Below are 57,671 nucleotides of genomic sequence, written 5' to 3'. Positions count from 1 at the left end.
CTGCTTTGTCCATATGCCCGCCTGCTGCATGACCTGCTGCGGATCGAGCATGATCTTGCCGAGTTCGGCCATCAGTTCGTCGTCGCCCACGAGGACGAAAGGCTCTTCCGTAGAACGGGCCGTGTGCCGCAGGATGGCCATGGTGGCCAGGTTGTTGATCAGTTCATACACGGGCGCGGGCGAGGAAAGAAGCCCGACAATGTTGTTCAGATCGCTCTGGTAAATTTCCACCAGAAGGCCCTGCTGGTAGCGCACGATCCTGTCCGCCGTCAGGTTCATGCCGCGAGGGGCCGGTTTGTCCTGCACGGCGTCATCGCCATAAAAATCGCGCAATACGCTTATTACGCGGCTGCGAAGCTGCGCATACATATCGGGGGTTTTGTTGACCCTGTTAAGGATATTCTGAATGGCCGGATCGGCCATCAGGTTGAAGATCGCGCCATCGTCCTGGATATGGGCCATGGCGGTGGAAAGACGGTGGGTGCTTTCAACGGAATTATGCAGGGCTGTTCTGCATAGCTGGTTGGCTGTCCATGCGGCGCTGGCATGCGCCTTGCAAACCGCAATGGCATCCAGCTGCATGGCGCGTTCGCGAAATACGGGGTGGGCCGCGCAGCGCTCGTTGAATTCTTCCAGCCCCGGCGTGGCGGCACGCTGCTGCATATGCCCCAGCGCACCGCCGACCAGGTGCATGGCGCGGACGATCTTTTTATCCTCCGCACCAAGCTTTTCGCCATTCTCCTGTCTGGCATCAAGGGCGCGCATCTTTTCCTTCAAGGTTTCCATCACGCCGGAGAGCGTGTGGCGATAATCATCCGAAAGCGAGGGGCTTACCTCGATGGGAATAACATTCTGCGGGCGGCGCTTCGCGCATTCGGCAAGCATCTCCTTCAGGTTCATGGTGCTGCCCTGAATGTTATCATTCCAACAGTAAGTGAGAATGGTCATGGGGCCATCGGGCGGGGGCAATTCACCCACGCCCGCAGCCACAAACAGCACTGGCCCTCTATAATTTTCCTCATCGTATGGCTGACCGGTTCCATAATCGGCCCGGCCCATCAGTGCATTGATAAGGTCTTTCACATCCATATGGCTGCCGCGCACCTTAACAGGCGTTTCCACCGGACGGTATTGCTGCGTAGACTGGTCGAAATGCACCAGATACTGAATGTCAGCCGGGATCAACCGGTCAGGGTGGTCAGCTGGAAGTATGCTGGGGTTATCAAAATGCTTCAGATTGTGCAGCAGCAGCGTATAGGCCTGACTGTAGGTGTTGAGGGCTTCGCTGTGGCCACCGCAAAAACGCCTGAGCTGCTCCGGCGCGTCGGGCCGGATGATGAGGCCGACACGGCTGCGGCCGAATACCCGTACATCCTCCTTGATGGCCTCGAGCATTTCCAGCGCCAGTTTGCGCGCGTCGTTGGAATATCGCGATGCATCGTGCAGCTGTTTTGGGACGTAGACATCATGGTCGGGGTTTGTATCCCGCGCCATCCTGAAATGACCGGGCAGTTCCTCACGAATGCTACTGCGATGTTCCTGGCGGAAATGTTCGACCTCCCTGGTGCGCGCCGCTTTTTGACCCGTCTGACTACAGAAATGAAGATTGCCGGCAATATCATGCTTGCCGCCCATCATCACATAAGGCCGCACCACGACAGGAGCGCCGTCCTTCTTCATGCCAAAAAGCGCGGGCATGGCAGTTGGCATGGATTGCATGTCGCTTCGTAATTTCCCGCCTACTCCTGCCTGGTCCTCCACACTTACCCAGGCGTTGGCCATAACCGGCATGCCCTGCGGGTCCTGATACATGCTGCCAAAGCTATTCAGGTGATGCTCGAATGCGCGCGGCCTCGGCACCAGCATGCCGGCTTCGTTTTCCACAATGAAGACAGGGCAGATGATCTCGTCGCGGTGAAGTATCTGGTCGGCCATCTGACGGAGCCTTCCCAGGCCCCAACCCCTTCCCTCCGAAGCCGGTTGCGCCGCATGCTCGACGATGTAGGGCGTGTTTGCTGGAAGCCCTTCCGGATAGTGTTTGCGCCACTCCGGCGGTAACCGATTTGCGTTAATGACCGCATCCGAAATCTGAACCGGGCATTTCACGGGGCCTTCCGCGGTTTGCAACTCCATGAGCATGAGGGTGATGCCGTCTTCCCGGACAATACGTTTGCCAAGCTGCTTGTCCGGCTCGTTTACCTCCAGGCACCATCCCTGCGCCGTGAGTTGTTCGCTCAACTCCTCCACGGACCGGGGAGTGTTTACGGACGTGACCCCGATGGTTTGCCCGGCATAATAAATACCGCGAAAATCCTTCTGTTCACTGATCGGGTGGCTCATCAGCACACCGGCAATCAGCCCGTTGAAATAATCAAACTTGCCGCCGGCGGCTTTGATTTTATTAATTTCGCCGCGGGCATCGGGCAACAGGAAGGGTTTGGCGGCCTGCAGCGCAAAGTTGGTGGCCACCTTTCCGGGCCAGCTTTTGTTGGTGCCGTTTACAAAGCTGTTGAACATACGGTCCAAGGTGGCGGCAAACTCGGTTCCGCTCAGGCGCTGCATCACGGCGGGCAGGATTTCCGCCATCTGGTAATAGTTGGAATCCCGCATTTCCGCCGGCAGGCTGGAAACGGTGGATTCCAGCTCGGTGATGGAATGCAGCCTGAAGTCATAGCCGCCCATGCCGCCTGCGTATTTCAGACAACCCCGCATCATGGCGCTATCCATGCCGGGGGCATGGAGGTGATGAACCGCCGATAGCAGTTCCTGCGTGCTTTGCAGTGGTATCTTCGGCTTATGCATTTTATACCTTTCACGCGTGATGGTAGCGCAATATGTTAAATTTTTAACTAATTTGGCCTGTTTTCTGATGGTTATCCCCCCTTTCATGCGCGATGCGCTTGCGGAAGCCCAAAAGGCCTCAAGCTCAGCTGAAGTGCCGGTTGGCGCGGTGCTGGCACACCAGGGCAAGGTGCTGGCGGCGTTCGGCAATGAGGTGGAGCGGCGCAAAGATGTGACCGCGCATGCCGAAATGCTGGCCATTCGCGCCGGGGCGGAGATTCTGGGCGAGGTAAGGCTGCCGGAATGCGAGCTTTACGTGACACTGGAGCCCTGCCCCATGTGCGCGGCGGCCATCAGCTTTGCCCGCATCAAAAAACTGGTGTTCGGGGCCTATGACCCCAAGGGCGGCGGGGTGGAGCACGGGCCGCGCATCTTCAGCCAGCCCACTTGCCACCACGCGCCAGAGGTGATCGGCGGCATCATGGAGGCCGAATGCCGTCAGCTGCTGAGGGATTTTTTTCAGGCAAGGCGTTAAGCTTTATGCTTAACAAGGTTTCCCATATCGGATAATCATTCCGGTCTAAAAACTAAAAATGATGATGGGAGTGTTGAACATGGCGCATGGGCCGTTTTACCAGCCGTATATCGTGGGCATCGAATCCGCCGTGACGGACAAGCTTTACCCCGGCGGGCAGGATGAGCTGGCGGAACTGTTTGTCGGCTCTTTGCACCGGCTGCTGCCCACCCCTGCCATACCCCTGCCCCGCAGCATCGGCCCGGGGGATAATATCACCGTGCTGGCGGATGATTTTCACCGCGCATTGTACCAGTTTGGCTTGGAAAACGGACTGATCGCCCCGCTGGACAACCCCACGCCCGATGCGATTGAGGCGACCGGACTCGGCGTGCTGGAGCATCTGTTTGGCCATCCCACCTCTGCCCCAGGCGGGGCACTGGCCAACAGCATGGCGGCCATTTTTGCCTCGCGCGTGGATAACCAGCCCGTTGCGGATGGCGTGTTCATTACCGCGGTGGGGGATGACGCAGCCGGGCAGCATTATGTGCGCGAGACGGGGCGCAGCCATATCATCGCCGCCGCGCATGGCCGCCAGATGGAAGCGCATATCCTGCCGATGGGGCCGGATAACCGGCTGATTGTCGCCTGCCCGCGCAACGCGCAGGAAAACTCCATGAACGCGCTAACGCCGGAATTCGTGCGCAGCTCGCTGGAGCAATGCCAGCGTCGCGCGTTTGGGCATATCAACCGTCTGATGGTGGGCGGCTATCTGCATCTGCTGGGTGAGCGCTATGCGGATGTGATGCAGACCATCATCGATTTCATCCATACCCTGCCACAGGATAAACGGCCGGATGTGGTGATGACGCTGGCCTCGCATGAGGCGGCGGAAAACCCGGTGCTGCAGGATGCGTTCCTGCGCCTGTCGCAGCTGACGAATGTGACGGTGCATGCCAACACGGGTGAGTTCCGCCGCCTTATCGGCCGGGGGATTGATGGCGGCCTGGTTGAAGAACTTGGGCTGGACGAGCAGCACACATTCGATTCCGTCTGGCGGGTACCGTTCGACCTTTTATGGTTCGATGACCAGCAACAACCGTTGCAGGGCAAGGCGCTGGACAAGGCGAAGCGCGCTACACCGGATTACATGACCGCCAAGGAGGATGCCAACCGGCGCGCATTCGCCTATGCATCGTCGCATCTTTGCACGCATAGCAAACATGAAGTGAATTTTGTCGTGACCGATGGCGGCAAGCCGCCGGTGATCGTCGACAGCCGCGGCGCGCATGCCTATGAAGGGCTGGAGCCCTTCCCCGACAACCAGCCCATGTATACCGTTGGCGCGGGCGATGCATTCGCGGGCGGATATCAGGCGATGGACCTGTTCCAGCTGGCCAAGGGCCTCAATGGCCCGCACAGCCAGAAGCACGAGGCGCGGCGCTTCCATAACATCCATGCGGGCCATGCGTTTGCCCATCAGGTGCTGGAAGTGCCGAGCGCCCGTGCGCCTGACCGTTCCATCGTCACCGACTGCGCGGCGGAACAGGTGCGCATCGACGGGCCGATGGCGGATGCGGCGTTGCTGGATGTGGTGTGCGAAGGGGTGGAGCGGAAGCGGGCCTAGGTGAATTGCAGGTCGTTGCCGCGGTCGTCTTCAAAGCCGCCATTGTTTCCCAGATTGTCGTCGGCGTCGTCGCCAAAAATGCTGCCGCCTTCATCCGTGCCGAACCATTGCGCGAAGGCATCCCCCTGCGCGGGAGAGGCGTCCGCTTCCTGCACCAATGAGAGGCCGCATTCTTTTTCAGCGGCATTGAGGAAGGCTTCGTATTGGTTATCATTGGCCTGGATTACGAGATGCAGGGAATAGCGGCTTAGTTCTTCCGGCGTTTTTTTCAGACCATCCGCATTATCGAATGCGAGATAGGATTCCGTGATGTTTTTGCCTTTATCGTATTCAAATTTACCCTCGGCATCGAGGAAATACATTCCCAGTTCCGGCTTGGCGTAGGCGTCCCAGCTGGCGCCGAAATACTGGCATAGTTGTTTTTTGAGGGCGTCGCTTACCGCGGCGCGGTAGGTCGGCAAGCCTTCATAGGTCTGATGGTTTTCGCGCTCGGAAAATTCGAGGCTGTTGGGAATGGGAAGCTTGAATGTCACATCATGCAGGGAGGGCCGAAGGCGGACGTTGCCGTCCTCATACATCCAGACCGACGCATGGGCGGGCGCGGCGTCGCCATCGTAATTCAACTCATCCAGGCCGAAATCCATCCTGACCTGCTGCAGGGACCTGCGCATGGCGGCCATGAGGTTGGGGTAATGCTCTTCCGTCACGGGTTTGGGGGCGGGTAAGGCCAAGGCCATGTTACTGTTTCCGATAAGGGCCTTATCGACTTCCTGTTTGATTGTCTCCAGCTTCCGTTTGCATTCGTCCTCCGCCTTATCCAGAAACTCCTGCAGGTAACCGTTGGTTTTCAACCGCACCTGCAGCATGCCGTCCTGCGTTTGGGATGAGGGGATGTCCAGCTCAGCGGCATGCCCGAGGAGGAATGTGTAGGTTTCCGGAAATGCCGAAGCCAGCGCCTCCCGCAATTCCTCGCAGATTTTATCGTGATATGACTCCGCTTTCATGAAAAGCTGGGAAAGCAGGTCGTTGTCCAGCGCGGGCAGCGAGAACATCACATCGCCCGCACGCACATCAATGCCGATATCGGTGACCTGAAAGGGTTTCATCTCCAGGAACCAGGGAACCTGCTCTCCGTTGAGGTTGGCATCAATCTTCGTGGCGAGGCGAACATCGCGCAGCACCTTGCCGAGCATTGCCATCGTCATTGGGTATTGATTCTCAAGTTCCGGTTGTTTGCTCATATGTTGCCTCTTATACCAGTTCGGGAACGCCCCCGTCAGGGCCGTCATTATGCACGCCGGATGACCCGGAAAGCTCGCTATCCCAGGCGTTGAACGCGTCGGCCAGCCCGCCTTGCTCCTTCATCCAATAGTCAAAGGCACCATGGCCCTCTTCCGTTTCGGCCATCTGGCGCTCGCTGCATTCGGCTTCCGCCATGTGGAGGAATTCCTCCAGGCGTTTGTGGCAGTCGATCACCAGGTACAGCGTGCAACGCGCCATGTCTTCGTGGCTCAGGTTATGCAGCGCCGACATTTCCTTTTCGTCGGCGGGGACCTTGCCGTCCGGCCCGGTGAAGAACCAGACCTCCCCCGTGCCCGCGCCGGTGCGCGCCAGGGCATCGGGAAGGACGTCCCTCAGGGCATCCACCACCAGCCGGTTCATCAGGTTTTTGTATGGGCCGAGGCTGTAGAAATCGCTTTTGCCGAGAAAATAATCCCCGTTAGGCACGGGCAATTTGAGCAGGATCTTTCCCTGATCCATGGAGAAACCGATATCGGCTTCTCCCCAGGGTTTGATGGACGGATGCACGGGTGCGGGGCCGTCCTCGCCCATGGCATCCAGCCCGGCTTGCAGGCGCAGATTGATCAATGCCTGACGCAAGACGTCGATGGTCAGGGGATAACGTTTGATAAGCGGTGGTTGGGACATGGATATTCCTCTAATCTGGGAGCGTTCTACCATGCGCCGTTGACAATGATGTTACAAAGCCGCCTGCCGGGCTTGCCAATGGTTAATCAATGGGGTTATATGCCCCTTCCGCGTTAAAATATGAGGTTTTCCATGGCGTCTTACCAGTATGTGTATGTGATGAAAGGGCTGACCAAGTCCTATCCGGGTGGGCGCACGGTGCTGAAGGATATCACGCTTTCCTTCTTCCCCGGGGCGAAGATCGGCGTGCTTGGGCATAATGGCGCGGGTAAATCCACGCTTTTAAAAATCATGGCGGGGATCGACAAGGAATTTACCGGCGAGGCCTGGGCGGCCGAGGGCGTGAAGATGGGCTACCTGCAGCAGGAGCCGCAGCTGGACCCCGCCAAGAACGTGTTCGACAACATCATGGACGGATTGAAGGAGAAAAAGGAGATCCTTGACCGGTTCAATGAGATCTCGATGAAATTCGCCGAGGAAATGAGCGATGACGAAATGAACACCCTGCTGGCGGAACAGGCCGATCTGCAGGAGAAGATCGACGCGGCCAACCTGTGGGAGCTGGACCGCGAGGTGGACATTGCCATGGATGCGCTGAACTGCCCGCCGAAGGATGCGGACGTGACCAAACTTTCCGGCGGTGAGAGACGCCGCGTGGCGCTGGCCAAGCTGCTGCTCTCCCAGCCGGACATGCTGCTGCTGGATGAGCCGACCAACCATTTGGATGCCGAATCCGTTGCATGGCTTGAGCATTATCTGAAGGAATACAAGGGCACGGTGATGATCGTGACCCACGACCGTTACTTCCTGGATAACGTGACAGGGTGGATCCTGGAACTCGACCGTGGTCAGGGCATTCCCTATGAGGGCAATTATTCCAACTGGCTGAAGCAGAAACAGAAGCGCCTGGCGGTGGAAGAGAAAGCCGAAGCCGCACGCCAGAAGCAGCTGGAGCATGAATTGGAATGGGTGCAGCAATCGCCCAAAGCCCGCCAGGCCAAAAGCAAGGCGCGACTTAAGGCCTATGAGGAATTGCTCAATAAGCAGCGGGATACGGGCTACGGCCAGGCGCAGATCGTGCTGCCCAAGCCGCCGAAGCTGGGTGATCTTGTCATTAAGGCGGAGCATCTGAACAAGGCGTTTGGCGGGCGCACGCTGATCAAGGACTTGGAATTCAACCTGCCGCCGGGCGGGATTGTCGGCATTATCGGGCCGAACGGCGCGGGTAAGACGACCCTGTTCCGTATGATCACTGGCAATGAACAGCCGGATAGCGGCACGCTGACGGTCGGGCCTTCCGTGAAGCTTGGCTATGTGGACCAGAGCCGCGATTCGCTGGGTGACGGCAAAACGGTGTGGGAAGAGGTTTCCGGCGGGGCGGAGGATTTCGACTTCGGCTATGGCAACGTGAAATCCCGCGCCTATGTGTCGGCCTTCAACTTCAAGGGGCCGGACCAGCAGAAGAAAGTTGGCCAGCTTTCCGGCGGGGAGCGCAACCGCGTGCACCTGGCCAAGATGCTGAAAACGGGTGTGAACGTGCTGCTGCTCGATGAGCCGACCAACGACCTGGACGTGGACACGCTGCGCGCGCTGGAAGAAGCGCTGCTGGATTTCGCCGGCTGCGCGGTGATCATCAGCCACGATCGCTGGTTCCTGGATCGTATCTGCACGCACATTCTGGCCTATGAAGGCGACGGGCATGTGGAATGGTTTGAGGGGAACTTCCAGGATTACGAGGAAGACAAGAAGCGCAGGCTTGGCATCAATGACAATGAGCCGAGCAAGGTGCGGCATAAGAAGCTGATGAACGGCTGAGCTTTGCCTAACCTGCGCTTCGCGCAGGGCTACGCCCGCATTAGCGGGCGGGCCCTCAATGGGCCAGTCGCTTCGCTCCACCTTTTATTTTGCTCCCTGCGGCGGCCTCCTTGCCGCCGCAATGGGCGTGCTCAAGGCTGGGCAGCGCGACGTACTGTCGCGTTAACAATGGGATTTATTCATCCGTCAACTAACTGTCACACGGTTTTGCTATCCACCTCCCTGAAGCTATTCAGAGGACGAGTATGGCGCTGACACCGCTCAAGAACGTGCATGAACAGATTTTCGGCGAGGGGCCGATCCGCGTGGCGATGCTGTGCGACCCGGGCAAGGATGATGCGATGGCCATCCTGCAGTTTTTTGCCCATCCGGAGCGGGTGACGCTGGAAGCCATCATCCCGAGCGCGGGCAACAGCTCCATCGATAACAGCTATGAAAACGCCCTCTCCCTTTGCGCCTTGTGCCGGATGGAGGATGTACGCGTGGTGAAGGGCGCGGCGCGGCCGAGCCATAAGGAGGTGCAGGAAGATTCCGCAGGCGCGCACGGGCTGAGCGGCTTCGGCGATGTGGTGATCGACAAGGCGGCGGCGGATTCCCACCTGCGCCATGCGCAGCGGGATGCGGAGGAGCGGTTGCAGGGCGGCGCGGATATGGTGGTGGACATACTCAAGGCATCCGCCGGGAAGCCGGTGACGCTGGTATGCACCGGCGGGCTGACCGACCTGGCCGAGGTGCTGCAGCGGCTGGATAAACAAGACAAGGGCGCGCTGAAGAACATCCAGGCCATCGTGATGATGGGCGGGGTGTTCAACCGCCGCGAGGCCCCACGGGAGCCCAACTCCCCCGTGTTTGACGCCAAGGGCGGGTTCATTCCGCTGGGGCAGCGGCATGCGGAGTTTAATTTCTTTTACGACCCCAATGCCAGCAAAGCCGTGTTCAAACTGGCGGAGAAGCACCGCATCCCTGTGTTGCTGGCGCCGCTGGATTTGACGCACCGCATTACGGTGGGCAAACCGGAGGAGGAACACCTGGCGGGCGCTGGCCCGAAAGCGGCCATGGCCGGGAAATTCTGTGGTGATGTGGGGCCGTGGGATGTGGAGCGCTTTAATGGCGAAGTGAAACAGCCCTTCCACGACCCCGCCACCAGCAGCATGATGCTGCACCCGGAGCTGTTTGAAGGCCAGTGGGCCAAGGTGCGCGTGAATGGCGCCACACCGCAGATTTTCGGCTGGGATGGGCTGAAGCGCTGGCATAAGGAAGGCGAAAGCTTCAAGAAACCGGCCGAGGATGGCAATGTGTTCGTGCTGGAAGCGGCGCGCGGGCAGGATGTGATCCGTCATTTTATTGAGGATATGGAGCGGCTTGAGCTGGTTGGCCGGGAATAATATAAATATATTGGCAACTTCGGGAAATTATCCCCACCGTCACATGGCTGTCATGGTTGGAGTGCATAGTGCGCTTCGCAACCGATAGGAGGTGACTCATGATGCCGTCCTGCATTCCGCGCGGAGGGTTCAAACGCAGCCCGCGCTTCTGGCTTTTGCTGGGATTGCGGCTTACCGTCATGGCTTCCTTAATCTGGGTTGCGCATTAACGTTATATCAGCTTCTTGCCGTCAGTTTAGACCCACGAAATAGCCAGGAAAGCCATTATGACCGCCAATCATCCCCCAGCGGGGCATAAGCCCACTCCCCTCAACCCGCTGCTGAAACGCATGAAGGATGCGTTCTGGTACCCGATCCGGCATATGATGACCTTTTCGCTGGTGACCAACATGCTGATGCTGGTGGTGCCGCTCTTCTCCCTGCAGGTGATGGACCGCGTGCTGGGGAGCTATTCCATCGACACGCTGATCCTGCTGACCATCATCGCCGTGACCATGCTGATTTTCATGGGCGTGTTCTATGCCGTGCGCATGGTGATTGCCAGCCGCATGGCCGAATGGGTGGACCAGAAGCTGACGCCCGAAATCCTCAGCTACAGCATTTCGCAAACGGCGCAGAAGCTTAGCCCGCAGGGCAGCCAGAACCTGCGCGACCTGACTTCCATCAAGCAGTTTCTGCTGAACCCGGGCCTGCAGACCATGCTGGATGCGCCCTGGACGCCAATTTACTTCATCGTGATTTTCATGATCAGCATCACGCTTGGCTGCGTGACGCTGATTGGCGGCATCTGCCTGCTTGTTCTGGCATGGCTGACCAACCATGCCACGGAGCATCTGGTGAAGGAAAGCACCCGCCACAGCCATAACCTGCTGCGCCTCAGCGATTCCGCCCACCGCAACGCGGAAATGGTGGAAGCCATGGGCATGGCACCCGCCATCATCCATCGCTGGCAACAGGCAAACCGCGAGCTCGCCACGCCGCAGATGCTGGCCAGCCAACGCCAGGCCATTATCCAGTCCAGCTCCAAATCCTTCCGCATGATGATCCAGATCGCCATTACAGGCCTGGGCGCGTTTCTGGTGCTGCATAACCAGCTGAGCCCGGGCGCGATGATTGCTGCCTCCATCCTTTCCGGCCGCGCGCTGGGGCCGTTTGAAGCCGCGATTTCGCTATGGAAAACGACCATTCAGGTGAAGGATGCCTGGGAACGGCTGAATACGGAACTTTCCCACGGCATCACCCCGCGCGGCAGCATGGCTATGCCCGCCCCGCGTGGCGAGCTGGTGGTGGATCGCCTGGTCTATCGCGTTGCCGGAAATGAAGTGCCGATCCTCAAAGGGGTGAGCTTTGTGCTGAAGCCGGGCGAAAGCCTTGGCATCATCGGCCCGGCGGCGGCAGGCAAATCCACGCTGACCAAACTTATCGCCGGTGTGTGGCAGCCGCATGGCGGCCATGTGCGGCTCGACGGTGTTGATATGTATCAATGGAACCGCGAGGATGCGGGACGCTATATCGGCTATGTGCCGCAGGATGTGGAAATGTTTGAAGGCACCATCCGCGACAATATCGCGCGCATGAAGCCCGATGCCACCGACGCCGACGTGGTGCGCGCGGCACAGCTGGCCGGCGTGCATGAACTGATCCTCACGTTCCCGCAGGGGTATGACACCTATGTGCATGCAGGGCTTTCGTCCCTTTCACCGGGGCAGAAGCAGCGCGTTGCGCTGGCAAGGGCCTTTTACGGCATGCCGAAATTCATCGTGATGGACGAGCCGAACTCCAACCTGGACGGCGATGGCGAGCTCGCGCTCATCCGCGCCATTCAATATGCCAAGGAGCAAGGCGCCACGCTGGTGGTGGTGGCGCATAAACCCTCCATCATCGCGCGTCTGGACAAGATCATGATGCTGCGGCAGGGCATGGTGGAGGCCTTCGGCTCCCGCGATGAGGTGCTGCCGCGCTACCTGGGCCCTACCCCGGCCAAGCCACAACCGGAAGCCGTGCAGGAAGAGGTTTCCGCACGCCCGAAACTCAAACGCCAGGAGCCTAAGTCACCCGAAGGCCCTGACGCCGATCAAGATGGAGAGAGCGCATGAGCAACTCCAACAACAAACTCGTCAAACTGGATAATCTGGCGCGCAAAAGCGTGAAGCTGCTGCCCGGCATCGACAGGCTCGGGCATGCGATGGGCGGAGACGAAGCCTTCAGCGAGGCGGAGCTGATCGGCCGGAAGACGGTGAAGTTCGGGCTTTGGGTGCTGGGGATTTCGCTGGGTGCATTTGTGCTCTGGTCCATTGCCGCGCCGATTGACAGCGCTGCTGTGGCGCGAGGTGTGGTGGTGCTGGATTCCAACAAAAAAACCATCCAGCATCTGGAAGGCGGCATTATTGAAAAAATCAACGTGCATGAAGGCATGAGCGTGAAAGCCGGCGATGTGCTGGTGGAGCTGAACCCGGCATCGGCCGATGCGCGGCTGGGGCTCGTGGCAGGGCAGTTCTGGGCGGAAAAGGCCGCCGCGGCACGTCTGGCTGCCGAGCGCGACGGCAAGGACAAGATCGACTTCCCACAGGAATTGCTGGACCAGGCGGCGAAAAGCCCCGAAGTGCAGGATACCATCAACAGCCAGACCAAACTGTTCGACACACGCCGCAAGGCCCTGACCGGCAGCGTGGACGTGCTGCAGCAGCAGATTGCGCAGCTGAACAACGAGATTGCCGGCCTTCACGCGCAGGAGCAATCTTCCAACCGGCAGAGCCAGCTGATTGAGGAAGAACTGGTGGGCATGCGCAAGCTGCTGGCCAGCGGCAACGCACCGAAAAGCCGCGTGCTGGCGCTGGAACGCCAGGCGGCGGACCTGAAGGGCCAGCGCGGGGAATATCTGGCACAGATAGCCCGCGCCAAGCAGCACATCAGCGAGATCAACATCCAGATCCTCAATACCAAGAACCAGTATATGAACGACGTGGTCTCCAACATGCGCGAAACCGAGGTGAAAATGGGCACGCTGGGTGAGCAGAAAAACGCCGCCAGCGACATTTCCAACCGCCTTCAAATCAAGGCGCCGGTGGGCGGCATCGTCACCAACCTCCGCATTCATACCAAGGGCGGTGTGATTTCTCCCGGCGAAGCGGTGCTGGACATCGTGCCGCAGGATGACCGGCTGATCATCGAGGCGCAGGTATCGCCGCTGGATATCGACGTGGTGCATCAGGGCCTGCCCGCGCGCGTGCGCCTCAGCGCCTACAAGGCGCGCAACCTGCACCCGGTGATGGGCGAAGTGACCACCGTTTCGCCCGACCGTTTCACGGATGAGAAAACCGGACAGTCCTATTACATCGCCCGCGTAACGGTGAAAGAAGAGGAACTGAAAACCCTGAACGATGCCAAGCTTTACCCCGGCATGCCCGCTGATGTGCTGATCGTCACCGGATCGCGCACGCTGATAGGCTACCTGCTCCAGCCGATCAAGGACAGCATGTTCCGCGCCTTCCGCGAGCAATAGACCGGTTTGCGGTTTCGCTTCTGCAAAGGGGGACCGAAGGATTTCATAACGCCACTCGTTTTATTGTAGAGGCCCCTTTGCAACCTGTGCGCATATGGGGCCGCACCCTGTATTTTGTTGCATTAGACGGTTATAGCCGCTAAATGTAGTAAATAGTTTCAAAGGGTTAGGAGTGGCGACACGTATTGGAAAATGCCGGAATCCAAACAACGCCACCATCAATGGGTGGATGGCGGCAAGGTTTTCTTTGTTAAAAATCAATGTGCTGCGTCTGAAAAAAGCCGGTCGCATGCTATTAATCGCCGCCCTGCTATCCGCCTGCGATGACGCCCCCGCGTATAACGGCAACGATAGCGGCGAGCTAACCCTGACGCCCATTTCCGCCGGAAAGTTCGATATCATGGGCTGGGCGCGCATGAACAGCCCGGGTGCGCGGCTGCGGCTTTACATTGAAGGCGACGGCAAAAACTCCAACAGCTATCGCATCAACAGCGACGAACCGACCCCTGAACACCCCATTGCCCAGCAGCTGGCCAAGCAGGATACATCCGGCAATGTGGCCTATCTGGCACGGCCGTGCCAGTTTGTTTCGGGCAGCAATGACCGCGGGTGCGACCGTAAATACTGGCACGATGCGCGCTACAGCGTGGATGTGGTGGCAAGCATGGCGGACGCGATTCGTCAGATGATGGCTCAAAGCGGCAGCAAAAGCGTGGAGCTTATCGGCGTGGGCGGCGGCGGCGTGGTGGCCGCGCTGGTGGCGCTCCGCATGCCGGAAGTTTCGGAGATTCGCACACTCGGCGCACCTATGGACCTTGCCGCATGGGTGTATGCGCATCATATATCCCCGCTGGTGCAATCGCTGGCGCCGGAAGATAACATCCGCATGCTGGCCACCATCCCGCAGCTGCATATCGTCAGCCAGCAGGATGAAAATGTGCCGCCCTCCATTTTAAACAGCTACATGAGGCGGCTGCCCAAAGGGCATTGCGTGAAGACCGTAACGGTGGAAGGCCCCACGCATGAGGAAGGCTGGGACAGCACCTGGAACCGCTATGGGCATGCGCCGATCAGCTGCAAGGAAATCCAGTCAGGCAGCGGCGCCTAGGGCATCGGCCAGGGCATGCACCACGGTGCGGTTGGCCATTTGCACGAGCACCGGGTCCCCATGTTGAAGCACGGCAACCTGCCCGGCTTTTTCCAGCATGTAATCGATCTTTCCTTCGGCAGGCAAGGTGCGCAGGTTATGCGTAATGTCGGCCAGTTTGATGGTGGCGGCATCGGCACTGGCGGCCTTGAGCTGGTTGATGACGTGGCGGTCCTGCTCGCAGACGGGGGTGGCGGCGTCCCATTTCTTTTTGGTCAAGGCACCCACGATCATGGCCACGCGCGGGCCGAATTCCTTTTCCAGATCGGCAAGGGTTATGGACGTGTCCTCACACAAATCGTGGACATAGGCAGCGGCAACCACTTCGGGATCGTCCGTCACCAGCGACACAATCAACGCCACGGCGCAGCAGTGGCTGTAATAATCCTCGCCCGTGTGTTTGCGCGTCTGGCCCTGATGGTGCTTTTTGGCGTATTCGGCCGCTTTTCTTACCAGGGGGTCAAGCAATACTGCCTGTCGCATGCAATGGAATCCGTGTTCGATTAAGGTGCCGGAATCTAATGCGGATTAGGTCTTCGCGCATGTGAATTTTATGTTTCTTCGCGCTTTATTTCGAACCTGGAACCATTACAGGCGCCAAGCGCAGGTCATCGGGCATAAGGCCAAGGCCGACATGTGGTTTACCGGGGTCGGTCACGCGATATTTATCGCTCCAGACCTGGGTTTGCAGCGGGCTGAACGTGCCTGCGGCCCAGATAAATGGCGGCTCGACAAAGAGCTGGATGTCTTTAAGTCCTGCATGTTTGAGCAGCGCACCGAGGCCAAGCGCATGGTAGGCATGGTGCAGCGGCATGCCCGGCTCGCCGTAAAGCAGTTCCATCGGGTGTGCCTTGTTGGGAATTTTCACCGGCACGGGCGGATCACCCAATGCAGCGAAAAGGCTTTCGGCATCGGGCGTGGCGATCATCAGCATGCCGCCACGCACCAGCCAGCCGGACAGGCGCTTGATGGCGGCAATGGCTTCATCCGGCCAGAGGGCGGCGATGGGATCGGTGATGCAGATGCCGTGCAGGCCCTTGGGGGGCGTGGTGATGGCGCTGGCAAGGGCGCGGATGCCGCCGCCGAGGACGGTCACGTCCCACTCCTGTGTGCGGAAATGCGGGTGCAATGCCGGTTCCCACGGAAATTTCCCCGTCACATGCCATACGAGTTTCATGCGGCGTTCTCCAGCTTCAGCAAAAGGTCGCGCGCATCGGCAATGGCGCTTGGGCTGGGTTCGCCGGATTCGCCGTCGGCCAGCTGGGCGATCATGGCCATGTGCTTGGGCAGGCAGTCGTTGAAGTCGTAATGCGCCTGCACGGTGTGGCGGGCGGCATTCTGAATGGCGATGCGCTCCTCATCGTTCTTCAACGCGTGATGCACGGCATCGGCCACTTCCTCGGGCGAGAAGAAATCCACCAGCCAGCCGTTGAGGCCGTGGTTGATGACCTCCTCCACCGGAGGGGTGGCGGAGCCGATGATCGGCGCGCCGCAGGCCATGGCTTCCAGCATCGACCAAGAAAGCACAAAGGGATAGGTGAGGTAAATATGCGCGCGGGTGATGCGAAAGAGATCCAGCAGCTGATCATACGGCAAATGGCCGACGAAATGCAGGCGGGAGAGATCCAGCCCCGGTACCTTGTTCATCCATATTTTGCGGTAGCTCTGGCCGGGGGGGAGTTTTTTGCCGTAGCTCACCCCGTCGCTGCCGACGGCAACGATGCGCACCTCGGGATCGCGATCCAGAATCAGCTTGGCGGCCTGCATGAAGGTGCCGATGCCGCGATAAGGCTCGAAATTACGGGCAACATAGGTCACCAGCTTGTCTTTTTTCGTCAGCACGCCGCCGCCAGGCAGCGTGAAGACGGCTTCGTCGTTGGGCGTGCAGGCTTGCATGTCGATACCGTCATGCACGACCGAGATGCTCGGGCGGAATACTTCCGGAAACTGCTGGTGCTGCCAGTGGGTCGGCGCATAGCCCCATGTGGCGGAAGCCAGGCTGTGCAGATGCACTGTGTTTTTGATGCGGATGCGGGCGGCGTCGTCCTCGGTGGCGGGGGCGTCGGGGTCGAACCCGACATCGGAACCGCGGGCATTGTAAAAGAATTCGCAGAAATGAAGCTGCGGCACATCGGGCCAGAGGTCGCGCAGAAAGAGCATGTCGCCCCAGCCGGGATGGCCGACGATGACATCGGGCACAAAGCCATCCTGCATCAGGCGGCGGGCGGCGCGGTAGACCTCCTGCCCCACCAGCACGCCGCGTTCGGTGCTGATGAGGTAGCGGTGCGTTTTGACACTCGGCTCACGCGGCTCGACATATTCGACCTTGCGCACGCCGGGGATGTTCACATCCGGCTTGGGTTTGGTGATGAAGGCCACTTCATAATCCGGCAGGGCGCCATAGATGCGTGCCAGATGTTTGAACTGCCCCGGCATGTTGGGGTGAATGAATAAAATCCGCATCCGGGGCTTATAGCACAGCGGCAAGCGTCTCGGCTAGTGCCTTGGCCTGCATGCGTATTTCCGGCATGGCGGTGGATTCGAACCGATCGCCCGCCCTTAAAGGACCGATGGCATAGAGGCGGGTTTCAGCCGGGCCAAGCACCTGAGCGGCATCGTTGGTGGCCACGCCCCAGCCCAATGCGCCCGGGCGGGCAAGGCCGTTTTCCGTCAGGTGCTTCAGCAAGGGCTGCGTGGCCGTCGATAGATCCGGCCCGGTGCAGTTGATGACGGCGCGGGCGGGCAGGATTTCCCCATTGCGTAGGTGAAGCGCGGCACCCTTTTCATGCAGCTCCACCCGTTGCGCGGCACCTTCGTGCAACGCCAGCCGGCCATATTCAATCCATTCCTGCAATTGCTGATAAATGGCGACGGCCATGCGGTGACGGTGGATGCTCCAGGTGCTGCCGAGACGGCGGGCGATGCGCTGCTTTTCCTTTTCCGGCAATTGCTGCCAGAGCTGAACGGTGACGGGGCGAATGCCGTCGACTATGCAGCGCCAGTCATGCCCATGGCGGACGGCTTCTTTCGCCTCCTGGCGCAAGGCGTGCAGCAGGCTTGCGGCGGTGCGGGGGGCTTGTTCGGGATGCTGGCTGAGGGCGCATGGGATGGGTGTAATGCCCTCCTTGTGCGGGCGTGGCAGATGCGCATGGCGCGAGACGGCAGTGAGGCTGCCCCGATAGCCGCGCTGCATAAGGGAAATGGCAATATCGACCATGGTCAACCCGGTGCCGACCAGAATGATGCGGTCATCGGCTTTGGTGGTTTCCGACAGGTCGGCCTGCGCCAGCAGGCTGTCGGAGGCAGGAAACCAGGGATTCTGGATGATGGCGGAATGCTGCACCTGCGCCGCGATGGGACGCGGCGAAGGATTACCCGAGGCCAGCACGGCATGGGTGACGGAATGCTCCTCCCCCTCTTCATCCTGCAGCACCCATCCCTCATCCTGACGTCGCAGGCCGACAATAGCCAAACGATGATGGCTTACCTCGCCACCCTGTTGGCGGATGATGGCCGCGGCACCGGTGGCCAGGGCGGTGAGGTAATTGCCGTATATCACCCTCGGCGCGAACCCCTCCGGATCAGCAGGTTCACCGTTGTTTTTCAACCAGTGCACAAAATGATCCGGCTCTTCCGGCAGGATGGACATTCCCTTGCCGCGCACATTCAGCAGGTGCCAGGGAGCCGCGCGGCCATAGGCCACGCCACGCCAGGGCGAAAGAGCGGGATCGAACACATGGATATGCACGGGATGGCGAAGGTGGCGCGCCAGATGGATAGTGAGGGCCGCGGCGGAGGCGCCTCCACCAATAATGGCAAGTTGCGCCGTGGGCATGGGTTATTCGCTGTCCGTAAGAGCGGCCTGTTTTTTAAGAACCATGCGGTGCGAACGCAGGCGGAAAAGGCGGTAAAGCTTGCGCGTCTGCGCGCTTACATAGGTGGTGAAGAGGAAGGGAAAAATCCCGTGTAAAAACAGGGCCACCGCGCAGGTAAAAAAGCGAAACGAAATAACCGTGGTAAACCAGGCATGTACCAGATAGGACTCGCCTGCGCCGTGCGGATGATCGGTAAAAAGCTGGTAAAGGCTGCGGCGAAAACGGGCCAGAAGGCGAAGGGTGGCACGCCCGGCAAGGCTGCGGTGGGCGGGGGTGTTTTCCTGCTCAGGCAACTGGCTCATCAGGATGACATTGCTCGTTAACATGGGTGCTTCCTTTCGGGGAGTTTGTCTCGAGCCTTCAGTTGACTGGTAGGCAAAATGGATGAGATTTACAATGATAATATGTGGATATGATCACGCTTTATCGGTTGATTTTTCAAAACGTGTTTTGTGGCGGCTTTCCACCTGAACGACGCGGGCGTCGTGGATGGTGACCTCCACGCTGCCATAGCGGATGTCGCGCAGCTTGCTGAGGATGAAGGCCTCGGTTTCGTTCAGCGGGACTGATGATTCTTTCGTTTGAACCATGTCTTTCTCCTATTACATAACGGGTAGCTGGTTGCTGCGGGTGAGCTCGGCGAGGTTGGTCCGGTCCAGCACGCCCGCGATGGCGTTGCGCACCTCCACCATCAGCTTGCGGATGGCGCAATGCTGAACGTCGGGGCAATCGTCGCAGGGCTGAAACTGGTTCTGACTGGCGCAGCGTATGGGCGCCAGCGATCCGTCAAGCGCGCGGACGACCTCGCCCACGGGAATCTCGAACGGATCACGCGAGAGAATATAGCCCCCAAAGATGCCGCGCTTGCTTTCCACCAGACCGTGCTGCTTGAGCTCAAGCAGGATGGCTTCGAGGAATTTGGAGGGAACATCGGCTTCCTGCGCCAGCTCCTTGGCGGCCATTTTGCCGCCCCGGCTGGTCAGCACCATCAGCGCACGCAGCGCGTATTTGGCTTTCATGGAAAGCATGCGTCCTGTCCCAAAACCCTAAAGTCGATTGGATTGGTAGAGTTTATTTCCTACCTAATCAATAGGATTTTTGGGTTAAAACTGTCTTAATATAATAAAACAAGCGCTTGCATTTATATGAAACGTGAAATTGCCTGGGGGTTTTCAAACGAAATGTTTTCTTCTTTCATGGCGGAGGCCTCCCCGCTGTAGCGCATCAAGATGCCACCCAAACGCTGAATCTGATCCTCCGGCACGGCGGATACGCGAAGGTTATCCTGCAGATACTGCCTGCTGGATTCGACATATTCCTCCAGGTCGGTAACATTGTTGACCGCCGGGACGGTCTGAAGCAAGGCTGCCAGCTGCTGGACCATGGGGTTGCTGCGTGGAAAGGCGGAAGCCAGGGTGGCACCCTGGTCTTCCAGCACCATCGCCAGATCGGCGAAAGTGCCAGGGTTCCGCAGATCAAGCTGGGGGATGTAGTTGATGGCCTCTTCCGTCTCAAGCCCCGCCGCGCGGAGAGAGCCCGCGGCAACATCACGCAGGGCGCTGTTGGCGGCGCTGATATCCAGATCGCCGATTTCGGCCTGAAGATCCGTCAGGGCGCGGTTGGGATTGGGGTTGTAGCGCTGCCACATGAGGCTGCGCTGATCTTCGGACGTGGTGCCCCAAGGAGTGAAGGGGTCTACGTAATAGCCGCTGATGAAATCAGTGCCGCTGGCCCCGGTATAAATACGCCCTCTCACCGCGTCCGCGCCTTCCGGCGGCGTGCCTTCCACAAACACACGAAAATCAAGATGCGCGCCCATATTCTCACCCAGGTAGGCTGTATGACCGATTTCATCCCCCGTGTTCACTTGGGCGTTCAAGGCAGGCAGGCCCTCCTCCTGCAGGTGCATCAGGCGATAATAATTGCCGTCTATACCGTGAATGGTCACCGTGTATCCTGGCTCGGTGCCAGGATATTGCTCTTTTACCGGACCAGAATAGACCACCGTGCCGCTGATAGGGGCCACCACCATTGAACCAAGCGTCACGGCAATGTCGATGCTCGGATTGCTGCCGTTCAGATCGTCGTTGAATGACCGGGAAGCTTCGCGATAGCGCTCCCGGTAGAACATACTGAAATACACTTGGGGAACAACTCCCGGCTGACCGCCTGCCCCTACGGGAAAAACATATTGATCGCTTGGGAGGAAATCGACCATGACGGCACCTTATTGTTTAAAAGATACCGGAAGCTAGGGATGGATTGTTACGATTTTATGGATGGGTTCAACGCCCAAGCTGCGGGCCTGCCCCGCCGACGGCAGGCGTCATGTCAGGCGTGAAACCATTGGCGTGCGTCGCGCTGGTCGACAAGAGGGTCACCCCTGGAACAGAAAGGCCGGTATCATTTGATGGGGCAGCCATGCCGGTTTCCACAATGGGTGGATAATGCTCCTGAAGATAAGCCCTGCTCCCCTGCACATAGGTGCTGGCAAGAATTTGTGAGGTTACCGTGGTGCTCGGGATAGATTCCAGTACGGCGGCAAGATTTTGAACCCGTTCGTCAGCAGCAGGCAACAAATGTGCAAGATATACCTTGCTGCCCACCCATTCGAAGCTGGTTGGGAAGCGGATATCAAGGCTTTCTATTTGACGTAGAAAAGTGGGATCTTCAGCGCGGGCCTGCCAGCCCGACTGGGTGGCAGCCAGTAATTGCAGATGGTCCATCGCCGTCTGGCGAATGATGGCGTTGATTTCATCGATGCGCTGGATTTCGGCATAATTCATTGGCTCGGTGATATTCAAAAGCGGACCGATGGAAGGGTTATGCGACATGCCGAGCATCAGCCCGCGCTGCTCGGGAGAATTGCTGCCCCAGATGGCAAACGGGTCTACCCAGTAGCCTTCCACCTGCCCCTGCGCCAGATTGATGGTCCCCTGATAATAATCGTGACGGCCGGATGGATTACCCTCCTGATCCAGCAGGACGGGAGGATGGTCGCCATCAATGCCGTCGCTATAGGGTACGAATACGCGGAAATCGAGATGGGGATCAAGCCCCTGAAGTTCTGGGAAACCTGCTGTTTGAGCAATCTGCTGGCCCGCCGTCACGCGCGTGGGCTCACCATTCGTGTATGGTGGAATCAACCCTTCCGCCGACACATGCAGCATACGGTAATAATTTCCGTCATCACCTAGAATGGTAACTGTATAAGCGGCATCCGTGCCCTGATAGTCTCCTTCCACCGGACCTGCATACACAACCCGGCCTGAAGTCGGCGCAACCACAGCAGTACCTTCCGGCACGGCCGTGTCCACACTGGGGTTGTGACTGCCGATCTGCGAATTGAACTGGGCGGCGGAACCTCCGTACAGCTCTTCAAAAAACATGCTGTAAGGCAAATGGCCTTCCGGGACGGCTGCGATGTCCACCGGATAGTAATAATCATTCGGATTTCCGAAAGGCCCTGGCATAGTGTGGGTTCCTTATTCTCTACCCATTATGCCACGCGCATGTTACTTTTTTGTGTTTGCGCCAAATACTTACCGGAAAGGGCTTTTTATGCGCATAATATCATTCATTTCCATATGCTTGACCATGGCCTTCCCTGCCCTGGCGGCGGAAGGTGAAAAGCTGAATTACACCCCCCTGACCACGCCGCTGGAGAAACTCAGCCCCATGCAGCATGCCGTGACCCAGAAAGGCGCGACGGAGCCTGCCTTTCATAACGAATACTGGAACAACCACGAGGAAGGCATTTATGTGGACGTGATCAGCGGCACGCCGCTGTTTTCCTCCACGGACAAGTATGATTCCGGCACGGGCTGGCCGAGCTTCACCAAGCCCATCAACCCCAAGCTGGTGGGTGAATTGCAGGACAAAAGCGCGGGCATGGAGCGCACCGAAATCAAATCCGGCAAAAGTGGCGCGCATCTGGGCCATGTGTTTGAGGATGGACCGAAGGACAAGGGCGGCAAGCGCTTCTGCATCAACTCCGCCTCACTGAAATTCATCCCGAAATCCGAGATGGAAGCGAAGGGTTACGGGCAGTATCTGTACCTGTTCGCGGGTAAGCATTAATTGTAACAAAATATTGATTTCATTGGCATAAGTACGATAAGTGCTTTGATTACATCCTGAGGTGGTGTAGAGATCGGCTCCTGTTTCATTTCGGGAAATGACATGCGCCGATTGACTCATTTTCGCTCACGCCATGATCTGGCACGCATTGATCTGGCCATTTTGCTTGGCCTTTTTGTTTCCACCTCCCCTATTGCCGTGCTGGCAAACCCTGTGGGCGGCGTGGTGAGCGGCGGAGCCGCCAGCATCGGCAGCAGCGGACATGTGCTGACGGTGAACCAAGCCACCCAGCGCGCGGTGATTGACTGGCGCGGGTTTGACATCGCCCCGCATGAGACGACACGGTTTGTGCAGCCCAATACAGGCAGCTGGACATTGAACCGGGTGAATGCGGCAACCCCTTCGCTGATTCAAGGAAACCTGATCGCCAACGGGCGCATTGGTATCATCAACCCCAACGGGGTGGTGTTCAGCGGCACAAGCCGGGTGGATGCGGCCGGGCTGATCGCCTCCACAGCCAATATCAGCAACGCGAATTTCATGGCCGGCAACATGATTTTTGATCAGCCGGGCAACCCGCATGCGCGCATTGTGAATGAAGGGCGCATCACCGCGCGCCAGGCAGGGCTGGTGGGGCTGGTGGCGCCGGTGGTGGAAAACAGCGGCATCATTGAAGCAAGGCTGGGCAAGGTTGTGCTGGCATCGGGCGATGGTTTCGCGCTGGACATGGCAGGGGACGGGCTGCTGAATGTCGCCGTGAGCCGGGATGTGGCCAGGCAATTGGTGAAGAATACCGGCAGCATCACTGCCGATGGCGGCAGTATCACCCTGACGGCGGCGACGGCGCGCCATGCGGTGGACCGGCTGATCGATTCCAGCGGGCTGCTGCGCGCGCAGACGGTGGGCCGGAAGAACGGCGTCATTACCCTTTCCGCCGGGGAGCGCGGGGATGCCCTCGCCGCAAAAAGAAACACCGGCCGCGTGGCCGTATCCGGCATGGTGGATGCCAGCGGCAAAGAGCCGGGCAGCAAGGGTGGAAGCATCAGCATCCTGGGCGATGAAGTGGCATTGCTTTCCGGCGCGCGTATCGACGCCAGCGGGCATGCGGGCGGCGGCGCCATCTCAATCGGCGGGGAATATCAAGGCGGCAGCGGCACCTATGCCTCGCAGATGACCTATGTGGATAAAGCGGCGAAAATTTCCGCCAGTGCGACCGACCACGGCGATGGCGGGCATGTGGTGATCTGGTCGGACGGGGCAACGGGTTATTATGGCAATATGGATGTGCGCGGCGGGGCGCATGGCGGCCATGGCGGGTTTGCGGAAGTATCGGCCAAAGGGTTGCTCGACTTTCAGGGGCATGTTGACCTTCGCGGGCCGCTGGGGAACACGGGCACGCTGCTGCTCGACCCGACCGATATCACGATTTCCTACGCGACGGATTCTCCGGCGACCATTGCCGGTTCGGGTGTGAGTAGCGGAGGGCTTGTTTTCACGGGGCATGGGGGAAACGTCATCTGGACCACCACCTACCGCTACCCGCTTTACTCCAGCTCCATCTTAAACATCAACACCCTGCAAAACCAGCTGGCGATGGCCAATGTGGTGGTCACGACGCAATCGGCGCTTTCCGATGCCGGGGATATTACGGTGGCGGATGTAATCGCGTGGAATTCGCCTTATTCGCTGACGTTAAGGGCTGACCGCAATATCGCGATCAACGCTCCCATCACCAATCTCGGAACGGGTGACCTGATTTTGAAAGCGGGCCTTAACGGCAATGGCGACATCACCATTGCCGATAATCTGACCATCACACTCGGCGGCGGCAGGTTATCGCTGGTGGAATATGCCTATACCGCGCCTTATACCACCACCATCACCAGCAACCGCGCCGCAGGTATCATTACCGATAGCAGCCTCAACCCTTATGGGAATAATATTTCCCTTATTGCCGCGCCGTCTGCATCGCCCCCACCGCAACCAACGCCACAGCCGGTTGTGCATCCCTTCGTTCCCCCGCGTGTAACGCCGCTGGCCATGCCGAGCATTTCCACCAGCATCGCCATGCCCGCCAAAACGCAGGCGCCCAACCTGAACCTGGGGCCGGGATTTCCGGCAGGCAGCATCACCTCCCCTCAGGAGGCCGCGTTCTACTCCACCCCAATGGATGGACCGTTCGACTTTAAACCGTTCAGCCATCTGAACGAAAGCCTGTTCGGCATGCGCAGGAAAATCGACTAATTCCCGGTGACTAATTCTGAGCGGCAGGGTTCAGTTCTTCCCTGGCGGCCTGAAGGTCGTGCTGGAACTCCTCATTCTGCAACAGGCCGCCGAAGATGATGAGGGAGAGTTCCCTTCCCGCTTCGATATCGGACGGGTAATGCATGCCCACCAGCACGCGGTGCTGGGCGATGGTATCGGCACGATCAAGAAAGGCTTCGTGCTTTTCAGGCATGAGCATGCCGAGGGCGCGCGCAAGGGTGTAACCCATGGAGGTGTGGCCGCTGGGATAGGCATTGTCCATGTGCGCGTCGATCAGCGGTTTGATGCGCGCATCCATCAGGTAAGGACGTTTGGTGTTCCAGTATTTCTTCGCCTGGCCGGTGACGGCGCGGGTGGTGTCGCCAATGCGGTCCAGCAGGTGATAGAGCGCGGGGTGGGTTTCGCGCGTGAGGGTGGCATCGGTGGCAATGGCGATCATTTCAGGCGTCAGCGTGTGTTCGGACGCAGCGGCCTGGATGTCGCTGATGATGGCATGTTTCTGACGGGTGAGGATGTCGTTGACATCGCTCGTCCAGCGCACGCTTTTTTCAGCGGGCGGCGCGTTCAGTACGGTGGGGGGAATGGTCTCCGGGTCGAGATAGGGCTCGGCCATGGCGGGCATGGCGAGGCAGAGCGCCGTCAGCAGCGTGGATAAAAACACGGTTATGCGCATGGTCGTCTCCTGCGGGACTGAAGCATTACCGGGCGTTGGCCCAGCCGCCGATACGGCGCATGAACAGGCCGCATCCATACAACACCGCGCCGGTGAGCAACAGGCAGAAAATGCGGATGACGGTCGGCGCGGAGGAGGCATCGTATAACAGCGCCTTGCCCGCCGCGAAGGCCAGCACGAACAACGCCGATTTTGCCATGACCTCGTCTTTGCGGCGGGCGGCGAAAAGGATCACCGCCACCGCGTAGAACAGCCAGGAGGCGGAGACCGCCAGCGAGCCGACATCATGCGTGAGCCTGTAAAGCCCGAGCACGGCCAGCGCGTGCGCCGCGCCCAGCAGCATGTGGCCGTAGAAGGATTCATCCGGCAAACGGTCTTCTGCGGCGGCTAGGATGATCCACATGCTGCCCACCGCGCCGAATGAGATGAAGAGCCAGCCGTCGTCATGCCCACTCAGCAGGTGGGAAAACATGCTGAGATATTCAATGACCACAATGGCGCAGAGCGCGAAGGCGGGAATGCGAAAGGGGCTGCCCGGGGCGGGCATGACGGGTTGTGAGGGCAATAGCGCAAATGCCAGCGTGATGATGATGAAGAGAACCGGCCGCGCATGCTCCGGCAGCAGCTCCAGATAGATGGAATGAAAACAGGCCAGCGTGGCGAATGCGATGATGAGCGACTGGCTTGGCAAGGCCTGTGGCAGCAGGCGCTTCGCGGATAAATACAGACCGATGAGGGCGGCGGCGAATGCCAGCGAGATCCATGGCGCCAGGCCGGGCTGCAGTTTGTCGATCAGGTAATATTCCATCGTATAAAAGAGCAGAAGTACGGGTAGAAAGCTCCAGGCTTCCAGATGGGTGAGCGGCTGGCGGTGATGCGCGGTGTATAACCACGAACCATAGGCGAAAATGATGAACTGTACCGCCAGCACACCGGCAAGCAGGCCGTCCTGGTTGAGCTTTGCGCCTGCCAGGCCGCTCATGAGAATGGCGAGATAGGAGGAGACCAGCGTCATGGTGCGCGTGCGCACCCAGATGGAAATGGAGGCGAACACCGCCGAGCAGAAAAGGTAATAATAGAGGGAGAATTCCGTCACGTTAGGCTGCAGCGCCAATATGGCCGGAGAGACATAGGCGCCCACCGCCGCGGTGATGGCATAGGCATCGTGCCGGATCTGGGTATAGAGCCAGACGCAGACGGCGGAGACCAGGCACATCAACGCCATGGCGCTTTCAAACCCGATGAGGTTGTAAAAACGGTGCGCAGCGAAGGTGCTGAGATAGAGCACGATCACCCCCGCGCCGGGCAGCAGGCCCGCATAGGCGCGATCGAACCGCAGCAACGCCATGCCGGAGCCGATGAGGCCGATGCCGAAGGTGGCCGCCAGCCCGATTTGCCGCGCGGGCGTCAACCAGCCGGATTCGATGGAAAGCTTCACGATAAACCCCGCCGCCGCGACAAAGCAGATGATGGCCATGATGCCGAGCCAGTTGCCGGGCCGGGCCGGGGTTTCGGGCGCCGTAACGCGTGGCTGCAGGGGCGAAGGCAGCATCTGCCGTGCCGGTTGCGGGGCTGGTTTATGATCCGCCTTTATGCCAAGCGCGGCCTCGATGTTGGTAAGCCGCTGCTCCAGCGCGGCCAGACGTGCATCCGTTTTGATTGGCGCCATATCCCCTCACCCGCTGAATCTTTCGGTGGAGTTTAGTGGCTTGTCGGAAATTTGAAAAGCGGTTTGCAAACAACCGGATTAAAGCAGGTATTCCGGTCCGCCGTTATTCGGGCGGTTGGGTGTCTGGTCGGGGCCGCCGACGGTGGTTGTCTGCCCGGTCACGGTGGTGCCTTCCTGCAGGATGAGCATGGCGGTGTTCACTGCATGCTGCATGTTGTCGTAATGAATGGCATCGCCGGAGGCATCGAACCCGAGGCTGGTGCCGTCCATTCCATAAAGGTCCGCCAGCTCCGGCGAGGGTGACATGACCGCGGCGGCATTGGCGTTCAGCGTGTCGGCATCGCCGGGCCGCAACCCCGGCAAAAGACCGTCCGACAATGCGGAAGCGGGTACATACCGGGTGAGCGGACTACCCGCCTCTTGCAGGAAGGATTGGAGATCGGCCTCATTTGTAAAATGAACATTCTCGAGCATGTTGTTATAGTAAGACGATATTTGCGGGGTATGCGCCTCGATGGCATCCCTAATCATGTTGCGGGCCAATGTGTCGAAATCCACGCCTGCTTTGGCCGCCATGTGCATGTAGGCATTGTGATAGGCTTCAAGATCTTCGCCATGAAGGTATTGCGCCGGATCCTGAAAGACGCCGAACTCGGTTTGCAGCATGTTGAAATAGGCCACCTGGATGGAGGGGTCTCCCTGCATCTGCATGAGGATGAGCGGTGTGCGTCCGGCGGCAATGGTTTGCATATCCGCACCGGGATTCTGCTGCATCACGCGTTCATACATCACGCGAATGGATGCGGTGCCCGCGGCATAATGGGCGAAGGCCTCTTCTTGCGGTGTAGGCGGGCGAGCGCCCGTGGCTTCGTAAAATGCATTCGTATCCACCCCGGCCGATTCGAGATAGGCGCGTATTTCCTCCTGCGAGCCACCAAACACCGGCAGCAATGTCTCGGCTACATAATCCAGACGCGGATCATCCGGGCGGAGGCTTTGCACCACGCTGCCGACGATGGCCATGTCCTTGTACATAAACGGCATGGGGTAATTAAGCTGGCCGTGCTCATCCATTCCCGCCCCGCCCAGCACGGCAAAGCCCTGCGGCGTGAGATCCAGCTGATTGTTGGTGGCGCGTGGATCGTGCAGATCGGTCAGCAGAACGAAGATGCCGATGGTCTCGCCATTGACCTGTCGCGTGACGAAGGCCACATTGCCCTGCGTGAACGCCGTATCCTTGTTCATGGGTACGGCGGCGGTGTAACTGAACCCGTTGAAATACTGGCCCGGGTCGCCTTCCGGCAGGCGCTGGCCGAGCGAGGTCTTCTGACTCCAGAGATCGTAATAGGTCGCCCAATCGGCCGTAACGGGTTCATAGCCATTGCCGGGCACAAGCCGGGTGCCGTCATAGGGGGAAACATGAATGGGCGGTAAGGGATAGTAGGTGGCTGGCGCGGGCATTTCCGCCGCACGCAGTACAGCATTGCGGGGATTGGAGGTAATCCCTTGAAATATCGCCGATGGCAATCGGTCATCCATGGTGGCCATAACCGTATCGACCGAGGTATAGTCAATGGCCCGGTCATAAGGGTCGCCATCAACGGTGTAACCGGTGATATTGGCGTACAGTACCTGCGCGTAGGCGCCTTTTTCCGCCAGTTCCTCAGGGGAATCCACGCCATATTGATGCATCAGCGCTGTAACGAGGTACTGGCGGAGATTCTCCCGGGCTTCTGGGCTTAAGTCGCTCATATTAAGGCCTTTTGATGGCCTTCATCCTAGCATATGAATGTTAATTTATTAATACATCCTAGCTGGAACGGCCGATCCCTCGTGCATTGTCGCGCAGGTCATTGGGGTTGGCGCGGCCGTCGCGGTTATCGTCCGCATGGTAGAGAGGCGCGCGGCCGTCGCGATTGTCCTCGCGGCCATAAGGTTGATTATCGACGGGGGAACGTCCGTAATTGTTGCTGCGGTAGCTCTCGGTCGCGCCGCGGCTGTCCGGCATGCCTGCCGTACCATCGCGCGTGGTGTAGCGACCGGCCTGATCGGCGGCGGTTTGCGCATAGGCGTTCATGCAAGTGAAACTTGCCACGGCGGCAAGGGTGATGAGAAGCGGTTTCATGGCTGCCTCCTGTGCTGGGTTGGAATGCAGCATGCTAGCAGCCGGGTTGTTTTTAGCTGTGGGGATATGCGGAAGAAATCATAAGTTTTCCGCTAATCAGCGGCAGGTTTACCGGGCCCAAGGACGAAATCCAGCAGGCCCTGGAAATCGTTTGACGTCGCATCCGCCTTAACCCCCAGTTCCTCGACAGGCAGGTTGAAACGGTTCACCCAGTAGGTCGGGTAGCCGAAGCTTTTGGCGCCGTAGGCATCCCAGCCGCCGAATGCCGCAAACAGAATCTCTTCCTTCTTCAACCCGAGATGTTCCATGCCAAGCGCATAGGCTTTGGGATCGGGCTTATAGGTGCCGTTGACCTCGGTGCTGAGAAGTTCATCGAACAGGTTTGCAATGCCTGCGTTCTCCGCATTGGCGTGCAGCATCGGTTTGCTGAAGTTGGCGATGGTGATGATGCGGATGCCCGTGGCTTTCAGTTTTTTCAGGCCCGCCTCGGCATCCGGCCAGGGTTTGAGGGAGAGGTAGGCGTTCAGCAGCTGTTTGCGCTGCGGCTCCGTCGCCTTGAGCTTCATGCCGGCTATGGTGTAATTCATGGCGTCTTCGGTCAGCTTGAAAAAATCCTCATGCGTGCCGGCGATAGAGCGGAGAAAGCAATATTCAAACTGCTTGGCCCGCCATGCCTTGGTGAATTCCATGCCCTTGCCGGGGAAGAGCCTTTCAGCCTCGGGAACAACCGAATTGGGATTGAAGATCACGAAATAATCGAAGGCCACCGCCTTATAGCGCGGCGCGGGCTGCGCATGGGAAGGCGCAGCCGCACCCAGGCACAGGAACGCCGTCATGATCATGGCCAACAACCTGGTGTGCATGATTATCTCTTTCCCTATGCCGGTCCCTGTGACGGCGCATCCTAGTTTATGCGGGAAGCTTTGCAAGTGGTTGAACCAAAGCGGTTCGTCCCGGGTTGAGAATGGTGTATGGTGACTCATTACATGGGAGGTAGCGTTGCGAAAGCTTCTGTATTTCATCATCTGCGCGGCGAGTTTTCTGATGGCCGTGGTGTTTTCCAACATCCTGCTCGGCATCGTGTTTCCGAATTCCCTGCTGGGTATCGGCTCGTTCGTGAGTTATGCCATCGGATTTTTCGTGGCGCGCTTCGTGTGGATGCGCCTGCAAACAACTGGTGCAGGAGGCGCGGAAGGGCCTTTCGTCTGCATCGCCACCGGTGCCATCATGCTGGGCGCCATCGGCTTCACCGGGGGATTTTTCGGCCCCATGATGTTCGCGCCAGAGGCCAACCAGGGGCCGTTACTCGGCATTTTTTACACCGGGCCGATCGGGTTTCTATTGGGAGGGGTTGCAGGGTTTGTGTGGTGGCTGGTGAAGCGGCGGGCTTAGTGGGGTGGTACGGGGATGGCTGCATCAGACTGACATACATGGATATATCGATTTACAATATTCATGGGCCCTTTCATAAACGAATGATCTGGAATCCATAACAAGGACGTGCATGGAAAAAGTCCGCCAGCGCCTTAAAATAACAGGCTTGGCTTTTATCTGGGGAGCAAGCGGATTATGTGCGGCCATCGCCCTGCTGGTTCTGGGGGGCTGGCTGACAAAAAACCTGCCGCTAGTGCAAATCCACCCGGAATTCCCCGCTATGCAGTTCAATACGGCTTTGTGTTTTTTAGGAAGCTGTCTCTCCCTGGTATTATTAAACACCAAGTGGCGGCGCAGTGCATTGTTACCAGCTGGCTTATCCGGCCTCTTGGCCGGGTTAACGCTTATGCAGTATGCCACCGGCGCCAGTTACGGCATAGATACACTATTTATTGAGCCTTTTACTGCGGCAGGCACAACAGCGATCGGGCGCATGGCCCCCAATACCGCTGCCGCATTCCTTTTCTTAAATATAGCGCTTACGGTTTGCGTCGCCACGGCTCTGCGAGGCCTTAGCGCCTTTACCGGACTTCTGGCGGCCAGTCTGGCCACCGCTTTAGGCATTGTGCCTTTGCTGGGATATGTAAGCCAGGTGGAAGCCGCCTATGGCTGGAAAGATTTCGCGGGTATGGCCATCCATACGGCGTTTTGCTTCATGCTGTTAGGGATGGCGACGCTGACATATGCATGGAGGAAATTAGGGAATGCCTTTTGGATGCCGCTGCCGATGGGCATCGGGCTCGTTGTCGTCGCCCTTTCCATGGCATATGCCCTGCACAGCCAGGAACATGCTCATCTAAAGTCGATTGTGCAGGCGGAAGCAGAGCATTTGACGCGGGAAACCGAGCGGCAATTCATGGACATACATCAAGCTTTGTGGCGCATCAGCCGGCGCTGGCAATCCGCGGGTGGAACGCCAGAATCCCTTTGGAGAAGCGATAGCCGCGCCTATTTGCAAACGTATCCTTACCTCAGGGCGCTGATCCGGTTTGATCCGTCAGGAAAAGCTGTTTGGAAGGAAACAAAGGCGCATAATGCCGATTTTTCTAAAATGATGGCGCATATTACCGAACATGCCGCTTTATCCATGAAAAACATAAAGGATAGAAACATCCCACTAAATATTGGAACGGGTGGCCTTTCTTCCGATACCAAAACATATATTATTTCTTTTTCGTTATATCATGGCCAAGCTAATGACGGAGTAATGATTGCAGTCCTAGACGTGGAGAAATTTTTTCAAACCCTTCTCACATCTGCATTAAATGCACGAATTTTTCTGAGTGCATCACAGAATGATGAAACTATTTTTTCTATGTCTACGTCGGTTGATCCGAACCATCCTTATAAAGTATCTTTATCGCTCGAAAGCGACATTACACCCAACTGGGTATTACATGTTCAACCTACTGAATCTTTAGAAAGACAAACGATCACGCGCCTGCCTTGGGTGGTGCTGATCGCCGGGTTGCTTATCTCAAGTTTTGCGGTGTTTTCGCTTATTCTGCTTCTAAGGTTACAGCTAAGCGATCGTTTGTTGAAAGAGCGCAAAGCGAAGTTACGTGCCGCAATGCAAGATGCAGCAGATGGCATTGTGTTAATTAATGGCCAAGGGCAAATCGAAGAATTCAATTCGGCATGTGAAATATTGTTTGGGTATGAAGCTGCCGAAGTGATGGGAAAGAACGTAAAGATTCTTATGCCAGAGCCTTATCACAGGGAGCATGATGGCTACCTGAAAAACTATCAGCAAACAGGTGTGCGGAAAATCATTGGCATTGGCCGCGAGGTTAAAGGCAAACGAAAGGACGGGATGATTTTCGATATTGATCTGCGGGTTAGCGAGGTAAAGATTCCCGGCCGCACGCTCTATATGGGCATGTTCCGTGACATTACCGAACGCAAAAAGCTGGAGCAGGAAACCGCTAAACTGATTGCGGTGATTGAGGAATCCTCCGAATTCATCGGTATGGCGGATATGGAAGGCAATCTACAATACCACAATCCTAGCGCCAAGAAAATGGTCGGCCTACCGGATGATTTCGATATGTCGAAGCTGAAAATAGCCGACATGCATCCAGCTTTCGCGTTTGAACGCATGAAAGAAAAAGTGCTGCCCAAAGTAATGGAAAAAGGGGTTTGGAAGGGCGAGAATATACTTTTACACCAGGATGGCAGGGAAATACCTGTTTTGCAGACATTGGTGCTGCATAAAGACGCAACAGGGACGCCGCTATACATAACCACCATTATTCAAGATATTTCGCTGCAAAAAGCGCAGGAAGAGGCTCTTAGACGCAGTGAGGAAGGCTTGCAACTCGGCTGGAAGGGAACGGGAATTGGATTGTGGGATTGGGATATCGTTACAAATCGTTTAAATTTTTCCGACCGTCTTAAAGAACTTCTTGGTTACCATCACAATGAAATTTCAGACCAGTTTCCAGAGTGGGAAAGCCGGGTGCATCCGGATGATCTCGCTCCGACACTGGAAAAGCTCCAGGCGCATCTGGCGCAGGAAGGGCCCTACGATACCGAGTATCGTATGAGAACCAAAAACGGGGAATGGCATTGGTATCACGCAAGCGGCCAGGCTGCTTGGAGCCAAGAAGGAAAACCGCTGCGCATGGCAGGAAGCCTGGAAGATATCACCCATCGCAAGCAAGCTGAGGAAATGCAACGACATCTCATGGACAAGCTGGCCGAATCCAATACCGAACTGGAGCGCTTCGCTTATGTAGCTTCGCATGATTTGCGCGGGCCTCTCCGCCTCATCGCTAATTTTGCCGCACTGCTCAAGAAAGAATATGCGCGCCAATTGGATTCAGGCGGGCAGGAATATATCGGAGTCATCAATGAATCCGCCATGCGTATGCATAGCATGGTGGGCGACCTTCTTGAATATGCCCGTATCGGCAATGAGGAGATGCGCTACAGCAAGGTCAGCATGGAAGACCAGATGCGGCAAGTGAAGGAGAATCTGGCGTCATTCATTGCCGAACACCGGGCCAGCATAACGCATGACGCGTTGCCGGAGGTGATGGGCAACCCTATTCAGCTTATGCGCCTTCTGCAAAATCTGGTGGGGAACGCGATTAAATTCCATGCAAAGGATACGCTGCCACAGGTTCATGTCAGTGTGAAAGAACAAGAGAATTACTGGCGCTTTGAAGTGAAGGACAACGGCATCGGTATGGCGCCTGAATATACCACGCAGATTTTTGAACCCTTCCGGCAGCTGCATGCGCGCAATGAATATATGGGGACCGGGATTGGACTCGCCATCTGCAAGCGTATCGTGGAAAAGCATGGAGGCATAATCGGGGTGGAATCCGAGCCAGAAAAGGGAAGCGTTTTCTACTTCACGATATCAAACTAGGGCGCCTAGCGCATTGGATTTTCTCGCAAGCGGGCGCATTGGCGGCATAATTGCATGCATTTGGGGCAGGCTCTGTCTTGTTGCTTGCAAAGCATGTGACGGCATTTCCTAATTCATTAAACGCAATCGCATCGAAACCGCATTGCTTGGCAATCAGCAATCCACGGCCATGAAGCGATCGGTGATCCGTCGGTATATTCATCCGCTGATGCCAATCGAACCCTTTGCCTTGGTCACGGATGGATAGCCGGATAAAACATCCGTCCCGTTCACATTTAATCTCAATATATTTTTCCTTGTTTTCCGGCAGTGCCAGCCGTTGATTCAGCTCTTTACCAAAAGAACCGTTACGCAATAGCGTGCTTTTTGTATCCCTATCCATGCCAAGGTTGCCGTGCTCCACTGCGTTGAGCAAAAGCTCGTAGATACCGATCATCACATCGAGTGAATTTGGTAAATCTTTCGCAATATGCCGGGCGAGAGGGAAAATCTCTTCCGCATCCTTGATATAATACCGGGCGATGTTTGCCATAGCGTTAATCCATGCGTCGGATGAAGGTCAGGCTTAAGTCATCCTCTGCCGGCAGAGAAATATGCCGACTGAAATGGTTAAGCATTGATTCTTTCATTTTTAATGCAGGCTCATTTTTTTGCCCTGCAAGGACAGTTTTCATTTCCTCTTCGCTGATACATTTTCCTGAAGCGTTGGGTGTTTCGGTTAACGCGTCGCTATAGAGCATAAACGTATCACCGGGCTTGAAATCGATGCTCTTCGTTTCATAGAACTGCAGGCAGATGCCAAGCGGCGCCCCTGTACCGTCGATCATCTCTACGTTGCCATTTTTACGCAGAATCAGTGGGTGCGGGCTGCAGGCGCAGGCATAATGCAGTTTGTTTCCCTTTGTATCAAGGATGCCATAAAACATGGTGGCAAAATAACCGCGTATCAGCAAATGCAACAGCTTGTCATTCAAGTGAGAGAGATAATCGCCAGGCCGGGCTGCGCATTCGGAATGCTCCATTATATACGCTTGCAAGCGAAACGCATTAAGCGCTGCCGTGACTCCGTGACCTGAGAAATCCACCATCCAGAATGCCGTCTGATGTGGGAACAACCGCTTCATACCCCAAAAATCGCCGCCGATTTCGGAAGAGGTATTCAAATGCGCCGCGATATCCAGCTTGCAATTTTTTCGCATCTCTTCCATTTCCATCTCGGATGGCAAAATGGTGGATTGTAACTCGCTGGCGCTTTTTAACTCCAACTCCAAACGCTTTTTATAGCGCTCCAGGCTTTTCATCGCCAATCGGTTCTCCAAATGCACTTTCACTCGCGCATAGAGCTCCTCTGAGTGAAGCGGCTTGTTAACGAAATCACTGGCGCCGGCTTCAAATGCCTGAAAGCGCATTTTTTCATCGGTGAGCGAAGTCAGCATTAGAATCGGCATATTTTTCTGTTTTGACTGTGTGCGAATCCATTTGCAGCAGTCAAGGCCGTTTAATCCCACCATAAAAATATCGAGGATAATCAGGTCCGGCTGTATGCGATCGAGCTGTGTCATTGCTTTCACGCCACTATCCACAGAATAAATTTGACTAAACCCTCGATCTTTCAACGTTTTTTCAATTAAAAAACGACTGATGGCATCGTCATCGACGATCAAAATAGTGGACTGGTAGAGTTCGGACACCGGCTCCCCCACACTCATGTATGACTTGTTTAATAGCTGAAGAACTGATGGAAACACGCCATGTCAAAGATGCGTTTCACTTGCCCGGACACCCCTTGTATCAACAGTTGCTTGTTGTGTTTTTTTGCTTCGTCATGCGCAAGAAGAAGCATGCCAAGAGCCGCCGAATCCACAAACTCCACCCGTTCCAAGTGCAACGTAATTTTTGTGATGTCGGGGGTGCTGATTTTATCCAGTACCGCTTCACGGAACTCCGGATTATCGTTAAAGGTGAAGCGGCCATGCAGATGCACGCTGTGAATTCCATTTGAGCTTTGCGCGATTGTTTCCATGCTGGCCTTCCCCTAAAATAAATCGATATTATCGCTGCCTGTTTGCATGTCCGTGGACACGATGACGATGTCTGGCAGGAAATTATCGTCGCGCATTTTGGTGGCATAACGCTGCTTGATTTCGCCCAGCGTTATGACAGCAAGGATGGAATCGGCCATACGCTGAATAAGCGAAGTATCGCGCCGGTCGAAGCGGCGACAGAAATCGAATAAAGACAGACACTTGTTTACAATGCGAACCGCATTATCCATCATCTGCGTGTTTTTGTCCTGGAATTGCAGGTTGACCACCATGCCTTGGATGCTTTGGGCTATTTCAAGGGAGGTATTGGCCGAAGATTGCATCACTTCCATGGTTTTTTGGTTTTGCTGTGTTAAGCCCTTCATTAGGGCATCTAACGTTTCTTTGGCTTCTAAATTGGCATTCATATCGATGGTAGCAACTTCCTTGAGCACACCGTAGCTTTTAGCGACATTTTTCATGATCACCTCGGTGCGAACGGTCATGGCTTGCGATAATTCCTCGACTTGTTGGGATACGCCCTTTACTTCCTCCGCCACGATCATGAAACCTTTACCCACTTCGCCCGCCCTTGCCGCTTCAATCGTTGCGTTTAACGCCAATAATTTTGTTTTTTTCGTAATCTGCTGCACCTCTTTAGAGAAATGCTCGATCTCCTTCAGGTTCTTGATCGCATCGTCCATGCCATAGACCATCTCAATGGCCTTTTTGGAGACGAAAAGCAGTTTGCCGATAGCATCGTCCACCGTTGTGCTGAAAAGACTGGTAAATTCCTGCAGTGAAATTTTCTTATCTTCCAAGTCAATACTGCCGATCGCAATCAGCAGGGACTGTACCAGTTCGCTTTGCGTGGTAGCGCTGTTGGCCAATGATTTAAAACGCTCGGTTAGATCGCAGCTGGCGCGCTCCACTTCTCTGGCAGCTTCCGGAAGCAGCGATTCAAGCAGCTCTAGCGCACCACTGGCAGCACAGGCACGCGCGACATCTTCAGGAGAATGCTCAAGCCGGTAGGCACTTGGCTCAACGTCTTGTTCAAGCATAAAGGCGTTTGATGCGCGGGCCAACGTCATGGGCGCTCCTCTCGTTTCTCGCAATGCTGCAAAAGCGTTTTTGGTATATCAATCAATGACTTTTCAATCTGAACTGCGCCGATCTTCATAGCAACAGCCGGCATCCCATACACCACGCAGCTTGCCTCGTTTTGGCCGATGGTGAAGGCACCATGGTCGCGCATGGCCTTCAATCCCACCGCACCATCCTTGCCCATGCCGGTCAAAATTACCCCCACCGCTTGCGGTCCTGCCGCCTCAGCAACCGAATGGAACAGCACATCTACCGAAGGTTTATGACCGGATACATTTGGCCCATCCTCCAGCTTGCAGATCAACTCCCCGCCTTTGCGTATAACTTTCAAATGCCGGTCGCCCGGTGCAATATAGGCATGTCCCGTCGCCAGCCGGTCACCGTCTGCCGCCTCCATCACGCACATCTGCGAAACGCTGTCGAGACGTGAAGCGAAAGAACGCGTAAAGCGCTCCGGCATATGCTGAGTGACAACGATGGGCGGCGCATTGCCCGGTAAGCGCTGAAAAATATCTTTTAGCGTTTCCACACCACCGGTGGATGCCCCGATCGCGATGACATGGCGTGCGCCTATCGCAGGATAAAAAGGAATGATGCCTGATGCCTCGAGCGGGCTTGTCCGGACACGCCGCTGGATTCTGGCGCTGGCGGCAGCGCGTACTTTCGCTACAAGTTCATTTTTTAGCAAGGCAATGGTTTTCTCGGTTTGGTGCTCTACTGGTTTGGCGATGGCGTCAAACGCGCCGATTTCCAGAGCGCGCAAGGTGGCGTCCGCGCCACGCTGCGTGAGGGAGGAAATCATGATCACCGGCATTGGCCGCAGCGCCATGATCTTCTCCAAGAAAGAAAGGCCGTCCATTTTCGGCATTTCGATATCGAGTGTCAGCACATCCGGATTTAATCGTTTAATCTTTTCGCGTGCCTCCAGCGGATCGCATGCCGTATCCAGCACTTGAATATCCGGCTCCGAGCTCAGCAGTTCGGTGAACATCTGCCGAATGAGCGCGGAATCGTCAACAATGAGCACAGTGATTGGTTTCATAATTCAGCTCATCAAAACAGCTCAATGTTACCTTCAATGGGCTTGGCGTTAATGGAGCGCGTGTAACGTGCCTCTTCCTGGACCACGGCCATGTCCTCGCGGCGCTTAAGCGCACGTACCAACGCCTTCCCGGTCTGGGGGTAGTAATGCACACGGCGGGGATAATCGCCTTCCAGATCTTGCGAGGCGATGGTAAATCCCTCCTTGCTCAAGAAGCTGCGAATGAATGCTGCATTTTTTGAGCCGATGCGGGCAGAGTTGTTGATGACATTGCCTCCCCCGAATACTTTGATCTCCAATCTATCTTTACGTCCGCCCGCCTTCAGAATGCCGTTAATCAAACTTTCCATTGCGAATACGCCGTATCGTGCCGCATCGCTCAAAACCGCGGTGTTCTCATCGCCAGGTAGCAAAAAATGGTTCATGCCGCCGACATGAGCGATGGGATCTCGGATACATGCGGCTACGCAGGAGCCGAGAATCGTTGCTAGCATTTCGCAATTTTTAGTGACGTACCAATCGCCGGAGAAGATCTTAACTACATCGATGCCTTCTTTCGCATCATGGAAGCGTTTCGTGCCATGGAAATACGTATCAACGGGCAATTCATCATTCTTGCGCCGTTCCAGCATCTTATGATCAGGCCGCACAATCATTTAATTCTCCGGTAAATTGTGCGCCCGCGAAGTTCGAAACGATCGCATATATTGGTAAGGTTCTCGGAATGACCGATATAGAGCCAGCCACCGGGCTTTATGTGATCGGCGATGCGTGAGAATAATTTTGCCTGGGTGGGTTTATCGAAATAAATCACCACGTTACGGCAGAAGACCGCGTCGAACTGGCCTTTCATCGGCCAGGTATCCAGCAGGTTGAGGTACTTGAATGCGATTAACTCTTTCAAAGCGGGCGACATGCTCAAGTGTTGCCCGTCGATATCGAGCATGCTGCGATAGGTAGTCGGGATATTTTCCAACTCTGACTTTGGATAGATGCCCGCTTTACCTTTCTCCACCATGTTGGTGTCGATGTCGGTGGCTAGAATGCGTGCGTCCCAGGAAGCGATATTCGCAATCGCCGCTTTCATGACCATGGCAATGGAATAGGGTTCCATGCCAGAAGAGCAAGCCGATGACCAGATACGCAAGTGTTTTTCGCTTTTATTTGCCATAGGCTTCAGCACCTGTTCACGCAAATGCTCGAAATGATGCCCTTCCCGGAAAAAGCTGGTGAGATTGGTGGTGATGGCATTCACCAGGTTGCTCATTTCTGCTGCGCCTTCCGGGCTTTGCAATAGTTCGCAATAACTAGCAAAATCCTTCAGATCTAGCGCGCGCAGGCGGCGAGCAAGGCGAGAATAAACCATATCCCGCTTGTGTGCCGCCAGCACAATGCCCGTATGATCGTGCACCAGCTGGCCAAGAAAACGGAATTCACGTTCACCGAAGGCGAATTCTCTTTCTGATCGAAATATGGCCGTATTGCTCATAACAGCGTTCCTGTAAAATTAAGGAATTAAAATTCCTGCCAGCTATCATCGGCTGACGAAGCGCCTGCCATTTTCAAGACTTTGGCCGCAGATGATTTATTTGCTGCTTTAGGCTTTGCGGCAGGCTTGCGCAGGGGGGAATTCGCACGCCGTTCGAATGACTTTATCTCTATTGCCGGTTTTACTAATGCGGCAGGCTCTTCGCTATTATCGATGGTGAAGAATGCCATCAGGCCTTCCAATGCCTGCGCCTGTTCCACCATTGATTGTGCAGCCGCGGTATTTTGCTCCACCAATGCGGCGTTTTGCTGGGTGGTTTCATCCATTTGTGTTACCGCCGTATTGATCTCATCAATACCGCTGGCCTGTTCTTGGCTGGCGCTGGCGATTTCGGATACGATGCTCGCCACTTTCTGCACTGAACCGACGATATCCTTCAACGTGGAGCCTGCCTTATTGACCAATTCCGCACCAGTCTTCACCTGGTTCGCGCTTTCGTTTATGAGTGTTTTGATCTCCTTCGATGCCGAAGCCGAACGTCCGGCCAGCGAACGCACCTCTGCCGCCACAACCGCAAAGCCCTTGCCTGCATCTCCGGCGCGCGCCGCTTCCACTGCCGCATTGAGGGCCAGAAGATTGGTCTGGAAAGCGATTTCATCGATCACACCGATGATGTCGGAGATTTTTTGTGAGGATTTCTCGATCGATCCCATGGCGGACACGGCTTCTTCCACCACCTTCCCGCCATCGGTTGCCACCTGATTGGCACTCGTGGACAGCTCGTTGGCGTTCTTGGCGTTCTCGGAGTTTTGCCGCACGGTGCCGGTAAGCTGTTCCATGCTGGCGGCGGTTTCTTCCAGGCTGGAGGCTTGTTCCTCCGTACGCTGGGACAAATCGGTTGAGCCAGAGGCGATCTCAGAAGCCGCTGAATTTACCGATTGCGCCGCTTCAATAATACCCTTCACCATGTCGTAGAGCTTATCTACCGTGGCATTTACCGCATTTTTGATTTCGCCAAACGTGCCCTGGTAATCCAGCTCCATTTTTTGGGTAAGATTACCTGAAGCAATGCCGGTAAGTACTTTTACCGCCTCGTTCATGCCTTGTTCGTTCTCCGTTCGCGTAAGTACCATTTGGGTAATGTCGGTAGCGAACTTGATGACCTTGTAAGGCTTGCCGTTAATATCCAGAATTGGGCTGTAAGTTGCTTGAATCCATATCTCTTTTCCGCCTTTACCGAAGCGCTTATATTCCGCTTGCTGATATTCACCGCGGTTCAAGCTATCCCAGAACTGACGGTATTCGTTACTGCTGCCGTAGGTACGGTCCACGAACATACGGTGATGCTTGCCTTTGATCTCATCCAGCGTATAGCCTAGTGCATTCTGGAAATTTTCATTGGCGGTGATGATGGTACCGTCCATATTGAATTCGATCACTGCCTGCGATTTACCAATGGCTTCGAAGACACTCGCCGCAGTTCGCCGTTCCATCTCCAGATTTGTGATATCGTAGCGTATCCCGATATATTTCTTTGGCTTGCCATTCTCCCCGAGTACGGGAGAAATCACCGCATCCACCCAATAGGGCGTGCCGTCTTTGGCCCGGTTCTTCACCACACCGCGGAATGTCTCGCCGCGGCTAATTGTATCCCACATTTCCTTGAACACTTCTTTTGGCATGTCTGGATGGCGGGTAGTATTATGTCCATGGCCGATCAGCTCCTTGGCGGGATATTTGGAAACTTCCAGGAATTTATCGTTGATGGTAACAATGTCGCCCTTCAGGTCCGCTTCGGAGACAATACTGGTCAGATTGGCGGTGCTCTTGAAGACACGAAGCTCTTCCGTTTCTTCAAGAATCTTATGCTGCTCGTTCCAATCCTGTAAAATACCCAGTGCTTTGCACGGTTTGCTTTGCGCATCCAATACGGGCATCAGCTGCCCAAACATCCAGCATTCTTTATCATCGCGTGTGTTAAAGCGAAGCTTGCGGCTGCAGGTTTCGCCGGATTGTATTTTTGCCAAAACCTCCTGTTGCACGGTGTCGGCCTTGCTACCAACATGTTTCAAAAGCTGGGACAGCTTTTTGCCTTGAACCTCTCTTAAATTGTAACCAAGCAGGTCAAGGAAGTTGGAATTGGCATTCATTATATGGCCAGCCATATCCATTTCGATCATGGTCTGTGACTGATCAAGCGCTTCAAGCCGGGCTTTCATTTCCTGGATTTCGGCGGTGCGGGATAGGCTAAACATAGGATACTCCTCGTTATAGAATTAAATGTTAGGCGGCAACGCGTTGGGTAGTGGCAGGATCAAACAGATGCTCCACCCCCAGCAGCACGACCATTCGATCCTCCAGGGAGATAAGGCCGTTTATGTAATCCGTGTTGGCATTGTCTTCGGCGCCAGGCGGGGGTTTGATCTGCTCAGAGCTAACGTCCAGAATGTCAGAAACAGTATCCACCAGTATGCCGATATTGCGCTCCCCCAGCGCGAGGATGATCACTACATGCTTCAACGTTGCTTCCGTGAGATGCTGGTGAAACCGCATACGTAAATCGAAAATCGGTATGATAAGCCCTCGAAGGTTCATCACACCGCGCATGAAATCCGGTGTATTGGGCAGACGCGTCGTCTCCTGCCAGCCCTTAATTTCACGCACGGTCATGATGTCCACACCATATTCCTCCTGCCCAATTGTGAAGGTGAGGAATTGCTGTGCGCTGAGATGTGAGTCCGTTGCCTCATTCATATTGCTCTCCCTATGCTACCAGCTCTAAGTGCGGCTTTTGTTGATGAAGCGCCTTTAGACCATTGATATCTAATATTAAAGAAACTCTGCCATCACCCAGAATGGTTGCGCCTGAAATGCCTTTAACGGGGTCTGCATTCGCTTCCAGGCTTTTAATGACGACCTGCTGCTGGCCAATCAACTCATCGACCACCAGCCCAAGCTTCATGCCGTTGCCTTCCACCAGCACGACCAATGCCTTGGCGGGGTCGGCTTCCGCCTTCTCAATCGAGAAGATGCGGTGGATGTAGATGATGGGAATGAACTCACCGCGCACATTAAGCACTTCAGCATGCCCTTCCACGCTCTTCACCTCACCAGGTTTGGGGCGCATCGTCTCGATTATGCTGGTGATGGGGATGATGTAATGCTCTGCGCCTACGCGTACGATCATACCGTCCAAGATGGCGAGCGTGAGCGGCAGGGATATGGTAAAAAGCGAGCCTTTCCCAGGCTGAGTGGTTAGCTTAACTGTGCCTTCCAGGCTTTCGATATTGCGCCGCACCACATCCATGCCGACACCACGCCCAGAGACGTTGGAGACCTTCTCCGCCGTGGAGAACCCAGGCAGGAAAATGAGGTTATCGCATTCCTCTTCCGTCAGCTGAGCATCCTCAGCCACCAATCCTTTTTCACGTGCCTTCGCCAGTACGCGTTCACGGTTGATTCCTGCGCCGTCGTCACGGATTTCCAGCACAATGCGGCCACCACGATGGTCAGCGGAGAGATGAATGGTGCCTTGCGCCGGCTTTCCCGACGCAAGACGTAAATCCGGCGCCTCAATGCCATGATCCACAGAGTTGCGAATCATATGCGTCAGGGGATCGGATAGTGATTCAATAACGGTCTTATCGACTTCGGTATTCTCACCCGACATCTCCAGCCGGATATCCTTACCCAGCTGCGCCGAGAGATCGCGTACGATACGGGGCATGCGCGAAAACACGGATTTGACGGGCTGCATTCGCACCGCCATTACCGCCTCTTGCAACTCACGGGTATGCTGGGAAAGCTCGTCTACGCCACGCATAAGGCCCACGAATTTCTCCGCAGGCAAATCACGCGTCTGCGCACGCAGCATCGCCTCGGTAATCACCAGTTCGCCCACCATATTGACCAAGCGGTCCACCTTATCCAGATCCACACGGATAGAGGTCGTCTGCGTACCCACTCGATCCTGTTGGTCACCGGTTGACAAGGTGATTTTATGTGCCGGAAACGGCGGTGCGTTGTTTTCTTCGCCAGCAACAGGAAGCGCCGGGGCTTCTTTAATGGTTAAGTCGCAGTAATCCTCGACAAATTCGAACACTTCGCGAATGGCAGCTTCATCGATTTCACCGCTCAATCTTATCTGCCAGCTTAAATAGCATTCTCCGGGATTCAGCTGATCGATCGTTGGTACGCGCCCAGTGTAAGCCGTGATATTTGTTTCACCCAGACGCTTCAGCTCCTGCAACAAAAGCAGCGGCTCGTTGCCGGTTAAGTAGAGCTGCGCATGGGGGGCGAACGTAATCTCATAATGTTTCAGTTCCGCCGTCTGCGCGGCATCGTGCATCTTAGGCTGCGCCGTTAGGCTTTGTGTGTTGCCAGCAATTGACTTAAGGGACTGTAATACTTCTTCGCCTAGGCTTTCCGGTGGCGTTATGTTTGCCTTAGCGGCATCCACCATGCGGGTGACAATATCAACGGCTTTCAATAGCGTATCCACCGCTTCACGGCTGGGTGCGACCTTCCCTTCGCGCATGCCATCGAGAAGCGCTTCCAATACATGAGTAAAATCAGTGATGTAGGTAAGACCAAATGCGCCGGAACCGCCTTTGATCGAGTGCGCACAGCGGAAAATGGCGTTTAGCTGCTCAGCGTCAGCGGCATCGCAATCCAGCGCGACCAGGAGATTTTCCATCTCTTCGAGCAGCTCGTAGCACTCGGTAATGTAGGTTTGCTTGAACTGGTCAAGGCTCATGCCGCAGCTCCCAACGGGCAGACTTTACGCACGACTTCAACCAGCTTATCGGGGTTGAAGGGCTTGACTATCCAGCCCGTGGCACCTGCTGCCTTACCTTCCTGTTTTTTGCTGTCGTCACCTTCGGTGGTAAGCATCAGGATGGGCGTGAATTTATAATTTGGATCACTCCGCAGGGATTGAATCAGCTCGAAGCCATTCATGTTCGGCATGTTCAGGTCGGTGATGATTGCATCCACCTTTATACCGTTGATTGAGGCGAGCGCGTGCTTGCCATCTTCGGCCTCAATCACCTCATAACCAGCGCCTTTTAAGGTAAAGGAGACCATCTCGCGCATGGTTTTTGAATCATCGACGGTAAGAATTTTCTTTGTCATTGTCATTGCTCCTTATGCGTTCGAAGAATTAACCAGCCAGCTTAGGCCCATGTCGGCAAGCGCTTGACTAAAAAGGGGTTGATACCCTGTAATCCTGAACTCACCTTCCACAGCAGTGACGCTTTTATGGAGCGACACAAGAACTTGCGCGCCTGACGAGGTGAGATTTTCCACTTGCGATGCATTGAACAGGAATGGGTGATGCGAGGCGATCGATAGCCCACGCAGTGCCTCTGTTACAACATCCGCCGTTTCAGCGGTTAGTTGCGCAGGCAGCGTAAAAGAAGGCTCGTTATTGGCTTGCATTGCCATCTCCACAAGGTGGTCATGAAGCCATTGTGGGGATGCCGAGTTAAAAACTTTTCTAATTATTACTCATCGTAAATTGCAACTCAGCCCAAGATACAACCAGTGATATGAGGAATGAGAAAAATATATGAAAACAATGTGATAGAAGCTACATCACCGGCAAGGAAACCGTTTTCGCCCAGTAGCGCATGACGGTTTCTATGGATTCCATGTATTGTTCCATATCCACGCTTTTTTGGATAAAACCAGCGGCACCGGAGCGGTAAGCCTCGCGCATTTCTTTCTTACTGATGCTGTTGGTCAGGATAATGACCGGCAGTTCTGCGGTTTCGGAATTGCTCTTAATGGATTTCAACAGTTGCAGACCGGTAATTTTGGGCAATGAAAGATCAAGGATGATCAAATCCGGCATTGCCTTGCCATGTTTCTCATGATGGTTTTGCAGAAAATCGCCTACCGTTTCCGAATCATGAATAACGTGCAGATCCACTTGCTCCGAACAAACAGAAAGGGCTTTTCTAAATAGGATCACATCGGCGGGGCTGTCTTCAACCAGCAATACATGAAGCGTTTCTGTGCGGGTTTTTTGAATGATATCGCTGGCTATTCCTTCGCCGATCTCGTCATCCAGTTTCGCACCTTCATAAAAAAACAGCGGCGGCACATTGAGGATTTTGGCAAATTGAAGCAGTTTGCTCAATGATACCTGGCTGGCGCCGGTTTCATATTTTTGCATTTGCTGGTAAGATAATCCCATCATTTGCGCCAACTGCGTCTGACTCATTTTAAGCAGTTTGCGCCGCTCACGAATGCGTTGCCCGACATAGGTATAAACAGAATGATGCGGTTCTATGCTCACTGCGGGCGAAACTCACCTTCAAGTGTGGAAGCATTTATAATTACACGCAAAAGTTTAGCCAAAAGGCGTTTAATTGACAATCTTTTTCGAAATCAAGCGACGTTGCTTTCCATGAACGTTCTCACCTCAGCAGTAGCTTGACGCATGGCGGAAAGCATCTGACGCTTTTTCGTTTCCGCCTCGTCGTAATGCGCTTCCGCCCGTTTACACAAATGATAGATTTTCACCGCACCAAAGTTGCCCGATGCACCTTTAAAGCGATGCGCCGTGCTTTTCCAAGCCTCATCATCCTGAGTGCCAATTGATTGCTCAAGGGTGGCAAGCGCTTCCTGGGCCTGATCCATGAAAAACTCGACCAGGGATTTCTCTTCAGCAGCATCGCCGCCGGTGAACATGCGCAGCTGTTGCAGATCTACCGGCGCATCGGCGAAGATAGGCTTACCCGCATGATGGTCGCTGTCATAGGCGGAAGGAGCCGATTTCTCCATTAAAAACCAGTGTTCAAGGATATAGCGCAGGCGATCTGGTTTGAGCGGCTTGCTGATATAGTCATCCATACCGGCTTTAAGACATTTTTCCCTATCGCCGATCATGGCGTTGGCCGTCATGGCAATGATAGGCACGTGTTTGCCTGATGCTTTTTCCAGATGCCGAATAGTTTCAGCAGCGAGATAACCGTCCATGACCGGCATCTGGCAGTCCATGAAAACCATGTCGTAGCCTTTTTCCTGGTATTTGCTGACCGCTTCTTCACCATTTTCCGCTAAATCTATCTGTGTAAAACCGAATTTGAACAGCAACTTCATGGCAAAGAGCTGATTAACCGAGTAATCCTCTACCAGTAGTACATGGGCCTGCGTAGCATCCTTGCGCGAATGCTGCGCTGCGCGCGTGGGAGACACATACTGTTCCTCAACTGGACAAAACTCTACTGGCTCACAGGGCAGCGTGAACCAGAAGGTAGAGCCCTTGCCGATTGCGCTTTCCACGCCAATTTGACCCCCCATCTTGCATACGAGATGTTTGGTGATGGCAAGGCCTAAGCCGGTGCCACCGTATTTGCGGGTAACGGAGGTGTCGCCCTGTGTAAACTTGTCAAAAATCTTGGAAAGTTTTTCTGGGGGGATGCCGATGCCCGTATCTTCCACCTTAATGCATAGCGTCTTCTGATCCTTATCGAAACTCACCTCCTGCCGAACATGGCCAAATTCGGTAAATTTTACCGCATTGCCAAGCAGGTTCACAATAATCTGGCTCATTCGCCCCGGATCACCCTTGATGTATTGAGGCAGGTTTGGATCGCAATCACTTAGCAGTAAAATGCCCTTTTGTTCCGCCGCCGGCTTTAATATTTGCAAGTTATCGTGCACACAATCCTTGAGATTGTATGGAATATTTTCCAACACTAGCGCGCCGGCTTCAATTTTTGAGAAATCCAGAATGTCGTTCAGCAGCATAAGCAGTGTTTCGCCGGATGCGTTGATCGTCTGAACGCATTCACGCTGTTCGGCATCCAGCCTGGTATCGGAGAGCAAATGTGCCATGCCAAGCACACCATTCATGGGCGTGCGCAGCTCATGGCTCATATTGGCCAAGAAATCACTCTTGGCGCGATTGGCTTCTTCGGCTTTCTTGAGACTTTCCTGTAAATCACGTGCTGCCGCCTCGGCCTTGAGGTTGGCGCGCTTAAGCTGGAAAAGTGATTGCTCCACGTTCTCTCTTGCTTTGCAGCGCTCAATGACCTGTCCTAGCTGCTTGCCAACATTCGCCATGGCCGAAAGCAGGCTCTCATCCGGAATCTCCGCTTTCGTGGAATAAAACTCTATCACGCCCATGGCATTTCGTCCCAGCATAATCGGAAAGCCGAATGCCGCTTTAAATCCCGCCTGTGCGGCAGCGTCCTTGCGCCGGTACACGGATGATTGGGTGACATCCAGCACCCACATCGGCGTGCAATCAGCGAAAATCTCTCCTACAAACCCTTCGCTTCGCGCCGTTTCGAAATGGCCGCACGCTTCCTTGAAAGGAGCATATGCTTCGGAAGACTCCATATGCCAGACATCGGCGCTGACCAGCAGATTTTGCTTTTCATCGAACAAATAAGCATGTCCCATCTGCCAGCCAGTATAGCCGCAGATGGCATCCAGCGCCGCCTGTAAACCGGCCTGAATGCTATCGGCCTCATTGGCCGCGGAGGCAATACTTTTAAGCAGCTGCATCAGCGCAGTGGTGCGCTGCATTTTCTTATGCTGCTCCATCAAATGGTTCTTAATCTTTTCAATTTTGGTGCTTTTAAGGTAGGATGATCGGGCGAAGAGAAGTGAGATCAATATCCCAATCAGAATGCAGACTGCCTCTATTTCATAAATACGGGAGTTCTTTACTGCAAATTCCTGGGCGTCCAGGTCGATACCGGCAATGCCTGCAAACTCTCCCTTTTTGTTATAAAACGGCGCATAACCGGAAATAAAACTTCCCCAGCTATCGGTGTAAGGCTTTTTATTGAATGTGGTGCGCCGTGTGCGCAACGCCTCCATCAGCGCTGTGTTTTTTGACGCATCCTCATACACATCCATGATATGAGACTTACTCTCGATTCCGGTTTTGGTAAGAACCCCAGGCGGCGTGGGGTCGAGAATGAAATAGACCTTTCCGCCTTTCAAAATGCAGGTGTAGACATATTTCAGATTAGGAAACATGGTCTTCACTTCGGCTAATTCCCGAATGGCTTCAAGATATGCGGGGCTGGTTTCCTGCCCACGCGAAGTGAAGCTGGCGTGAAGATCGCCATTCACCTGTTTAGCTGCGGCGGAGGCAATGCCGGTCAGGTAATCCTCAACATCGTCGTTGATGGCGTTTTGCGCATAGAAATAGAGCACACCGCTACTGGCCAAAACCGCCAGAAAGGTCAATAATCCGGTGTAAAAGGCGGCCTTCAGGGATTGGCTAAGATGCATATCATTACCCATTGCCACCCGCTCGGGCGATTGCACAATCCTCAATATAGTGGCGCATTTTTTCCTTGCTGAACGGCTTGGGCACGAAGCCGGATGCGCCTGCGTTCAGTGCGTGGGTGATGTTATCCAGGTAGCTATTGCCGCTGAACATCACGACATACGCTTCCGGATCTTTGTGAATGATCTCTTTGAGCACTTGAAATCCATTATGATCCGGCAGGTTGATATCAAGAAACACGATATCGGGTGCGTGCAGCAGGTAGTTGACGATGGCTTCGCGGGCATCCTTTGCCGTGATCAAGGCATATTCTTCCTTAAACAGGTTTGAGACAAACCGCCGTGTCATGTCATCATCTTCCACCACAAGAATATGCATGGGATTGCGTGCACTCCTGCATTTCTTCGCAGCAGCAAAGGCTTCGGACACATATGCCGTTTCGCCAAAATTCGCCAAATCATCCGGCAGTGTTACGGAAGCCGCATCCGGCACTTTGGAAAGCAGAATCTTGCGGATATCCCGCCAGCCATAAAACAAATCATGTAGATGACTTTGGGGCTTGTCATGCACTTCCGCCGCTTCCGTGATCCTTGTCTGTAATTCGTGGAGTATATCAACACCAGGCGCTTGGCCGATCAATAGGATATCCCGGTCCTGACACAGAACCACATCGCAATCGGCAATTTTATATTCTGCCTGCATCGCCTGCAGCGTTCCAAGCGGAAATGCAGGGTTGATACCAGGTGCAGCCTCTGCAAATTGCATATGGATGCAGCGCCAGGATTCCAGACTAGCCGGATCGCGGCCAATGCATTCGGCAAGCGATCGAATGTAGTTCTGCGCATTTTCTTTAATTATACGCATGGGAGCTCCTATTAATTACGGTTGGGCAGCGTTCGATGTATTGGTATATTTTGTCGGGTGTGAACGGCTTGGCGACAAACCCCTTAGCGCCGCGCTGCATGGCCTGCAGCACGTTCTCCTTGTCGGAATTGCCACTTAGCATGATGATATAGGCTTGTGGGTCGAGCAGAAGGATGCGATCCAGCAGCTCATGCCCGGTTACATTCGGCAGGTTGATGTCTAAAAAGAGAATATCTGGCGCCAGCTGAGCGTAGGTCGTCAGGGCCGATTCGGCATTTTCCAAACTGGTGAGGTTATACTTCTTGCTGAGGATATTCCCGACCAGGCGGCGCGAGAATGTGTCATCTTCCACGAGCATGACTTCCGGTGCTTTATGTTCCGCACGCCGTTCGCTAATCTTCGCCTTAGTGCGATCGCTTATCTCCACATCCAAAATGGCTTCACGCTTGGCCAGGGTAAGCCTGGCTTGCGCTTCAGCCAGTTGAGAGGCCCTCGCCTCTTGTTCAGCTTTCTTTTTTTTCTCGATTCTTGGTTCCAGCAACGCAAGCAAACGCCCAGTATCTCTGATCAAATCATAAAAGCGAGCCTCATATTCCAGCATGGTAAGATCGAATATCTTGGCCACCGCGGCTGTCAACTTGTGCGCTATTCTTGCATGTAGCCCCGGGGACAGAACAAACACATCACCACCTTCACAAAAGAAAATTTTGCTATCGGCGCTTTCGAGTTCCTTTTGCACTATGCCCGGAAGCGTTGAGAACAGCTTCTCTGGGCTTATTTTCTCATGAGAAAATCTAAAGGATACGCTTCCTGTTTCGCCGGCATCGTGCAAAAGCTGTTTGAGTGTTTGCACCAGTTTACTCTCTGCATCGCTATCAATAAGGATCATAGGACACTCTCGTATCTTTGTGATTTTATTGTATATTTAATGGCACTAGCTTTTGTTAACACCTTAATAACTCGAGGTTGTATTTTCTTTGGCTTTGCTAAAAATAGGAGAGATGAATTTTTTGCCGGTTGCCAGTAAATACAGTTAATTCAATGAGTTATTGCGCAACTTCTGGTCGTCGGCGCGGATGCAATGCTGTTAATGGAGCAATTAGCGGATGAATCATGTGCCGCCGTTCGTTATATTCACCTGTAACAGGAGAGGAACGCATGGCTAGCTTATATGAGCGCATGGGTGGCGAATCCGCTGTGCGCGCAGCTGTCATCAAGATGTACGATAAAATTTTAAGCGATGATGCGTTGGCGCCCTTTTTTGAGAATATCGATGTGGACGCACTTCGACATAGCCAGTTCGCTTTCGTAAGTTACGCATTCGGCGGGCCGAATCATTATACCGGGAAAGCATTGCGCGCCTCACATAAGAACGCTGTCCAGCATGGTTTGAGCGACATCCATTTCGATCTGGTGGTAGGGCATCTCAAAACAGCCATGATAGAACTCGGCCTGCCAAATGCTCTGATAGAGGAAATGTCGGCCATTATAGAGGGCACGCGAGGCGACGTACTGAACAAATAATGACTGCGGTGAGAAGCTCAATCACATCCATCCAGCGCTCGCCATTTACCAAAAGGGCCGCACGAGGCGGCCCTTTTGGTAAATGGTGGTGGAGGTAGGATTGATTCGGCTCGTTTTAACTCGCCTCACCCTTAGGGCGTTCGCTGCGCTCACGTCCAACGCCCTTTCGGGTCGTTGTCGAACCTGACTTGGTTCTCATCCACTCCGTCATCCATTTACCAAAAAGACCGCACGAGGCGGCCCTTTTGGTAAATGGTGGTGGAGGTAGGATTCGAACCTACGTAGACATACGTCGGCAGATTTACAGTCTGCTGCCATTGACCGCTCGGCCACTCCACCACGGAGCGTTTTGGCTTTTTGCCATGCATGGGGGCGGATTTACAAGCGCCCCTGTTTGCGGTAAGGCGTTGTCCTAACTTAGCGGGCGCGCCATTGCAAGCCCTAACATCGTTCTTGAGGCCATCCCATGAAGCCCCCTTTTCCACCACGCGGTTCCGGCAGCGGCAAGCCGGGAGGCAAATTCGGCAGCGGAAAGCCGCGCCCACAGGGCCAAGGCGGGCCCCGGCGCGAGGGTGGCGAGCGCGATGGGCAATTTCGCCCTAAACATGGTAAACCCGGCGGCGGAAAACCACATGGCAGGCCACAGCAGCATGGAAAAGGCGGCCCTACGCCACGCGTGCAGGTGGAAGTGAAGGGACGAAGCGACCGTTACTGGCTCTATGGCTGGCACCCGGTGCTGGCAGCGCTGGGGAACAATAAACGGCAGTTTTACCGGTTTTTCGCCACGGCAGATGCGCTGGAGCAGTTGCAGAGCCAAAAGCCGGAGCTGGCGGCCAAGGCGGCCAAAATCGGCGTGGTGAAGGCGACCTCGCAGGATATCAGCGCCTTGCTGGCCCAGGATGTGCCGCATCAGGGCATTTTGCTGGAGGCCGCACCCCTGCCCGGCGAAGGGCTGGAGGCGATTTTAGACAGCAAACGCACCGGGCCGGTGCTGCTGCTGGACCAGGTGACGGACCCGCACAATGTGGGGGCGATTTTGCGATCGGCGCTGGCATTCGGCGCGCGGGGCATCATTACGACCGACCGGCATAGCGCGCAGGAGGCCGGGGCGCTTGCCAAAGCCGCCGCCGGGGCGCTGGAAAGCATGCCGCTGGTGCGGGTGCCCAACCTGGTGAATGCCATGCTTGCCTTGAAATCCGCCGGCTATTGGGTGCTGGGGCTGGATGGCGATGCGACCGTGACGCTGCATGACGCCAAGCCGACGGATAAAACCGCGCTGGTGCTGGGCAGCGAGGGCAAGGGGCTGCGCCGGTTGAGTGCCGAACGCTGCGACCAGCTGGTGAAGCTGCCGATGAGCGGGGAGATGGAGAGCCTGAATGTTTCCGTGGCGGCGGCGATTGCGCTGTATGAGTGTTTTCGGCGTTAGGTTCTAGGTACGCCTATTCTCAATCGCGGCTGATCGCCCTTCATGCGGTTTACTTCCTCCAGAATGGCGTTGTGCTGCTCACGGATGGGCGCAATGTCGGTTTGTACATCAACCGTCCGCGTATAATCCTCCAGGTTACCATCCGGATGCTGCCCCTGCCAGTTGAACAGGGTTTGGATGTTGTGGATAGTCCATGGGGCGCAATCATGCTGCCCTGGATGTTGCTGTGCCGCTTGTATTGTATGAATAGCGCACCCTGGCAACTGCTGCTGCAGATGTTCTCTTAAATAATCGGGCACCGGCATTCCATACGGACATTGATAAAGGAAGCTATTGGTGGCTGGCTGGTATGCAAGCATTACGGAATGATCCACGATTTTCGTCGGATCATTCGGGTGAGGTGTGCCGCGTGGACTTGGGATGACGAGTGATGCCAAAACCAGCGTGGCGTCCGGATTGGCGTTGAAAACCGCTGTGGTATAGTCGAGATTCCTAGCGGTGTTGATAAGGATGGCATTGAATCCTTCAAGCGTGTTGGCTGGCAAGAGCAAATCCAGCAACTGCATGGTCAAGACCGATTGATACGCCTCACCAATGGGAATGGGTTGCGCCATCATGATTACCGCCAGTCATCCTTCTTGGTGTCTTTTTTAGCCCACATAGTGCCTTCCCAGGAATCCTTCTGGCCCCACATGGTGCCGGACCAGGCACCCTCGCTTTTTGTCGGCGTTCTGGCGGGGGGAGCGGTGTCTTTGGGTTTGCCGATTTCGACACCGAAGATGCTTTTGCCCTTTTTGCCGTCATTGCCGGTTTTTTTGGCGATCTTCTTTTCGGCCAATTCCTTCATTTTGCGTTTGCGGGCTTCCTTTTTGGCTTTTTTGATGGCCATTTGTTCCAGCACTTTTTTGGCGTTTTCGCTCATGCCGAAATCCTGGCTGGGGTCGACGCCGGGCAGGCTGATTTTATTCTTTTTGCCCGCTTCCTTCATCATCTGCTGTTTGTATTCCTCGATGCGGGCTTTCATGGCGTCCTGATAGTCGGGCTTGCCGTCGTATTTAGAGCCCCCCATGGAGGCCGCGCCCCCCTTTTTCATCATGTTCTTTTTCAGAAAGTCGCTGGCCTTAAAGGTTTTGCGGCCACCGCCATCGCCAGCGCCGCCACCCATGCCGCCAAAAAAGCCTCTTGTCATTGCCGCTTACCTGCTTCATGCTTTGCTTATGCCAATATACCAGGAAATCGCTAAATTTTCTTTAGTTTTTGCCGTGTTGACCACGGGCGCACATGCCGTTGAACCCTGCCACACGGCTAGCAAGGTGCGGTTTTTCGATATTCAGAACAAGGAAAAGGCCGCCTATGCCGTGGAACTGGCCGCGGATGAGACCACCCAGGAAAAGGGACTGATGTTTCGTACCAAGCTGGATGCGGACAAGGGCATGTGGTTTGTGTTCGACCATTCCTACCGCGTGGCCATGTGGATGAAAAACACGCTGATTCCGCTGGATATGGTGTTTGTGGATGAGGCGGGCGTGGTGCGTTACATCGAGCATGAGGCCAAACCGGAGACGCTGACCATTCGCCAGACGCCCTCCCCCGCGCGCTATGTGCTGGAGATTGCCGGTGGGCAGGCGAAAGCGCACCATCTCGCGCCGGGCGACCGGGTTCGGTGCGAGGCAGCCCCTCAAGCCCAGAAATAAACCAGCATGCACAGGCTCAGCATGACGAGCAGCAGGCACAGCAGGCTGCCGGAGGTGATGGTTTGTGAAAACAGCCTGCAGCCCCGGCAGTTCCAGCCATTGCCGTAACCCGCATGGAAGATGCCGCTGAGATCGCGGTAGGCGGTGGTGACCAGATGCTCCAGCCTTTGCCAGAGCATGCGGCCGGGGCGACGGATGAACCAGTCCCAGTCCAGCGTGAGGGTGAGGGTGCGGCCCAGCCAGGGCAGCAGCAGGAAGAAGGCGAGCGCGGAGAAGCAGAGCAGCTCGAGCTGCGGCAGCACGTGGCTTGCGGTATAGGCCTCGTACCCATAGGGCGGCAGCGGCAGCATGCGGTAGAGCCCTTCCGGCCAGATGCCGGGAAGGATGCAGAGAAGTGCGAACACGCCCATGCCGATGCGCGACGGCCATGGGGCTTCCGCCGGGCGAAGGCCGCTGTCCTTCTGGAAAAAGACGAACCAGGGATATTTGATGCCCGCATGCAAAAACACGCCCGCGCTGGCGGCAATCAGCGCCATCCATACCCAGAAGAGCTGCTGATCGGCCGCGGCCTGAATGGCGAGCCCCTTGCTGACGAAACCCGACGTGAGCGGCATGGCGGAGATGGCCAGCGCACCGATGCTCGCACACAGGGTGGTGAAGGGCATGCTGTGGTAAAGGCCGCCCAGCTCGCTGCAACGGCGTTTGCCGGTGGCTTCCAGCACCACACCGGCGGACATCATGAGCAGACCCTTATAGATGATGTGGCAGAAGGCGTGCGCCGCCGCGCCCAGCAAGGCCAGCGGCGTGCCGATGCCAATGGCGGCGACCATGAAGCCGACCTGGTTGACGATGCTGTAGGAAAGGATGCGGCGGGCGTCGTTTTCCAGCATGGCCATGACGATGCCGTAAAAGACCATGAACAGGCCGATCGGGATCAGGATATCCAGCCCGCCGAAGAGCATGATGGCCACAAACACCGCCGATTTGGTGGTGATGGCGGAAAGCAGCGCCGTGCCGCTGGGCGAGGCTTCGGGGTAGCTGTCCGCCACCCAAGAGGAAAACGGCGGCGCGCCGAGGTTGACGAGGATGCCGATGAGGATGAGGGCCTCGGGCAGGTGCTCATGCGTCAGAAGTTGATGCCAGTCGTTGATGGCGAAGGGGGCGATGGCATAGGTCTCGTGCATGACCATGTAGAGGCTGATGCCGCCGATCATCGCCATACCGCCGATCAGGTGCAAAAAGGCATAGCGCATGGCTGCGGCGCGGGCAGCTTTCGTACCGCTGCTCCAGAGGATGATGACGGCGCCGATGGCGAGCATCTCCCACCAGATGAGGAGCGAGGGAAGATCGCCGGAGAAGACGATGCCGAGCGCGCTGGCGGCATAGAAATAACCGGCGGCGAGTTCCGTGCGCGGGAGGCGCTGCCAGGCCAGCATGCCGCTGCCCCAGAGCGCGATGCAAAAGGCGGTGCCGAACAGGCGGCTGCATGGGCCGACCATCAGCCATTGCAGGTTGGCCAGCTCCACATGCAGCCCCCGCGGCAGCAGCCAGATGAAGGCAATGGCATAAAGCGGCGCGGCCGCCAGCGTAATGCGCAGAAGCGCCGCAGGCAAAAAGAGAATCAGCGGGATAAAGGCCAGCAGCAGAAAGGCGGGAGAAAGATGCCACCATTCGGTCATGACGCGCCTCCTTCGTAATAATCTTCCGGGCGCTTCAGAAGTTTGCCAAGCAGGTTGGAGACAAGCACGATGCACGCGCAGGAAAGGAAGCCATACCAGGCAAAGAAGAAAGGCGTGGCATCAATGCCAAAAGCGGGGTGCGACGGGGTGAAGAGCTCCGTCACCAATAATGCAAGCAACAGCAGTGCAAAACCGGACCAGAGAAGGCGCACTACGCGCGGGGAGAAATCACTGTAGCGGCCAGTGCGGGCGGGAGGTTTTTCGGCAGGTTTTTTGGGTGTTTCAACGACGGGCGCGGGCGGCGCTTCCGTTTGAAGCGCGGCTTCTTCCATCGCGGTTTCGCGCTGCTGTTTTTCAGCCTTGGCGATTTCCTCCAATGACGGGAGCTTGACCGTCAGGAAAGACGGAAGGGAAATGGAGGGAACCGGCACGGAAGATGGTTGAACGGCGGGCGGCTGTTTTGCTGCTTTTTTAACCGGCGGTTTTTTATCGGTTCCTTTTTTGGGTGGTTTGCGCGTCATGGCGTGCCTCCCTTAAGCGGCATCAGAAGCTGCAATAAAAAGGGGCTGAGGAAGAATAATAAAATGCAGGCTATGGCGGTGCCGACGGTTGGGATGAGCATGGTCCAGGGGGCATCGGCCATGCCGGGTTTTTCTTCCACCGCTGGGAGGAAAAACGCACGGTAGATGATGGGCAGAAGATAAGCAGCGGAAAGCAGGGAACCGGTGGCCAGCGCGATAACGGCGAACCAGTCCTCCGCTTCCAGCATGCCGCGCAGCATCCACCATTTGCTGATGAAGCCCGCCGTCGGCGGCAGGCCGATGATGGAGAGGCTGGCCAGCGCGAACGCGCCCATGGTCCAGGGCATGGCGCGGCCGATGCCGTTCAACTCGCTCACTTTGGTTTTTCCCTGCATGGTAGCGATATTGCCCGCCGCAAAGAAGAGGCAGATTTTCGCCGCCGCATGGGCGGCGATGTGGTAGACCGCGCCGATCACGGCCCAGCCCTTGAGCGTGGAAAGCGCCAGTGTGATGTAACTTAATTGGGCGATGGTGGAATAGGCCAGGCGGGATTTGAGCTTGTCCTTCCGCAGGGCGATCAACCCCGCAAGCACCACGGTGGCGCCCGCCATGACGGGCAGCCAGTTATAGCCGAGCGGATGGTCGAAGGCATAGGTGGCAAGCGTGGCGGTACCAAACACATAGACCAATAATTTGGCGATAAGGAAAACACCCGCCTTCACCACGGCCACGGCATGAAGCAGCGCGCTGACCGGAACGGGCGCGACCATGGCGGCGGGCAGCCAGCGATGAATGGGCATGAGGGCGGCCTTGGCCACGCCATAGATGGCGAGCAGCAGAATGATGCCGAG

Annotated in this window: 52 protein-coding genes and 1 tRNA gene (2 of these 53 cut by a window edge); 14 read left to right on the top strand and 39 right to left on the bottom strand. The window is 55.8% G+C overall.

The genetic code is table 11. The features are described from left to right. Positions 1 to 2,715 carry the 5' portion of a hypothetical protein gene (locus GC177_02695; GenBank protein MBI1274863.1) on the bottom strand. The gene continues 396 nt to the left of window position 1, outside the view, so the window shows 2,715 of its 3,111 coding nt (coding positions 1-2,715); it begins with the start codon at positions 2,713 to 2,715; the stop codon falls past the left edge of the window. A gap of 172 nt (positions 2,716 to 2,887) precedes the next feature. Between GC177_02695 and GC177_02690 the strand changes: the two genes are divergently transcribed. Then, complete coding sequence (locus GC177_02690) at positions 2,888 to 3,316, top strand: nucleoside deaminase (protein MBI1274862.1); 429 nt, start codon at positions 2,888 to 2,890, stop codon at positions 3,314 to 3,316. 79 nt (positions 3,317 to 3,395) lie between these two features. After that, positions 3,396 to 4,922: a hypothetical protein gene (locus tag GC177_02685; protein ID MBI1274861.1), complete on the top strand. Its 1,527-nt coding sequence runs from the start codon at positions 3,396 to 3,398 to the stop codon at positions 4,920 to 4,922. Here the strand turns inward: GC177_02685 and GC177_02680 are convergent. Further along, positions 4,919 to 6,163: a hypothetical protein gene (locus GC177_02680; protein MBI1274860.1), complete on the bottom strand. Its 1,245-nt coding sequence runs from the start codon at positions 6,161 to 6,163 to the stop codon at positions 4,919 to 4,921. The two genes, GC177_02685 and GC177_02680, sit on opposite strands and share 4 nt — an antisense overlap. Before the next feature lie 10 nt (positions 6,164 to 6,173). Beyond that, entirely contained in the window at positions 6,174 to 6,851 is a 678-nt protein-coding gene (locus GC177_02675; GenBank protein ID MBI1274859.1) for a hypothetical protein, read from the bottom strand. 132 nt (positions 6,852 to 6,983) lie between these two features. On the opposite strand from GC177_02675, the gene ettA reads away from it, so the two are divergent. The 5 genes from ettA (at position 6,984) to GC177_02650 (ending at position 14,661) form a co-directional block, all read left to right on the top strand. Further along, the gene (gene ettA / locus GC177_02670) at positions 6,984 to 8,666 is read left to right on the top strand and encodes an energy-dependent translational throttle protein EttA (protein ID MBI1274858.1); all 1,683 of its coding nucleotides are present in this window, start codon (positions 6,984 to 6,986) and stop codon (positions 8,664 to 8,666) included. A 245-nt stretch (positions 8,667 to 8,911) separates the two neighbouring features. Further along, positions 8,912 to 10,051, top strand: a complete 1,140-nt coding sequence (locus tag GC177_02665) for a hypothetical protein (protein ID MBI1274857.1) — start codon at positions 8,912 to 8,914, stop codon at positions 10,049 to 10,051. A 266-nt stretch (positions 10,052 to 10,317) separates the two neighbouring features. Further along, positions 10,318 to 12,147, top strand: a complete 1,830-nt coding sequence (locus GC177_02660) for a type I secretion system permease/ATPase (protein ID MBI1274856.1) — start codon at positions 10,318 to 10,320, stop codon at positions 12,145 to 12,147. After that, entirely contained in the window at positions 12,144 to 13,553 is a 1,410-nt protein-coding gene (locus GC177_02655) for an HlyD family type I secretion periplasmic adaptor subunit (GenBank protein ID MBI1274855.1), read from the top strand. The genes GC177_02660 and GC177_02655 overlap by 4 nt, the downstream gene beginning before the upstream one ends. A gap of 172 nt (positions 13,554 to 13,725) precedes the next feature. Then, positions 13,726 to 14,661: a hypothetical protein gene (locus GC177_02650; GenBank protein MBI1274854.1), complete on the top strand. Its 936-nt coding sequence runs from the start codon at positions 13,726 to 13,728 to the stop codon at positions 14,659 to 14,661. On the opposite strand, the gene GC177_02645 is transcribed toward GC177_02650, so the two are convergent. From GC177_02645 to GC177_02605, 9 genes are all read right to left on the bottom strand, one after another. After that, entirely contained in the window at positions 14,644 to 15,183 is a 540-nt protein-coding gene (locus GC177_02645; GenBank protein ID MBI1274853.1) for an HD domain-containing protein, read from the bottom strand. The genes GC177_02650 and GC177_02645 overlap by 18 nt on opposite strands. An 85-nt stretch (positions 15,184 to 15,268) precedes the next feature. Continuing rightward, positions 15,269 to 15,877, bottom strand: coding sequence for a hypothetical protein (locus GC177_02640; GenBank protein MBI1274852.1), 609 nt, complete (start codon positions 15,875 to 15,877; stop codon positions 15,269 to 15,271). Next, entirely contained in the window at positions 15,874 to 17,163 is a 1,290-nt protein-coding gene (locus tag GC177_02635) for a glycosyltransferase (GenBank protein MBI1274851.1), read from the bottom strand. Before GC177_02635 ends, GC177_02640 begins: the two co-directional genes overlap by 4 nt. Positions 17,164 to 17,170: 7 nt before the next feature. Continuing rightward, positions 17,171 to 18,535: a hypothetical protein gene (locus GC177_02630; protein ID MBI1274850.1), complete on the bottom strand. Its 1,365-nt coding sequence runs from the start codon at positions 18,533 to 18,535 to the stop codon at positions 17,171 to 17,173. A 3-nt stretch (positions 18,536 to 18,538) separates the two neighbouring features. Then, the gene (locus tag GC177_02625; GenBank protein MBI1274849.1) at positions 18,539 to 18,901 is read right to left on the bottom strand and encodes a hypothetical protein; all 363 of its coding nucleotides are present in this window, start codon (positions 18,899 to 18,901) and stop codon (positions 18,539 to 18,541) included. A 90-nt stretch (positions 18,902 to 18,991) separates the two neighbouring features. Beyond that, entirely contained in the window at positions 18,992 to 19,165 is a 174-nt protein-coding gene (locus tag GC177_02620; protein ID MBI1274848.1) for a DUF2292 domain-containing protein, read from the bottom strand. 12 nt (positions 19,166 to 19,177) lie between these two features. Next, the gene (locus GC177_02615; GenBank protein MBI1274847.1) at positions 19,178 to 19,603 is read right to left on the bottom strand and encodes an Rrf2 family transcriptional regulator; all 426 of its coding nucleotides are present in this window, start codon (positions 19,601 to 19,603) and stop codon (positions 19,178 to 19,180) included. A gap of 113 nt (positions 19,604 to 19,716) precedes the next feature. After that, complete coding sequence (locus tag GC177_02610) at positions 19,717 to 20,793, bottom strand: peptidoglycan DD-metalloendopeptidase family protein (protein MBI1274846.1); 1,077 nt, start codon at positions 20,791 to 20,793, stop codon at positions 19,717 to 19,719. Positions 20,794 to 20,860: 67 nt separating this feature from the next. Next, the gene (locus GC177_02605) at positions 20,861 to 22,048 is read right to left on the bottom strand and encodes a peptidoglycan DD-metalloendopeptidase family protein (protein ID MBI1274845.1); all 1,188 of its coding nucleotides are present in this window, start codon (positions 22,046 to 22,048) and stop codon (positions 20,861 to 20,863) included. A gap of 28 nt (positions 22,049 to 22,076) precedes the next feature. On the opposite strand from GC177_02605, the gene msrB reads away from it, so the two are divergent. Both msrB and GC177_02595 read left to right on the top strand, forming a co-directional pair. Next, positions 22,077 to 22,655, top strand: coding sequence for a peptide-methionine (R)-S-oxide reductase MsrB (gene msrB / locus GC177_02600; protein ID MBI1274844.1), 579 nt, complete (start codon positions 22,077 to 22,079; stop codon positions 22,653 to 22,655). A 102-nt stretch (positions 22,656 to 22,757) separates the two neighbouring features. Next, complete coding sequence (locus GC177_02595) at positions 22,758 to 24,899, top strand: filamentous hemagglutinin N-terminal domain-containing protein (protein ID MBI1274843.1); 2,142 nt, start codon at positions 22,758 to 22,760, stop codon at positions 24,897 to 24,899. 10 nt (positions 24,900 to 24,909) lie between these two features. On the opposite strand, the gene GC177_02590 is transcribed toward GC177_02595, so the two are convergent. From GC177_02590 to GC177_02570, 5 genes are all read right to left on the bottom strand, one after another. Continuing rightward, on the bottom strand, positions 24,910 to 25,734 hold the full coding sequence (locus tag GC177_02590; protein MBI1274842.1) for a phosphatase PAP2 family protein: 825 nt from the start codon (positions 25,732 to 25,734) through the stop codon (positions 24,910 to 24,912). Then, entirely contained in the window at positions 25,619 to 27,262 is a 1,644-nt protein-coding gene (locus GC177_02585; protein ID MBI1274841.1) for a DUF2339 domain-containing protein, read from the bottom strand. Before GC177_02585 ends, GC177_02590 begins: the two co-directional genes overlap by 116 nt. Positions 27,263 to 27,340: 78 nt before the next feature. Next, positions 27,341 to 29,014 carry a hypothetical protein gene (locus GC177_02580; protein ID MBI1274840.1) on the bottom strand — a complete coding sequence of 558 codons (1,674 nt, stop codon included), beginning with the start codon at positions 29,012 to 29,014 and terminating at the stop codon, positions 27,341 to 27,343. 58 nt (positions 29,015 to 29,072) lie between these two features. Then, positions 29,073 to 29,387 (bottom strand): hypothetical protein, encoded by a 315-nt coding sequence (locus GC177_02575; GenBank protein ID MBI1274839.1) that lies wholly within the window; start codon positions 29,385 to 29,387, stop codon positions 29,073 to 29,075. Between the two features lie 92 nt (positions 29,388 to 29,479). Beyond that, positions 29,480 to 30,250 carry a haloacid dehalogenase type II gene (locus tag GC177_02570; GenBank protein MBI1274838.1) on the bottom strand — a complete coding sequence of 257 codons (771 nt, stop codon included), beginning with the start codon at positions 30,248 to 30,250 and terminating at the stop codon, positions 29,480 to 29,482. 136 nt (positions 30,251 to 30,386) lie between these two features. On the opposite strand from GC177_02570, the gene GC177_02565 reads away from it, so the two are divergent. Next, entirely contained in the window at positions 30,387 to 30,779 is a 393-nt protein-coding gene (locus tag GC177_02565; GenBank protein MBI1274837.1) for a hypothetical protein, read from the top strand. Positions 30,780 to 30,891: 112 nt separating this feature from the next. Further along, positions 30,892 to 34,197: a PAS domain S-box protein gene (locus GC177_02560; GenBank protein ID MBI1274836.1), complete on the top strand. Its 3,306-nt coding sequence runs from the start codon at positions 30,892 to 30,894 to the stop codon at positions 34,195 to 34,197. Here GC177_02560 and GC177_02555 read toward each other — a convergent pair. The 16 genes from GC177_02555 to GC177_02480 form a co-directional block, all read right to left on the bottom strand. Continuing rightward, positions 34,181 to 34,729 carry a hypothetical protein gene (locus GC177_02555; GenBank protein MBI1274835.1) on the bottom strand — a complete coding sequence of 183 codons (549 nt, stop codon included), beginning with the start codon at positions 34,727 to 34,729 and terminating at the stop codon, positions 34,181 to 34,183. The genes GC177_02560 and GC177_02555 overlap by 17 nt on opposite strands. A 4-nt stretch (positions 34,730 to 34,733) precedes the next feature. Continuing rightward, the gene (locus tag GC177_02550; GenBank protein ID MBI1274834.1) at positions 34,734 to 35,906 is read right to left on the bottom strand and encodes a SpoIIE family protein phosphatase; all 1,173 of its coding nucleotides are present in this window, start codon (positions 35,904 to 35,906) and stop codon (positions 34,734 to 34,736) included. Positions 35,907 to 35,917: 11 nt separating this feature from the next. Further along, positions 35,918 to 36,220, bottom strand: a complete 303-nt coding sequence (locus GC177_02545; protein ID MBI1274833.1) for an anti-sigma factor antagonist — start codon at positions 36,218 to 36,220, stop codon at positions 35,918 to 35,920. A 12-nt stretch (positions 36,221 to 36,232) separates the two neighbouring features. After that, positions 36,233 to 37,312, bottom strand: coding sequence for a hypothetical protein (locus GC177_02540; protein ID MBI1274832.1), 1,080 nt, complete (start codon positions 37,310 to 37,312; stop codon positions 36,233 to 36,235). Then, positions 37,309 to 38,367 (bottom strand): chemotaxis-specific protein-glutamate methyltransferase CheB, encoded by a 1,059-nt coding sequence (gene cheB / locus GC177_02535; GenBank protein MBI1274831.1) that lies wholly within the window; start codon positions 38,365 to 38,367, stop codon positions 37,309 to 37,311. Before cheB ends, GC177_02540 begins: the two co-directional genes overlap by 4 nt. A gap of 11 nt (positions 38,368 to 38,378) precedes the next feature. Further along, positions 38,379 to 38,999, bottom strand: a complete 621-nt coding sequence (gene cheD, locus GC177_02530) for a chemoreceptor glutamine deamidase CheD (protein MBI1274830.1) — start codon at positions 38,997 to 38,999, stop codon at positions 38,379 to 38,381. A gap of 20 nt (positions 39,000 to 39,019) precedes the next feature. Continuing rightward, complete coding sequence (locus tag GC177_02525; protein ID MBI1274829.1) at positions 39,020 to 39,856, bottom strand: chemotaxis protein CheR; 837 nt, start codon at positions 39,854 to 39,856, stop codon at positions 39,020 to 39,022. A gap of 26 nt (positions 39,857 to 39,882) precedes the next feature. Continuing rightward, the gene (locus tag GC177_02520; protein MBI1274828.1) at positions 39,883 to 42,111 is read right to left on the bottom strand and encodes a PAS domain-containing protein; all 2,229 of its coding nucleotides are present in this window, start codon (positions 42,109 to 42,111) and stop codon (positions 39,883 to 39,885) included. Between the two features lie 28 nt (positions 42,112 to 42,139). After that, positions 42,140 to 42,610, bottom strand: coding sequence for a chemotaxis protein CheW (locus GC177_02515; GenBank protein ID MBI1274827.1), 471 nt, complete (start codon positions 42,608 to 42,610; stop codon positions 42,140 to 42,142). Between the two features lie 10 nt (positions 42,611 to 42,620). Continuing rightward, positions 42,621 to 44,612: a chemotaxis protein CheA gene (locus tag GC177_02510; protein MBI1274826.1), complete on the bottom strand. Its 1,992-nt coding sequence runs from the start codon at positions 44,610 to 44,612 to the stop codon at positions 42,621 to 42,623. Next, positions 44,609 to 44,989 carry a response regulator gene (locus GC177_02505; protein MBI1274825.1) on the bottom strand — a complete coding sequence of 127 codons (381 nt, stop codon included), beginning with the start codon at positions 44,987 to 44,989 and terminating at the stop codon, positions 44,609 to 44,611. Before GC177_02505 ends, GC177_02510 begins: the two co-directional genes overlap by 4 nt. Positions 44,990 to 45,001: 12 nt before the next feature. Then, entirely contained in the window at positions 45,002 to 45,301 is a 300-nt protein-coding gene (locus tag GC177_02500; protein MBI1274824.1) for an STAS domain-containing protein, read from the bottom strand. A 145-nt stretch (positions 45,302 to 45,446) separates the two neighbouring features. Beyond that, positions 45,447 to 46,157: a response regulator gene (locus GC177_02495; GenBank protein MBI1274823.1), complete on the bottom strand. Its 711-nt coding sequence runs from the start codon at positions 46,155 to 46,157 to the stop codon at positions 45,447 to 45,449. A gap of 92 nt (positions 46,158 to 46,249) precedes the next feature. After that, the gene (locus GC177_02490) at positions 46,250 to 49,126 is read right to left on the bottom strand and encodes a response regulator (GenBank protein ID MBI1274822.1); all 2,877 of its coding nucleotides are present in this window, start codon (positions 49,124 to 49,126) and stop codon (positions 46,250 to 46,252) included. Then, on the bottom strand, positions 49,119 to 49,976 hold the full coding sequence (locus GC177_02485) for a response regulator (GenBank protein MBI1274821.1): 858 nt from the start codon (positions 49,974 to 49,976) through the stop codon (positions 49,119 to 49,121). Before GC177_02485 ends, GC177_02490 begins: the two co-directional genes overlap by 8 nt. After that, positions 49,963 to 50,865: a response regulator gene (locus GC177_02480; GenBank protein ID MBI1274820.1), complete on the bottom strand. Its 903-nt coding sequence runs from the start codon at positions 50,863 to 50,865 to the stop codon at positions 49,963 to 49,965. The genes GC177_02485 and GC177_02480 overlap by 14 nt, the downstream gene beginning before the upstream one ends. Positions 50,866 to 51,089: 224 nt before the next feature. Here GC177_02480 and GC177_02475 point away from each other — a divergent pair, with 224 nt between their 5' ends. Next, the gene (locus GC177_02475) at positions 51,090 to 51,500 is read left to right on the top strand and encodes a group 1 truncated hemoglobin (protein ID MBI1274819.1); all 411 of its coding nucleotides are present in this window, start codon (positions 51,090 to 51,092) and stop codon (positions 51,498 to 51,500) included. A gap of 253 nt (positions 51,501 to 51,753) precedes the next feature. On the opposite strand, the gene GC177_02470 is transcribed toward GC177_02475, so the two are convergent. Beyond that, positions 51,754 to 51,839, bottom strand: a tRNA-Tyr gene (locus GC177_02470). A gap of 127 nt (positions 51,840 to 51,966) precedes the next feature. Here GC177_02470 and rlmB point away from each other — a divergent pair. Next, on the top strand, positions 51,967 to 52,926 hold the full coding sequence (gene rlmB / locus GC177_02465; protein ID MBI1274818.1) for a 23S rRNA (guanosine(2251)-2'-O)-methyltransferase RlmB: 960 nt from the start codon (positions 51,967 to 51,969) through the stop codon (positions 52,924 to 52,926). Here rlmB and GC177_02460 read toward each other — a convergent pair. Both GC177_02460 and GC177_02455 read right to left on the bottom strand, forming a co-directional pair. After that, positions 52,923 to 53,543, bottom strand: a complete 621-nt coding sequence (locus tag GC177_02460) for a hypothetical protein (protein ID MBI1274817.1) — start codon at positions 53,541 to 53,543, stop codon at positions 52,923 to 52,925. The genes rlmB and GC177_02460 overlap by 4 nt on opposite strands. 2 nt (positions 53,544 to 53,545) lie before the next feature. Further along, the gene (locus GC177_02455; GenBank protein MBI1274816.1) at positions 53,546 to 54,022 is read right to left on the bottom strand and encodes a hypothetical protein; all 477 of its coding nucleotides are present in this window, start codon (positions 54,020 to 54,022) and stop codon (positions 53,546 to 53,548) included. Between GC177_02455 and GC177_02450 the strand changes: the two genes are divergently transcribed. Next, positions 53,994 to 54,620 carry a hypothetical protein gene (locus GC177_02450; protein MBI1274815.1) on the top strand — a complete coding sequence of 209 codons (627 nt, stop codon included), beginning with the start codon at positions 53,994 to 53,996 and terminating at the stop codon, positions 54,618 to 54,620. The genes GC177_02455 and GC177_02450 overlap by 29 nt on opposite strands. Here the strand turns inward: GC177_02450 and GC177_02445 are convergent. The 3 genes in view from GC177_02445 to GC177_02435 are tightly spaced (each overlapping or abutting the next) and all read right to left on the bottom strand, a layout consistent with a single transcriptional unit that may run on beyond the window. Then, the gene (locus tag GC177_02445; GenBank protein MBI1274814.1) at positions 54,605 to 56,299 is read right to left on the bottom strand and encodes a Na+/H+ antiporter subunit D; all 1,695 of its coding nucleotides are present in this window, start codon (positions 56,297 to 56,299) and stop codon (positions 54,605 to 54,607) included. The genes GC177_02450 and GC177_02445 overlap by 16 nt on opposite strands. Next, a complete protein-coding gene (locus GC177_02440) occupies positions 56,296 to 56,820 on the bottom strand; it encodes a hypothetical protein (protein MBI1274813.1) in 525 nt (174 codons plus the stop codon). The genes GC177_02445 and GC177_02440 overlap by 4 nt, the downstream gene beginning before the upstream one ends. Next, positions 56,817 to 57,671, bottom strand: the 3' portion of a protein-coding gene (locus tag GC177_02435) for a monovalent cation/H+ antiporter subunit D family protein (GenBank protein ID MBI1274812.1). The gene runs 672 nt beyond the window's last position; the window shows 855 of its 1,527 coding nt (coding positions 673-1,527); its start codon lies beyond the right edge, outside the window; the stop codon is at positions 56,817 to 56,819. The genes GC177_02440 and GC177_02435 overlap by 4 nt, the downstream gene beginning before the upstream one ends.

The sequence above is a fragment of the bacterium genome (assembly GCA_016124905.1).
Taxonomy (GTDB): Bacteria; Pseudomonadota; Alphaproteobacteria; order Rickettsiales; family RI-342; genus RI-342.
Note: the sequence above shows the minus strand (reverse complement) of the source record. Positions and strands in the feature narration are given on the sequence as shown.

What these genes read in the sequence shown, in the direction of transcription:
- GC177_02605 (MBI1274845.1), bottom strand. Translation starts at nt 22,048, where the DNA reads ATGCCAGGGCCTTTCGGAAATCCGAATGATTATTACTATCCGGTGGAC.
- GC177_02505 (MBI1274825.1), bottom strand. Translation starts at nt 44,989, where the DNA reads ATGACAAAGAAAATTCTTACCGTCGATGATTCAAAAACCATGCGCGAG.
- GC177_02585 (MBI1274841.1), bottom strand. Translation starts at nt 27,262, where the DNA reads ATGGCGCCAATCAAAACGGATGCACGTCTGGCCGCGCTGGAGCAGCGG.
- GC177_02460 (MBI1274817.1), bottom strand. Translation starts at nt 53,543, where the DNA reads ATGATGGCGCAACCCATTCCCATTGGTGAGGCGTATCAATCGGTCTTG.
- GC177_02575 (MBI1274839.1), bottom strand. Translation starts at nt 29,387, where the DNA reads ATGAAACCGCTTCTCATCACCCTTGCCGCCGTGGCAAGTTTCACTTGC.
- GC177_02450 (MBI1274815.1), top strand. Translation starts at nt 53,994, where the DNA reads ATGGAGGCCGCGCCCCCCTTTTTCATCATGTTCTTTTTCAGAAAGTCG.
- GC177_02580 (MBI1274840.1), bottom strand. Translation starts at nt 29,014, where the DNA reads ATGAGCGACTTAAGCCCAGAAGCCCGGGAGAATCTCCGCCAGTACCTC.
- GC177_02500 (MBI1274824.1), bottom strand. Translation starts at nt 45,301, where the DNA reads ATGGCAATGCAAGCCAATAACGAGCCTTCTTTTACGCTGCCTGCGCAA.
- GC177_02490 (MBI1274822.1), bottom strand. Translation starts at nt 49,126, where the DNA reads ATGGGTAATGATATGCATCTTAGCCAATCCCTGAAGGCCGCCTTTTAC.
- GC177_02660 (MBI1274856.1), top strand. Translation starts at nt 10,318, where the DNA reads ATGACCGCCAATCATCCCCCAGCGGGGCATAAGCCCACTCCCCTCAAC.
- GC177_02665 (MBI1274857.1), top strand. Translation starts at nt 8,912, where the DNA reads ATGGCGCTGACACCGCTCAAGAACGTGCATGAACAGATTTTCGGCGAG.
- GC177_02560 (MBI1274836.1), top strand. Translation starts at nt 30,892, where the DNA reads ATGGAAAAAGTCCGCCAGCGCCTTAAAATAACAGGCTTGGCTTTTATC.
- GC177_02635 (MBI1274851.1), bottom strand. Translation starts at nt 17,163, where the DNA reads ATGCGGATTTTATTCATTCACCCCAACATGCCGGGGCAGTTCAAACAT.
- GC177_02630 (MBI1274850.1), bottom strand. Translation starts at nt 18,535, where the DNA reads ATGCCCACGGCGCAACTTGCCATTATTGGTGGAGGCGCCTCCGCCGCG.
- GC177_02445 (MBI1274814.1), bottom strand. Translation starts at nt 56,299, where the DNA reads ATGACCGAATGGTGGCATCTTTCTCCCGCCTTTCTGCTGCTGGCCTTT.
- GC177_02610 (MBI1274846.1), bottom strand. Translation starts at nt 20,793, where the DNA reads ATGGTCGATTTCCTCCCAAGCGATCAATATGTTTTTCCCGTAGGGGCA.
- rlmB (MBI1274818.1), top strand. Translation starts at nt 51,967, where the DNA reads ATGAAGCCCCCTTTTCCACCACGCGGTTCCGGCAGCGGCAAGCCGGGA.
- GC177_02455 (MBI1274816.1), bottom strand. Translation starts at nt 54,022, where the DNA reads ATGATGAAAAAGGGGGGCGCGGCCTCCATGGGGGGCTCTAAATACGAC.
- GC177_02520 (MBI1274828.1), bottom strand. Translation starts at nt 42,111, where the DNA reads ATGTTTAGCCTATCCCGCACCGCCGAAATCCAGGAAATGAAAGCCCGG.
- GC177_02555 (MBI1274835.1), bottom strand. Translation starts at nt 34,729, where the DNA reads ATGGCAAACATCGCCCGGTATTATATCAAGGATGCGGAAGAGATTTTC.
- cheD (MBI1274830.1), bottom strand. Translation starts at nt 38,999, where the DNA reads ATGCTGGAACGGCGCAAGAATGATGAATTGCCCGTTGATACGTATTTC.
- cheB (MBI1274831.1), bottom strand. Translation starts at nt 38,367, where the DNA reads ATGAAACCAATCACTGTGCTCATTGTTGACGATTCCGCGCTCATTCGG.
- GC177_02620 (MBI1274848.1), bottom strand. Translation starts at nt 19,165, where the DNA reads ATGGTTCAAACGAAAGAATCATCAGTCCCGCTGAACGAAACCGAGGCC.
- GC177_02615 (MBI1274847.1), bottom strand. Translation starts at nt 19,603, where the DNA reads ATGCTTTCCATGAAAGCCAAATACGCGCTGCGTGCGCTGATGGTGCTG.
- GC177_02515 (MBI1274827.1), bottom strand. Translation starts at nt 42,610, where the DNA reads ATGAATGAGGCAACGGACTCACATCTCAGCGCACAGCAATTCCTCACC.
- GC177_02545 (MBI1274833.1), bottom strand. Translation starts at nt 36,220, where the DNA reads ATGGAAACAATCGCGCAAAGCTCAAATGGAATTCACAGCGTGCATCTG.
- GC177_02590 (MBI1274842.1), bottom strand. Translation starts at nt 25,734, where the DNA reads ATGCCTCCTCCGCGCCGACCGTCATCCGCATTTTCTGCCTGTTGCTCA.
- GC177_02690 (MBI1274862.1), top strand. Translation starts at nt 2,888, where the DNA reads ATGCGCGATGCGCTTGCGGAAGCCCAAAAGGCCTCAAGCTCAGCTGAA.
- GC177_02525 (MBI1274829.1), bottom strand. Translation starts at nt 39,856, where the DNA reads ATGAGCAATACGGCCATATTTCGATCAGAAAGAGAATTCGCCTTCGGT.
- GC177_02680 (MBI1274860.1), bottom strand. Translation starts at nt 6,163, where the DNA reads ATGAGCAAACAACCGGAACTTGAGAATCAATACCCAATGACGATGGCA.
- GC177_02655 (MBI1274855.1), top strand. Translation starts at nt 12,144, where the DNA reads ATGAGCAACTCCAACAACAAACTCGTCAAACTGGATAATCTGGCGCGC.
- msrB (MBI1274844.1), top strand. Translation starts at nt 22,077, where the DNA reads ATGCCACGCGCATGTTACTTTTTTGTGTTTGCGCCAAATACTTACCGG.
- GC177_02480 (MBI1274820.1), bottom strand. Translation starts at nt 50,865, where the DNA reads ATGATCCTTATTGATAGCGATGCAGAGAGTAAACTGGTGCAAACACTC.
- GC177_02570 (MBI1274838.1), bottom strand. Translation starts at nt 30,250, where the DNA reads ATGCACACCAGGTTGTTGGCCATGATCATGACGGCGTTCCTGTGCCTG.
- GC177_02540 (MBI1274832.1), bottom strand. Translation starts at nt 37,312, where the DNA reads ATGACGTTGGCCCGCGCATCAAACGCCTTTATGCTTGAACAAGACGTT.
- GC177_02475 (MBI1274819.1), top strand. Translation starts at nt 51,090, where the DNA reads ATGTGCCGCCGTTCGTTATATTCACCTGTAACAGGAGAGGAACGCATG.
- GC177_02510 (MBI1274826.1), bottom strand. Translation starts at nt 44,612, where the DNA reads ATGAGCCTTGACCAGTTCAAGCAAACCTACATTACCGAGTGCTACGAG.
- GC177_02685 (MBI1274861.1), top strand. Translation starts at nt 3,396, where the DNA reads ATGGCGCATGGGCCGTTTTACCAGCCGTATATCGTGGGCATCGAATCC.
- GC177_02440 (MBI1274813.1), bottom strand. Translation starts at nt 56,820, where the DNA reads ATGACGCGCAAACCACCCAAAAAAGGAACCGATAAAAAACCGCCGGTT.
- GC177_02675 (MBI1274859.1), bottom strand. Translation starts at nt 6,851, where the DNA reads ATGTCCCAACCACCGCTTATCAAACGTTATCCCCTGACCATCGACGTC.
- ettA (MBI1274858.1), top strand. Translation starts at nt 6,984, where the DNA reads ATGGCGTCTTACCAGTATGTGTATGTGATGAAAGGGCTGACCAAGTCC.
- GC177_02640 (MBI1274852.1), bottom strand. Translation starts at nt 15,877, where the DNA reads ATGAAACTCGTATGGCATGTGACGGGGAAATTTCCGTGGGAACCGGCA.
- GC177_02550 (MBI1274834.1), bottom strand. Translation starts at nt 35,906, where the DNA reads ATGAGTGTGGGGGAGCCGGTGTCCGAACTCTACCAGTCCACTATTTTG.
- GC177_02485 (MBI1274821.1), bottom strand. Translation starts at nt 49,976, where the DNA reads ATGCGTATAATTAAAGAAAATGCGCAGAACTACATTCGATCGCTTGCC.
- GC177_02625 (MBI1274849.1), bottom strand. Translation starts at nt 18,901, where the DNA reads ATGTTAACGAGCAATGTCATCCTGATGAGCCAGTTGCCTGAGCAGGAA.
- GC177_02645 (MBI1274853.1), bottom strand. Translation starts at nt 15,183, where the DNA reads ATGCGACAGGCAGTATTGCTTGACCCCCTGGTAAGAAAAGCGGCCGAA.
- GC177_02595 (MBI1274843.1), top strand. Translation starts at nt 22,758, where the DNA reads ATGCGCCGATTGACTCATTTTCGCTCACGCCATGATCTGGCACGCATT.